This is a genomic window from Arthrobacter sp. StoSoilB19, from assembly GCF_019977275.1.
In the GTDB taxonomy this organism is placed as follows: domain Bacteria; phylum Actinomycetota; class Actinomycetes; order Actinomycetales; family Micrococcaceae; genus Arthrobacter.
The window spans coordinates 2519242-2574488 of the sequence record NZ_AP024650.1; the positions used below are offsets into that span (position 1 = coordinate 2519242).

57 protein-coding genes, 2 tRNA genes, 1 other RNA gene and 1 riboswitch (2 of these 61 only partly in view) are annotated in these 55247 nt (G+C 66.4%); of the genes, 20 read left to right on the plus strand and 40 right to left on the minus strand.

Annotation, left to right across the window (positions count from 1 at the left end):
• Both LDO86_RS11555 and LDO86_RS11560 read left to right on the plus strand, forming a co-directional pair.
• A protein-coding gene (locus LDO86_RS11555) for a LacI family DNA-binding transcriptional regulator (protein WP_018769498.1) crosses the window boundary here: on the plus strand, positions 1-379 show its final stretch. 707 nt of this gene lie to the left of the window's left edge; 379 of the gene's 1086 nt are visible here — the last part of the coding sequence; its start codon lies off the left edge, out of view; the stop codon is at positions 377-379.
• The gene (locus LDO86_RS11560) at positions 379-1212 is read left to right on the plus strand and encodes an alpha/beta hydrolase (RefSeq protein WP_018769499.1); all 834 of its coding nucleotides are present in this window, start codon (positions 379-381) and stop codon (positions 1210-1212) included. Before LDO86_RS11555 ends, LDO86_RS11560 begins: the two co-directional genes overlap by 1 nt.
• Here LDO86_RS11560 and LDO86_RS11565 read toward each other — a convergent pair.
• Positions 1174-2076, minus strand: a complete 903-nt coding sequence (locus LDO86_RS11565) for an aldose 1-epimerase family protein (protein ID WP_018769500.1) — start codon at positions 2074-2076, stop codon at positions 1174-1176. The two genes, LDO86_RS11560 and LDO86_RS11565, sit on opposite strands and share 39 nt — an antisense overlap.
• Before the next feature lie 81 nt (positions 2077-2157).
• On the opposite strand from LDO86_RS11565, the gene LDO86_RS11570 reads away from it, so the two are divergent.
• A complete protein-coding gene (locus LDO86_RS11570; RefSeq protein ID WP_018769501.1) occupies positions 2158-2865 on the plus strand; it encodes a DNA alkylation repair protein in 708 nt (235 codons plus the stop codon).
• 24 nt (positions 2866-2889) lie between these two features.
• On the opposite strand, the gene mptB is transcribed toward LDO86_RS11570, so the two are convergent.
• On the minus strand, positions 2890-4446 hold the full coding sequence (mptB, locus tag LDO86_RS11575) for a polyprenol phosphomannose-dependent alpha 1,6 mannosyltransferase MptB (protein WP_018769502.1): 1557 nt from the start codon (positions 4444-4446) through the stop codon (positions 2890-2892).
• 196 nt (positions 4447-4642) lie between these two features.
• Here mptB and orn point away from each other — a divergent pair, with 196 nt between their 5' ends.
• From orn to def, 3 genes are all read left to right on the plus strand, one after another.
• Complete coding sequence (gene orn / locus LDO86_RS11580; RefSeq protein ID WP_018769503.1) at positions 4643-5230, plus strand: oligoribonuclease; 588 nt, start codon at positions 4643-4645, stop codon at positions 5228-5230.
• Between the two features lie 129 nt (positions 5231-5359).
• Positions 5360-5432 (plus strand) — tRNA-His (locus LDO86_RS11585).
• 133 nt (positions 5433-5565) lie between these two features.
• Positions 5566-6138 (plus strand): peptide deformylase, encoded by a 573-nt coding sequence (gene def, locus LDO86_RS11590; RefSeq protein ID WP_018769504.1) that lies wholly within the window; start codon positions 5566-5568, stop codon positions 6136-6138.
• Positions 6139-6175: 37 nt separating this feature from the next.
• On the opposite strand, the gene LDO86_RS11595 is transcribed toward def, so the two are convergent.
• The 5 genes from LDO86_RS11595 to rnpB form a co-directional block, all read right to left on the minus strand.
• Positions 6176-6973, minus strand: coding sequence for an HNH endonuclease family protein (locus tag LDO86_RS11595; protein WP_018769505.1), 798 nt, complete (start codon positions 6971-6973; stop codon positions 6176-6178).
• A 127-nt stretch (positions 6974-7100) separates the two neighbouring features.
• Positions 7101-7310, minus strand: coding sequence for a hypothetical protein (locus LDO86_RS11600; RefSeq protein WP_018769506.1), 210 nt, complete (start codon positions 7308-7310; stop codon positions 7101-7103).
• A 74-nt stretch (positions 7311-7384) separates the two neighbouring features.
• Positions 7385-8827: a glyceraldehyde-3-phosphate dehydrogenase gene (locus tag LDO86_RS11605; RefSeq protein ID WP_018769507.1), complete on the minus strand. Its 1443-nt coding sequence runs from the start codon at positions 8825-8827 to the stop codon at positions 7385-7387.
• A 305-nt stretch (positions 8828-9132) separates the two neighbouring features.
• Positions 9133-9666: a TspO/MBR family protein gene (locus tag LDO86_RS11610; protein WP_018769508.1), complete on the minus strand. Its 534-nt coding sequence runs from the start codon at positions 9664-9666 to the stop codon at positions 9133-9135.
• Between the two features lie 44 nt (positions 9667-9710).
• Positions 9711-10098: RNase P RNA component class A (gene rnpB, locus LDO86_RS11615), an RNA gene on the minus strand.
• Positions 10099-10154: 56 nt separating this feature from the next.
• Here rnpB and LDO86_RS11620 point away from each other — a divergent pair.
• Complete coding sequence (locus LDO86_RS11620) at positions 10155-10919, plus strand: peroxide stress protein YaaA (RefSeq protein ID WP_018769509.1); 765 nt, start codon at positions 10155-10157, stop codon at positions 10917-10919.
• Positions 10920-10928: 9 nt separating this feature from the next.
• On the opposite strand, the gene LDO86_RS11625 is transcribed toward LDO86_RS11620, so the two are convergent.
• Together LDO86_RS11625 and LDO86_RS11630 are read right to left on the minus strand one after the other, a co-directional pair.
• Positions 10929-11666, minus strand: coding sequence for a C4-type zinc ribbon domain-containing protein (locus LDO86_RS11625; protein ID WP_018769510.1), 738 nt, complete (start codon positions 11664-11666; stop codon positions 10929-10931).
• Positions 11667-11775: 109 nt separating this feature from the next.
• Entirely contained in the window at positions 11776-12699 is a 924-nt protein-coding gene (locus LDO86_RS11630; RefSeq protein ID WP_026265805.1) for a Nif3-like dinuclear metal center hexameric protein, read from the minus strand.
• Positions 12700-12798: 99 nt separating this feature from the next.
• Between LDO86_RS11630 and msrA the strand changes: the two genes are divergently transcribed.
• The 3 genes from msrA to epsC all read left to right on the plus strand — a co-directional run bounded on the left by msrA (position 12799) and on the right by epsC (position 14947).
• The gene (msrA, locus tag LDO86_RS11635) at positions 12799-13323 is read left to right on the plus strand and encodes a peptide-methionine (S)-S-oxide reductase MsrA (protein WP_018769512.1); all 525 of its coding nucleotides are present in this window, start codon (positions 12799-12801) and stop codon (positions 13321-13323) included.
• 64 nt (positions 13324-13387) lie between these two features.
• Positions 13388-14323, plus strand: coding sequence for a cysteine synthase A (gene cysK / locus LDO86_RS11640; RefSeq protein WP_026265806.1), 936 nt, complete (start codon positions 13388-13390; stop codon positions 14321-14323).
• A gap of 39 nt (positions 14324-14362) precedes the next feature.
• Positions 14363-14947, plus strand: coding sequence for a serine O-acetyltransferase EpsC (gene epsC, locus LDO86_RS11645; RefSeq protein ID WP_018769514.1), 585 nt, complete (start codon positions 14363-14365; stop codon positions 14945-14947).
• A 79-nt stretch (positions 14948-15026) separates the two neighbouring features.
• On the opposite strand, the gene gndA is transcribed toward epsC, so the two are convergent.
• Positions 15027-16466, minus strand: coding sequence for an NADP-dependent phosphogluconate dehydrogenase (gndA, locus tag LDO86_RS11650; protein ID WP_018769515.1), 1440 nt, complete (start codon positions 16464-16466; stop codon positions 15027-15029).
• 231 nt (positions 16467-16697) lie between these two features.
• Here gndA and LDO86_RS11655 point away from each other — a divergent pair, with 231 nt between their 5' ends.
• Positions 16698-17423, plus strand: coding sequence for an FCD domain-containing protein (locus LDO86_RS11655; protein WP_018769516.1), 726 nt, complete (start codon positions 16698-16700; stop codon positions 17421-17423).
• Here LDO86_RS11655 and LDO86_RS11660 read toward each other — a convergent pair.
• The 8 genes from LDO86_RS11660 to LDO86_RS11695 form a co-directional block, all read right to left on the minus strand.
• Entirely contained in the window at positions 17404-18486 is a 1083-nt protein-coding gene (locus LDO86_RS11660; protein WP_018769517.1) for an L-idonate 5-dehydrogenase, read from the minus strand. The genes LDO86_RS11655 and LDO86_RS11660 overlap by 20 nt on opposite strands.
• Positions 18486-19256, minus strand: a complete 771-nt coding sequence (locus LDO86_RS11665; RefSeq protein WP_018769518.1) for an SDR family oxidoreductase — start codon at positions 19254-19256, stop codon at positions 18486-18488. The genes LDO86_RS11660 and LDO86_RS11665 overlap by 1 nt, the downstream gene beginning before the upstream one ends.
• Complete coding sequence (locus tag LDO86_RS11670) at positions 19253-20182, minus strand: NAD(P)-dependent oxidoreductase (RefSeq protein WP_043424978.1); 930 nt, start codon at positions 20180-20182, stop codon at positions 19253-19255. The genes LDO86_RS11665 and LDO86_RS11670 overlap by 4 nt, the downstream gene beginning before the upstream one ends.
• A 452-nt stretch (positions 20183-20634) precedes the next feature.
• Positions 20635-20913: a hypothetical protein gene (locus LDO86_RS11675; protein WP_018769520.1), complete on the minus strand. Its 279-nt coding sequence runs from the start codon at positions 20911-20913 to the stop codon at positions 20635-20637.
• Between the two features lie 111 nt (positions 20914-21024).
• Positions 21025-21100: transfer RNA gene (locus LDO86_RS11680), tRNA-Val, on the minus strand.
• A gap of 104 nt (positions 21101-21204) precedes the next feature.
• Positions 21205-22125: an NAD-dependent protein deacetylase gene (locus tag LDO86_RS11685; RefSeq protein ID WP_018769521.1), complete on the minus strand. Its 921-nt coding sequence runs from the start codon at positions 22123-22125 to the stop codon at positions 21205-21207.
• 6 nt (positions 22126-22131) lie between these two features.
• Positions 22132-22626, minus strand: a complete 495-nt coding sequence (locus LDO86_RS11690) for a peroxiredoxin (RefSeq protein ID WP_018769522.1) — start codon at positions 22624-22626, stop codon at positions 22132-22134.
• Positions 22623-23042, minus strand: coding sequence for a DUF3052 domain-containing protein (locus LDO86_RS11695; protein ID WP_026265808.1), 420 nt, complete (start codon positions 23040-23042; stop codon positions 22623-22625). The genes LDO86_RS11690 and LDO86_RS11695 overlap by 4 nt, the downstream gene beginning before the upstream one ends.
• A 427-nt stretch (positions 23043-23469) precedes the next feature.
• On the opposite strand from LDO86_RS11695, the gene aceE reads away from it, so the two are divergent.
• The 6 genes from aceE to LDO86_RS11725 all read left to right on the plus strand — a co-directional run bounded on the left by aceE (position 23470) and on the right by LDO86_RS11725 (position 31459).
• Positions 23470-26211, plus strand: coding sequence for a pyruvate dehydrogenase (acetyl-transferring), homodimeric type (gene aceE / locus LDO86_RS11700; protein ID WP_223991926.1), 2742 nt, complete (start codon positions 23470-23472; stop codon positions 26209-26211).
• Positions 26212-26401: 190 nt separating this feature from the next.
• Positions 26402-27646, plus strand: coding sequence for a helix-turn-helix domain-containing protein (locus LDO86_RS11705; protein WP_018768270.1), 1245 nt, complete (start codon positions 26402-26404; stop codon positions 27644-27646).
• 88 nt (positions 27647-27734) lie between these two features.
• On the plus strand, positions 27735-28664 hold the full coding sequence (locus LDO86_RS11710; protein ID WP_026265611.1) for an ACP S-malonyltransferase: 930 nt from the start codon (positions 27735-27737) through the stop codon (positions 28662-28664).
• A complete protein-coding gene (locus LDO86_RS11715) occupies positions 28661-29722 on the plus strand; it encodes a beta-ketoacyl-ACP synthase III (protein WP_018768272.1) in 1062 nt (353 codons plus the stop codon). Before LDO86_RS11710 ends, LDO86_RS11715 begins: the two co-directional genes overlap by 4 nt.
• Before the next feature lie 77 nt (positions 29723-29799).
• The gene (locus tag LDO86_RS11720; protein ID WP_009359314.1) at positions 29800-30045 is read left to right on the plus strand and encodes an acyl carrier protein; all 246 of its coding nucleotides are present in this window, start codon (positions 29800-29802) and stop codon (positions 30043-30045) included.
• Between the two features lie 178 nt (positions 30046-30223).
• Positions 30224-31459, plus strand: coding sequence for a beta-ketoacyl-[acyl-carrier-protein] synthase II (locus LDO86_RS11725; RefSeq protein ID WP_018768273.1), 1236 nt, complete (start codon positions 30224-30226; stop codon positions 31457-31459).
• Positions 31460-31574: 115 nt separating this feature from the next.
• Here the strand turns inward: LDO86_RS11725 and LDO86_RS11730 are convergent, their stop codons facing one another.
• The 17 genes from LDO86_RS11730 to LDO86_RS11810 form a co-directional block, all read right to left on the minus strand.
• On the minus strand, positions 31575-32078 hold the full coding sequence (locus LDO86_RS11730; protein ID WP_026265612.1) for a DUF3145 domain-containing protein: 504 nt from the start codon (positions 32076-32078) through the stop codon (positions 31575-31577).
• A 239-nt stretch (positions 32079-32317) separates the two neighbouring features.
• Complete coding sequence (locus LDO86_RS11735; RefSeq protein ID WP_018768275.1) at positions 32318-33244, minus strand: tyrosine recombinase XerC; 927 nt, start codon at positions 33242-33244, stop codon at positions 32318-32320.
• A 46-nt stretch (positions 33245-33290) separates the two neighbouring features.
• Positions 33291-34478 carry a DNA-processing protein DprA gene (gene dprA / locus LDO86_RS11740; protein ID WP_018768276.1) on the minus strand — a complete coding sequence of 396 codons (1188 nt, stop codon included), beginning with the start codon at positions 34476-34478 and terminating at the stop codon, positions 33291-33293.
• Positions 34475-36019, minus strand: coding sequence for a YifB family Mg chelatase-like AAA ATPase (locus LDO86_RS11745; protein WP_018768277.1), 1545 nt, complete (start codon positions 36017-36019; stop codon positions 34475-34477). The genes dprA and LDO86_RS11745 overlap by 4 nt, the downstream gene beginning before the upstream one ends.
• Positions 36019-36375, minus strand: coding sequence for a YraN family protein (locus LDO86_RS11750; protein WP_018768278.1), 357 nt, complete (start codon positions 36373-36375; stop codon positions 36019-36021). Before LDO86_RS11750 ends, LDO86_RS11745 begins: the two co-directional genes overlap by 1 nt.
• 108 nt (positions 36376-36483) lie before the next feature.
• A complete protein-coding gene (locus LDO86_RS11755; RefSeq protein WP_018768279.1) occupies positions 36484-36810 on the minus strand; it encodes a DUF2469 domain-containing protein in 327 nt (108 codons plus the stop codon).
• Positions 36811-36858: 48 nt separating this feature from the next.
• Entirely contained in the window at positions 36859-37614 is a 756-nt protein-coding gene (locus tag LDO86_RS11760) for a ribonuclease HII (RefSeq protein WP_018768280.1), read from the minus strand.
• Between the two features lie 50 nt (positions 37615-37664).
• Entirely contained in the window at positions 37665-38495 is an 831-nt protein-coding gene (gene lepB, locus LDO86_RS11765; protein WP_018768281.1) for a signal peptidase I, read from the minus strand.
• A complete protein-coding gene (lepB, locus tag LDO86_RS11770) occupies positions 38496-39173 on the minus strand; it encodes a signal peptidase I (RefSeq protein ID WP_018768282.1) in 678 nt (225 codons plus the stop codon).
• Between the two features lie 88 nt (positions 39174-39261).
• A complete protein-coding gene (gene rplS / locus LDO86_RS11775; protein ID WP_018768283.1) occupies positions 39262-39621 on the minus strand; it encodes a 50S ribosomal protein L19 in 360 nt (119 codons plus the stop codon).
• Between the two features lie 235 nt (positions 39622-39856).
• Positions 39857-40669, minus strand: a complete 813-nt coding sequence (gene trmD, locus LDO86_RS11780; protein ID WP_018768284.1) for a tRNA (guanosine(37)-N1)-methyltransferase TrmD — start codon at positions 40667-40669, stop codon at positions 39857-39859.
• Positions 40670-41215, minus strand: a complete 546-nt coding sequence (rimM, locus tag LDO86_RS11785; protein ID WP_018768285.1) for a ribosome maturation factor RimM — start codon at positions 41213-41215, stop codon at positions 40670-40672.
• A gap of 118 nt (positions 41216-41333) precedes the next feature.
• The gene (locus tag LDO86_RS11790; protein WP_013601399.1) at positions 41334-41576 is read right to left on the minus strand and encodes an RNA-binding protein; all 243 of its coding nucleotides are present in this window, start codon (positions 41574-41576) and stop codon (positions 41334-41336) included.
• A gap of 1 nt (position 41577) precedes the next feature.
• Positions 41578-42000 carry a 30S ribosomal protein S16 gene (gene rpsP, locus LDO86_RS11795; protein ID WP_018768286.1) on the minus strand — a complete coding sequence of 141 codons (423 nt, stop codon included), beginning with the start codon at positions 41998-42000 and terminating at the stop codon, positions 41578-41580.
• Positions 42001-42233: 233 nt separating this feature from the next.
• Positions 42234-42689, minus strand: coding sequence for a hypothetical protein (locus LDO86_RS11800; RefSeq protein ID WP_018768287.1), 456 nt, complete (start codon positions 42687-42689; stop codon positions 42234-42236).
• A gap of 168 nt (positions 42690-42857) precedes the next feature.
• Positions 42858-43733, minus strand: coding sequence for a VOC family protein (locus tag LDO86_RS11805; RefSeq protein WP_018768288.1), 876 nt, complete (start codon positions 43731-43733; stop codon positions 42858-42860).
• A gap of 99 nt (positions 43734-43832) precedes the next feature.
• Positions 43833-44915, minus strand: a complete 1083-nt coding sequence (locus LDO86_RS11810) for an amidohydrolase family protein (RefSeq protein WP_018768289.1) — start codon at positions 44913-44915, stop codon at positions 43833-43835.
• A gap of 79 nt (positions 44916-44994) precedes the next feature.
• Positions 44995-45102, plus strand: a riboswitch (TPP riboswitch).
• Here LDO86_RS11810 and thiC point away from each other — a divergent pair.
• Positions 45098-46939: a phosphomethylpyrimidine synthase ThiC gene (gene thiC / locus LDO86_RS11815; RefSeq protein ID WP_043424745.1), complete on the plus strand. Its 1842-nt coding sequence runs from the start codon at positions 45098-45100 to the stop codon at positions 46937-46939. It overlaps the preceding riboswitch by 5 nt.
• On the opposite strand, the gene LDO86_RS11820 is transcribed toward thiC, so the two are convergent.
• Together LDO86_RS11820 and ffh are read right to left on the minus strand one after the other, a co-directional pair.
• A complete protein-coding gene (locus LDO86_RS11820; RefSeq protein ID WP_018768291.1) occupies positions 46936-47670 on the minus strand; it encodes an alpha/beta hydrolase in 735 nt (244 codons plus the stop codon). The two genes, thiC and LDO86_RS11820, sit on opposite strands and share 4 nt — an antisense overlap.
• A 101-nt stretch (positions 47671-47771) precedes the next feature.
• On the minus strand, positions 47772-49355 hold the full coding sequence (gene ffh, locus LDO86_RS11825) for a signal recognition particle protein (RefSeq protein ID WP_018768292.1): 1584 nt from the start codon (positions 49353-49355) through the stop codon (positions 47772-47774).
• Between the two features lie 84 nt (positions 49356-49439).
• Here ffh and LDO86_RS11830 point away from each other — a divergent pair, with 84 nt between their 5' ends.
• On the plus strand, positions 49440-50843 hold the full coding sequence (locus tag LDO86_RS11830) for a glucose-6-phosphate dehydrogenase (RefSeq protein ID WP_026265613.1): 1404 nt from the start codon (positions 49440-49442) through the stop codon (positions 50841-50843).
• A 93-nt stretch (positions 50844-50936) separates the two neighbouring features.
• On the opposite strand, the gene LDO86_RS11835 is transcribed toward LDO86_RS11830, so the two are convergent.
• Both LDO86_RS11835 and LDO86_RS11840 read right to left on the minus strand, forming a co-directional pair.
• A complete protein-coding gene (locus LDO86_RS11835; RefSeq protein WP_018768294.1) occupies positions 50937-51275 on the minus strand; it encodes a P-II family nitrogen regulator in 339 nt (112 codons plus the stop codon).
• Complete coding sequence (locus LDO86_RS11840; RefSeq protein WP_018768295.1) at positions 51272-52633, minus strand: ammonium transporter; 1362 nt, start codon at positions 52631-52633, stop codon at positions 51272-51274. The genes LDO86_RS11835 and LDO86_RS11840 overlap by 4 nt, the downstream gene beginning before the upstream one ends.
• Before the next feature lie 226 nt (positions 52634-52859).
• Between LDO86_RS11840 and LDO86_RS11845 the strand changes: the two genes are divergently transcribed.
• A complete protein-coding gene (locus LDO86_RS11845; RefSeq protein WP_026265614.1) occupies positions 52860-54101 on the plus strand; it encodes an MFS transporter in 1242 nt (413 codons plus the stop codon).
• A 66-nt stretch (positions 54102-54167) separates the two neighbouring features.
• On the opposite strand, the gene ftsY is transcribed toward LDO86_RS11845, so the two are convergent.
• On the minus strand, positions 54168-55247 hold the 3' portion of the coding sequence (gene ftsY / locus LDO86_RS11850) for a signal recognition particle-docking protein FtsY (RefSeq protein ID WP_018768297.1). The gene runs 126 nt beyond the window's last position; 1080 of the gene's 1206 nt are visible here — the last part of the coding sequence; its start codon lies beyond the right edge, outside the window; the stop codon is at positions 54168-54170.

Here is a 55247-nt window from a genome sequence, read left to right on the forward strand (position 1 = left end):
CCGGTCCGGTGGATATGAGGCAGGACTTCAACTGGCCGCCAGGATCAAAGCAGCCCAGTCCGGGGACGGGGCCGCACCCAGGCTGTGTATTTTTGCGGTCAATGACGTCATGGCCATCGGCGCCGCAGCAGCCCTGCGGTCCGAGGGGCTGCGGATCCCCCGCGACGCAGCCATCGCCGGCTTTGACGACATTGAAACCCTCCGCGACTTCCGCCCCGCCCTGTCCACTGTCCGGCTGCCCCTGGAAGACATCGGGCGCCTTGCCACCAGGGCCACTGGCCGGAATCCGGCCGACGGCGACGGCGGCGAGGTGGAGGCCGCTCCCGGCGGCATCACCGGAGAGGTAACCCTGCGGCGCAGCACGGAAGCGGCAGCCTGATGGCACCGCGGGGACTTACCGCGGTGGCCGCCCGTTCCGGCGCCGCGGGCCCGCGTCCTGCCATCCTGGTCCTGCCGGGCGGGGGCTATGCCCGCCAGGCAGACCACGAAGCCGAGCCGGTGGCAGAATGGCTTGCCGCACTGGGGATCCACGCCTTCGTCCTCCGCTACCGGGTGGCCCCGGACCGGCACCCGGCCCCGCTGGAAGACGCCAAGGAAGCCATGCTCCACATCCGGAACGGGGAGCACGGGCTCCCCGTGGACGCGGAGCGCGTCGGCGTCCTGGGATTCTCCGCGGGCGGGCACCTGGCCGCCACCTTGTGCACGGCGGCTGCCACGGGGAAGCCGGAGCTCGACAATCCCGCGGCGGTGCCGGATCTTTCGGTGCTGTGCTACCCCGTGGCGTCCCTGACCCACGAAGCCCACCAGGGCTCGGTGGCCAACCTCCTTGGCGACGCACCGCCGTCGGCCCTCCTCACGGCACTCTCGGCGGAGCTGAACGTCACGCCCCGCACACCGCCGGCATTCATTTGGCACACCGCCGACGACGAGGCCGTCCCGGTCAGCAACAGCCTGAACTATGCCAGGGCACTGATTGCTGCCGGCGTTCCGGCGGAACTGCATGTTTTCCCGGAAGGACGGCACGGGCTGGGACTCGCGGCCGGCGAACCAGGGCCCGGGCAATGGACGTCCCTGTGCGCGGCGTGGCTGCAGCGCGCCGGATGGGCCGGCTCCCGGCCGGCACGGCAGCAGGAAACTGAGACCGGCCCTGCCGGTGGCCGGAAGGGCGGCCTGCTAGGGCAGCGCCCGGATGGTCCAGTCCGCGGAATGTGATGCGCCGGGCTGCAGGTGCACCAGGTCCATGCCGGAATGCAGTGCATCCGGAGGGCACGTCATGGGCTCAACGGCCAGGCCGAGCCGGTCCGGGCCGGCAGGCTTGTCCCCCGTATGCACCTGGACCCAGGGCCACTCCGCCCCCCATTCCAGTTCCACGCCGGTCCCCGACGGATCCAGCACCCGGACGCGTGCCAGGCCGGCGGCGTCCCGGGAGATGTCCGTGAAGGCGTGGTCGATCTTCACCTCTCCCAGCCGGCGGGGCGAGCGGAAGTCAAAGGCACCTGCGCCCACCTCCCGCATTCCCACGGGAAGCAGCCGGTCCGGCGTGACCTCCAGGTAGGCAGCGGCCGGAAGTTCCAGCGACCAGTCATCCAGCGGGGAGGGCCCGGCCACCAGGTAGGGATGTGGGCACACCCCGTAGGGCGCGGCAACGGGGCCGGCATTGACGGCCAGGACGGTGCTGTGGAGCCCGTCAGCGGAAAGCGAGTAGGTGACGCTGAGGTCCAGGTCGGCCGGGTACTCCGGGCCTGACGGGATGCGGCAGCCCAGGACCGCCCGGTCCGCGGCCGCCTCCAGCACCTTCCACGCCTGATGGATGGCCAGGCCGTGCAGCGCGGCGCCGCGTTCGGGTTCGTTGACGGCGGCCGTGTACGGTTTCCCGGCATAGGTGTAGGTGCCGTCGGCCAGCCGGTTGGGCCAGGGCGCGCAGATGACGCCGCGGTAGTCAGGCACGGGGCCTTCGGGCCCGAAGCCCACCACCAGGTCCCGGTTCCCGTGGCGCAGTTCGCGGAGCGCCCCGCCGCGCCGGGTGACGACGGCGGAGTAGGGTCCGTGGGCGAGGTGGATCTCGGTGCCGGGCATGGATTCCCCCAGGTTCTGATTGTGTTAGCGCTCACCAGCGTACCCCACCCCGGCCCTTGGCGGGTGGCTAAAGTTGGCCCCATGGACACCGCCGCCGACCAGGAGCTCATCGCCGCCGTCAAAGGCGCGCTCCGGGAACTCGCCAACCCGGAGCGTGCCACCGGCGCCCAGGCCTACATGAGGTCAGCGATTCCCTCGCTGGGCGTCCGGGTTCCGGACGTGCGGCGGATCGCGGCCCGGGCTGCGGCTGACTTTCCGCCCGCCTCTGCCGGGCAACTGCGCGCCACCGTACTGGAGCTCTGGCGCACCTCCACCTTCCGGGAGGAACGGTATGCGGCCATAGACCTGACCGGGCACCGGCTGGTGGCCCGGGACCTGGACATGCTGCCCGTCTACGAGGAGATCATCCGCACCGGCGCCTGGTGGGATTTCGCGGATGGCGTGTCCGGCCGGATCTGCGGGCTGCTGCAGGCGCACCGGGCCCCGGTGTCGGCAACCCTGAGGCTGTGGAGCCACGACCCCGAGCTTTGGATCCGCAGGGCCTCCATCACGTCGCAACTGCGTGCGAAGAAGGACACTGACACCGCGTTGCTGGCGGCCGTCATTGAGCCGAACCTGGCGGACCGGGAGTTCTTCATCCGGAAGGCGATCGGCTGGGCCCTGCGCGAATATGGCAAGACGGCGCCGGAGTGGGTGGAAGCCTTCGTCGCCCGGCAGGGACCCGCCATGAGCGCGTTGTCACGCAGGGAGGCCCTGCGCGGGATCGCCGCCGTACCGGCGCCGCAGTAGTGCGCCTGGCAGATGGGCGTACGGCTAGATCACGGGACGTTCGACGACGGGCTCGTGCGTTTTGCGGAACAGCCTGCGGGTGCCGGGGTCCCAGAAGATCAGGTACAGGGCGAACAGGAGAGCCGTCAGCGCCGCGGCGATCCGTGCCAGGGCAAGGGCGAAGCCCAGATCCTGGGTCTGCAGGTAGGGGAAGACGTCCAGCTGGTCCGAAATGGCGTAGATCATGAAGAACGACACCACGAAGTACAGGGCCTTGACCTGCCAGTCGTTGCGGATCCCGGTCACGGCGAAGAGCGGGATCAGCCAGACGACATACCAGGACTGGATGATGGGGGCCAGCAGCACCACGGCGGCGAAACCGAGGGCCAGCCGGCGCATCAGCCGGTCGTAGTCCCCCTTGAGGATCTGCCAGGCGACGATGCCCACGGCAAGCAGCTTCCCGGCGTCGAACACCCAGCCCGCCGGCACCGACCCGTCCAGGCCGAACGCGTTGGCCAGCGATCCCACCACCATGCCGATCAGCCCCACCGGGGCATACCAGATGGAGATGCTGCCGGGAGCGGACAGCCCGTTGATCCAGCCGAAGCCGAATCCGTTGACCAGGCTCATCGCGGCCAGGAGCGCGAGGCTGATGCCGGCCGTCAACGCCCAGAAGGCAGCCTTCCGCAGCCAGCCAGCATTCTTCCCTGCCCAGAGGAGGCCGATGAACGGCAGGAAGACGATGGTGATGGGCTTGACGGCGATGGACAGGGTCACGATCACAATGCCGAGGATTTCCCGGCGGGTGGCGGAGTAGTACAGCCCCGCCAGGGCCAGCCCGATCATCAGGGAGTCGTTGTGCACGCTGGCGATGAAGTTGGTCAGGAAAAGCGGGTTCGCCACGGTCAGCCAGAGGGCACGGTGCGGGTTGACGCCGTGAAGTTCCGCGAGCCGGGGCACGTAGATGACGCACAGGACCACGCCGGCCACCGCCACCAGCCGGAACAGCATGACGCAGGCCTCCGGCTGGACGTTGGTGGCCCAGACGACAAATTGTTCAATCCACAGGAACAGCTGGCCGTAGGGAACCGGGGCTTCGGTCCACATCTTGTCCGCGCCGAGCTGGAAGTAGTTGGACAGGGCGGAGATGCCGTTTTCGTAGGGGTTGAAGCCCTCCACCATCAGCCGCCCCTGCCCGATATAGGCGTAGACGTCACGGCTGAAGAGCGGCACGCTGAACATCATGGGAAGCCCCCACGCCGCAAGCGCGGCCAGGGTGGCCCGCCGCGCCTGCGGTCCCCACACCCGGACCTTCTGGCCAAGGCGCAGCCAGGCGCGCACCAGCAGCATGCCCCCCACCGCCACCAGGACGATGGACAGGGCCACGCCGGGGGCTTCAGTGCGCATCCAGATAAACAGGGGCATGCGGCGCAGTTCCGATACCGGGGCCAGCCAGCCCACGCCGAAGGATCCGAACAGCATGAACACGGACCCCAGGAAACCGACAAGCAGTGGCGAGCGCGGATTGTCCACCTCGGCACTGCCCGTTCCAGCACTGCCGGCCGCCGCCATCTCCCCCGTTGCGGGCACAGGCGCCGTCATCTCAGGATTGTCCAATCTTCTTGCGTTTCCGCGGTTTGCCCGGCGCGCCGCACGGGCCGGCCAGGACATGGTTCAGGGCGGAAGGGCGACCCGCCGCGTACCCGAAATCCTAGCATCGGCAGGGGGTCCGGGAGTGTAACGGTAGGCTGGTCCGGTGCCTATATCTAACGAACGAATCGTCTGGATCGACTGCGAAATGACCGGTCTGGACATCAAGAACGACGCCCTCATCGAGGTGGCAGCCCTGGTCACCGATTCGGAACTGAACATCCTGGGTGACGGCGTTGACGTGGTCATCAAACCCGACGACGCCGCGGTTGCACAGATGTCCGACTTCGTCCGGGACATGCACACCAAGTCGGGGCTGCTGGCGGAACTTCCGCACGGCAAGACGATGGCAGAAGCCGAGGCCGCGGTAATGGAGTACATCTCCGCCTGGGTTCCGGATCCACGCAAGGCGCCGCTGGGCGGCAACTCGGTGGGCACGGACCGCGTGTTCCTGTCGCGGGACATGCCCGCCGTGGTGGAACATCTCCACTACCGGGTCATCGACGTCAGCACCATCAAGGAGTTGTCGCGCCGCTGGTACGCGCGTGCCTACTTCCAGTCACCGGCCAAAAAGGGTGGACACCGCGCACTCGGGGACATCAAGGATTCGATCGATGAACTGCGGTACTACCGCGAAGCCGTTTTCGTCCCCGCGCCCGGACCTGACAGCGCCACCGCCCAGAAGATCGCCCAGGGGATCACCACCGGCGGGTCCGCCGGGCAGTCCGGGGAGTAATCTGCGCCACGTTTCGGTGAAATTTGGCGAAAATCGCTAAAAGTGGACAAAGCACCCCTTCCGAACAGGTAAGCTATTTGAGTTGCGTTTCCAGGGAGCCGCTAAGGCGGATTTCACTTGAAGCACATGGTGGGCGTAGCTCAGTTGGCAGAGCGCCTGGTTGTGGTCCAGGAGGTCGCGGGTTCAACCCCCGTCGCTCACCCTCACGGGGCGGCACATGCAGCCGTCAACATGGGAGGCCGCACCGGATATCCGGTGCGGCCTCCTTTGTTGTGCCCCACCGGGGGTACGCGCAGGAAAACCGGGGACACCGCGAAAGCCGAGGGACAACTGATATGACCGTTCTGCCAATCACCATCTGGGGCGAGCCTGTCCTGCACCGGCGCGCGGCCGAGGTGGAGGTTTTCGACGACGAACTGCGCACCCTCATTGCCGACATGTTCGAAACCAACGAAGCCGCGCATGGCGTGGGCCTCGCCGCCCCGCAGATCGGCGTGGGCAAGAGAATCTTCGTTTACAAGTACGCCAACGACGATGGCGCTCCCCCAAGCGGTGTACTGGTGAATCCCGTGCTGACACTGTCCAAGGTCTCCGGCGCGGCGCCCGACCCCGACGAGGAGGAGGAGGGCTGTCTTTCCTTCCCCGGTGAGCAGTATCCGCTCAAGCGGGCCGAATGGGCCCGGGTGGAGGGGTTCGACGGCTTTGGAAACCCGGTGAAGTTTGAGGCAACGGGCTGGTTCGCCCGGGTAATCCAGCACGAATACGACCACCTGGACGGAAAGCTGTATGTCAACCGGCTGATTGACCGCTATTCCCGCAAAGCCAGGAAGCAGGCGAAGAAAAACGGGTGGGGCGTGCCGGGGTTGACGTGGATGCCCGGCGTGGACCCGGATCCGTTCGGCCACTGACAAGTTCGGCCACTCATCCCTTCCGGGCAGGTCCCCGTCAGCGGGCAGTGATGGTTTCCTGCCGGGGGCAGGAGCCGAGGACACGCTTCATGGCGTCCTTCTCGGCAGCCGTCACCCACAGGCCGTAGGCGGCCTTCACAGAGATCTGGCGGGCCACGTAATGGCAGCGCAGTGCGGTGTTCTTCGGCAGCCACGTGGCGGCGTCCGCTGCGCTCTTCTGCTGGTTGGCAGCGCCGTCCGCGGCAATCAGGTTCAGGGGGTCGTTGGCCAGGCTCTGGCGTTCCTTGGGCGCCAGGCCCTGGGCCCCCTTCTGCCAGGCATCCCCGAGCGCCACCACATGGTCGATCTGGACAGCCCGGCTGCTGTCTGAACCGCGCTGGAAGTCCACGTCCTGGCCTGTATAGGGTTCCCGGAAGTGACCGGCCGTTACCTTGCAGGTGGAGCCTTCGGCGAACATCACGCCGGCAAGGTCCCGTCGCAGGATGTCATTGCGGGTATCGCAGCCGTTCCTGTCGACATCCAGCCACGCCGGGCCGAAGGCCTCGCGGCTGTAGCCGGTGTTCGGTGCCCGGCCCTTCACGGCGAGGCCGTCGAGTGCAGAGAGGGCACTGCCCGCCGGTACAGGGTTTGGTTCCTGCACCGGTTTCATCCACGCGGCATCGAAGACCGGCGCCTCGGTCGGGCCCTCCGGCGCCGGCCCTGCGGCTGCAAACTGTCCTGCGGTGAAGAACCACGACAGGGCAGCGACGATGCATACTGTGGCCGTTGCCAGCAGCGCCCAGGCCTGCCGGGAACGGCGGCGTGCGCGGCGGTAGGCAGCCCAGTGGACGGTCAAGGCGTCGACGCCGGAAGGGGAAAGTCAGGCACCCCAAGAGCCTAGGACAAAGGGCACCCCAAGCCGGTGATATCCACACTGTTGAGGACGAGTGATGGCTCACACGGCCGGCGCGGCCGCCTTTGGGCTACTGCTCCCTGGTGACCCTTCGAAGGTCTTCCTCGGCAATGGCCAGCAGTCCCTCGAGCTGGCGCACGCGGTCCTGGCTGACATCCCCGGCCGCGTGTGCGGCGCGGGCGCGTTCAAGCAGCCGTACTGCTTCCTTGTGGTTCGCCTTGGCCACGTCCAGGGCGTGTTCGAGGGTGGTGTCGTGCTGAAGAGTCGATTCGTTGTCCATGCCACCAGTGTGGTCCCCTTTCCCGGCTGATTCCAGAGAACCAGCCGGGAATTCGCTGGACGTGGCGGACAGGGTCAGACCGCGATGGCGGCCAGGGCGGCGGCGCTTTCCTTGGCGGGGAACGACGGCGGGTTCACGCCGGCCATTTCCTCCATAACGCGCACCACCTGGCAGCTGTAGCCAAATTCGTTGTCGTACCAGACGTAGAGGACCAGGTTCTTGTCCGTGGAGACCGTAGCGAGTCCATCAACAATGCCGGCGCGGCGGGAGCCGACAAAGTCGGTGGAGACAACCTCGGGTGAGTCGATGTAGTCGATCTGCTTGCGGAGGTCCGAGTGCAGCGACATTTCACGGAGGTAGTTGTTGACCTCGTCCTTGGTGGTGCCGTTTTCAAGGCTGAGGTTCAGGATGGCCAGCGATACGTCCGGGGTGGGGACGCGGATGGAGCTGCCGGTCAGCTTTCCGAGCAGTTCGGGCAGGGCTTTGGCCACTGCCTTGGCGGCGCCGGTTTCGGTGATGACCATGTTCAGGGCTGCAGAGCGGCCGCGGCGGTCGCCCTTGTGGAAGTTGTCGATCAGGTTCTGGTCGTTGGTGAAGGAGTGGACGGTTTCCACGTGCCCGTGCACCACGCCGAACTTGTCGTTGATGGCCTTCAGCACGGGGGTGATGGCGTTGGTGGTGCAGGACGCCGCGGAGACGATCCGGTCCGAGTCGGTGATGTCCCGGTGGTTGATGCCGTGGACGATGTTCTTCAGCTCGCCCTTGCCCGGTGCGGTCAGGAGGACCCGCGCCACGCCCTTGCTCTGCAGGTGCTGGGAAAGTCCCTCGGCGTCGCGCCAGCGGCCGGTGTTATCCACCACCAGGGCATCCTTGATGCCGTAGGCGGTGTAATCGATGGTGGCGGGGTCGTTGGAGTAGATGACCTGGATCTGCACGCCGTTGGCGGTGATGGTGTTGGCGTCCTCGTCGATCCGGATGGTGCCCTCGAAGGACCCGTGGACGGAGTCGCGGCGCAGCAGGCTGGCGCGCTTGGAGAGGTCGTTGTCGGAGCCGCGGCGCACCACAATGGCGCGCAGGCGCAGTCCGTGGCCGCCACCGGCCTTTTCGATGAGGAGGCGGGCCAGGAGCCGGCCGATGCGGCCAAAGCCGTAGAGCACGACGTCGGTGCTGGTGCGGTCATCGCCGCCCCGCTTGCCAACGATTTCGGCGAGCTCAGCGCGGAGGAACTCCTCCAGGGTGGCGCCGTTGCCTTCTTCCTTGAACTTCTGGTTCAGGCGGGCGATGTCGATCGCGGCAGCGCCCAGCTCCAGTCCGGCCAGCGTGTTCAGCAGGGGCGCGGTGTCCTCGAGGAGCAGTTCGTCCTTGCTCATCCGGCGTGCAAAGCGGTGCGCCTTGAGGATGTTCATGGTGGACTTGTTGATCAGGCTCCGGCCGTGGATGCTGGTGACCACGTTGTTTTCGCGGTACAGCCTGCCGATCACCGGGATCATGGCCTCGGCGAGGGCCTCCCGGCCCATCCACGTATCAAGACAAGAATCAGACGTCTGGCTCACAGAAATACCTTCCTCGGTTCAGCCGTGTACGTCCTCGTACACAGATGTAGGCCACCTGATGATGTCCAGGGGCACCCGCGCCTGCAGGGATGGCCCCCAGGCGCCTGGATCGCGTGCAAAGAAAAACCGCCGGTTGCGAACGCAACTTTCGGCGGTAGAACTCCTGCGTCCGGGATCCATTCTAATTTGGCCCGCCGCCGGGAACACGCTTGCGCTGCGTGAAATCACTCACATGGCCGGGATGCCCCGCAGCCGTGGTGTTGCCGGACTCAGTTGTGGACGGCTGAGTAGAGGTTCAGGCTGGCGGAAAAGACAAGCCAGGAAAAGTACGGCAGCACCAGGAGGCCGGCGGCGGCGTCCACCGGCCCGAAGCGCAGGATCAGGAATACCAAGGTTCCGGCGAGTGCGCAGATAACCCCGAACGCAGCCCAAAGGGCGGCAGCTCCGAGCATTGGGTACAGGGCAAAAAAGGCCGCCGGCCACGCCGCGTTGAGCAGCAGCTGGACAATGTAGCCTGCACGGGTGCTCCCGGTCAGGCCGCCCTTGCGCCAGACCAGCCACGCGGCTGCCGCCACGCCGGTGTACAGCGCCATCCAGGTGCTCCGGAACATCCACGGCGGCGGCATCCACGGCGCCTTCACCGAACCGGCGTACCACCCGTTGGAATTCAGGATGATGGGAACCGAAGCGATGACCCACGCCGCGGCGGACAGCGCCAGGAACCCGCCAAGCGCAATGACCTGGGAACGGATGCCGGGGACGCCGGCCCGGGCGGCGGGACGGGGATCAGGAATAACGGGCACGGTCCAGCATCCCCAACGCATCGCCCTAGGTCAAACGCGGAATGTGGATGGGACAGCCGGTACGCCGGGTTCTGTTCTCCCCTGCCGTTACCGGAAAGGGAGCGACGGCCATCCATCTACGAGTACCGTTGCCGGCACCCTCCAGCGGCCTACCCGGACACTCGGGCGGGCAGCCCTCGAACGTGTCCTGTCTGGCCTTGCTCCGGGTGGGGTTTACCTAGCCTTCCCGGTCACCCGGGAAGCTGGTGGTCTCTTACACCACCGTTTCACCCTTACCTGCCCTTCCCGGCCAAAGCCGGCAATGCAGGCGGTCTGTTTTCTGTGGCACTGGCCTGCGGGTTACCCCGAGTGGGCGTTACCCACCACCCTGCCCTGCGGAGCCCGGACGTTCCTCGAGCCACTTGCGTGACGCGCGGCCGCCTGGCTGTCCCATCCGCCGTCCAGTCTACCGGCGCCGCCACCCGCTTTTGCGCCGGTAGGATCGGACGGTGCTGATTCTGCTTCCCCCTTCCGAAGGCAAGACACCCGCGCTCCGGGGACCCGCCGTCGACTGGTCCACGCTCGGCTTTCCGGAATTGAACCCCTACCGCGCCAAGGTCCTCGAAGCGCTGGGAACCGTCAGTGCCCACCAGGACGCCCTCGCCCTGCTGGGCGTGGGCGCATCACTGCGTGAGGACGTGGAACGCAATACGCGCCTGGGCGCCGAGCCGGCAGCGCCCGCACACAGCATCTATTCCGGCGTCCTGTACGACGCCCTTGGCTATCGGAGCCTGACACCGGCCCAGCGGCGCAAGGCGGAAGCGTCCGTCCTGGTGATCTCGGCCCTGTGGGGTGCCCTTCGCTTCGGCGACAGCGTCCCCGCCTACCGGCTCTCCATGGGCACGGCACTGCCCGACGTCGGCAGGCTGGCCCCGTTCTGGAAGACGCAGCTTGGCGAAACCCTGGGCAGCGCCGCCCGGGGGCACCTGGTGGTGGACTGCCGGTCCAGCACCTATGCAGCCGCCTGGGCACCGCCGCCGGAACAGACCGTGGCGGTCAACGTCTTCACCGAAACAGGTGGGGTCCGCAAAGTGGTGAGCCACTTCGCCAAGCACACCCGGGGGGAACTGGCGCGGCACCTGCTGGTACGGCGCGGTAAAGCCCCGGCGGCGCCATCGGACCTTTTGAAGGCTGCCCGCGAGAAGTGGGACGCAGAACTGGTGCCGGGCACGGCCCGCAGGCCGCACGCCCTGAACATCATCCTGCCGGGCTGATCCGGCCGGTCAGGACCACTCGTCCGAGCGGACCAGGATGGCGCCGGAGTCCGGGCAGAACACGATGTCGTCCGCGGCCGAAGCCTTGATCTCCGCGAGGTCGCCGGGGCTGAGCTTCATGCCGGAGGCTTCGGAGGTGCCGTGGAACAGCCGGGCCGCGCCCACTCCGCGCTTGGCAAGCGTCTTTTCATAAACCGCCAGCATGCCCGCCTCCAGGCCTGCAGCGAATGCGGCGCGCTGCGCGCGAAGCCCTGCCGCTTCCGTTTCCACCTCCGCGAGGGCCGCGTCAAGCTCGGCCCGGATGGTGGCAAAGGAGCCCTGGATGTCGTCGACAATCTGCTGCTGCGCCGCCTGCCGTTCCCGCAGGCTGTCCAGCCGCTCCATGACCTCCAGCTCCACGTCCTCAAGGTCGGAGCGCCGCTTGTTGAGCGAGGCGATGTCTTTTTGCAGTGCAACCAGGTCCTTGGAAAGGCCGGTGCCGCTGTTGAGCCTGGCCTCGTCGCGTTCGATCCGTGAAGCAACCTGTTCGACGTCGGCTTCCGCCCGCTTAAGCGCGGCCTCGGCATCGTGCACGGCCACCTTGGCTGCTCCCAGTTCACCGTTGGCGACAGAGAGCGCGGCTTCGAGGTCCTTGATGCGGGGATCGTCTTCCAGCGTGCGGCGGCGGTTGGTGAGGCCCTTCAGCCGGGCGTCCAGCCCCTGCAGTTCAAGCAACTTCAACTGTTCCGCCGGTGCTGCCTTGGCCACTGTTACCTCCGATAAATCCCTTCCGGCCGTGGCCGGGCACCGAACCGGCGCTTCCTAGACTCTAGCGCGTGGCCCCGCTTCCCTGCCTCGCGCTATCCCGGGCTGCTGCCTAGCCCGGCGTGAGGATGAAGTCCCAGGGGTCGCTGTTGGTGGTGCTGACCTGGATCTCCACCTTATGTCCCTGGTCAGCCAGGACGTTGCCCAGGGCGGCCGCGGCCGCAGGCAGCCAAAGCCATTCACTGGCGAAGTGCGACACGTCCACCAGGTACGGCCGTCCGTTGAGGGCGGCTTCGCGTGCCTCGGATGCCGGGTGGTGGCGAAGGTCCGCGGTGACGTAGACGTCGGCGTTGCTGGCGCGCACCTCATTGAACAGCGAATCGCCGGCACCGCCGCACACCGCGATGCGCCGCACCAGTCCGTCCTTGTCGCCGGAGACCCGCACTCCCCCGGCCACTGACGGAAGAATTCCAAACACCCGGGCCGCGAAGTCGCCCAGGCTCATGGCATCCGCCAGGTCGCCCACGCGGCCAATGCCTTCCTCCGGGAGCCCGTTGGCTGCGACCGTGAGCGGGGCGACGTCCTGGAGCCCCAGGGCGTCGGCCAGGACATCGGAAACGCCTCCGACGGCGGAGTCGCCATTGGTGTGCACGGTCAGCAGTGCCGTTCCCGACTCGATGAGCCGGTGGACTGCCCGGCCCTTCGCCGACGTGGCGGCGACCGACGTGACGCCCTTCAGCAGGAGGGGGTGGTGGGTGATGAGCAGTTCGGCTCCCCACTCAACGGCTTCCTCGATGACCTCCAGCGTGGGATCAACCGCAAACATCACCTTGGTGACGGCGGCGGACGGGTGGCCTGCCACGAGCCCTACCTCGTCCCAGTTTTCCGCCAGGGACTCCGGCCACAGTTCCTCAACTGCCAGGAGCAGTTCGGCCAAAGTGGGAGCGTCCGCGGAACCGGCCGGAGCCGGCGTGTCGGAGGAGGCTTCGCCGTCGTGATCTGCCTGGCCGGTAACGTCGGTGTCCACAGGTTCCATAGTCTTAGTTTTACCCCATCGGCTTGCGGCCGCCGCAGTTTGCGGCATGGCGCGGGGCCGGCAGGGAATGATCCCGGGCCGTCAACCATTGAAGAGGTCATGAAAACTTTTGTTCTTGGCGGAGGTTGCTTCTGGTGCCTTGACGCCGTCTACCAGAAGACACGGGGTGTCACCTCGGTGGTGTCCGGCTACACCGGCGGGCACGATCCCCATCCGGACTACTACTCGGTCTGCAGTGGAACCACTGGCCACGCGGAGGTGGTGGCGGTGACCTTCGACGAGGAGGTTATCCCCGCGGAAGTTGTCCTTGACATGTTCTTCGCCCTTCATGACCCCACCACGCTGAACCGGCAGGGATACGACGTGGGCACCCAGTACCGTTCCTCGATGTTCTACGAGACCACGGAGGAGAAGATCCTGTTCGAGGAAGCCATCGAACGCAACCAGGCGCTGTGGCCGCATCCCATTGTCACCGAGGTCAGCCGCCTGCCGCGGTTCCACGTGGCGGAGGAATTCCATCAGGATTACTACGCCAAACACCCGGAGCAGGGGTATTGCCAGGTGATCATCAACCCCAAGCTGGCCAAGGCCCGGAAATATTACTCTGCATGGCTTAACGCTTAGCCTCCGTTACGCGGCCTCGTTAGGCTGACCTCAGTATTCACCCCTTAGAGATAGGCGTATGTACATGGCACGGATCTATGACGATGTGACGCAACTGGTGGGCGGGACCCCACTGGTCCGGCTGAACCGGCTCAGCGAGGGGCTGGACGCCACCGTTGCCGTGAAGCTGGAGTTCTACAACCCGGCCAACAGCGTCAAGGACCGCATCGGCGTTGCCATCATCGACGCCGCGGAAAAATCGGGCGCCCTCAAGCCCGGCGGCACCATCGTCGAAGGCACCTCCGGCAACACGGGCATCGCCCTCGCCATGGTGGGTGCCGCCCGCGGGTACAAGGTCATCCTCACCATGCCTGAGACCATGTCCACCGAGCGCCGGGTCATGCTGCGCGCCTTCGGTGCCGAGATCGTCCTGACCCCGGGATCCGAGGGCATGCGCGGAGCCGTGGAAAAGGCCCAGGAAATCGTGGCCAACACCGAGAACTCCATTTGGGCCCAGCAGTTCGCCAACGAAGCCAACCCGGAGATCCACCGCAGGACCACCGCCGAGGAAGTATGGGAAGACACCGACGGAGGCGTGGACATCTTCGTGGCCGGCGTTGGCACCGGTGGAACCATCACCGGCGTCGGGCAGGTCCTGAAGGAACGCAAGCCCGGCGTACAGATCGTGGCGGTGGAACCCAAGGACTCCCCCATCCTGAACGGCGGCGCCCCCGGCCCGCACAAGATCCAGGGACTGGGCGCCAACTTCATCCCGGAGCTGCTGGACACCAACGTCTACGACGAGGTTATTGACGCGAACCTGGAGGACTCGGTCCGCGTTGCGCGCGAACTGGGCATCAAGGAAGGCATCCTGGGCGGCATCTCCTCCGGCGCCATCGTCTGGGCCGCGCTGGAACTGGCCAAGCGTCCGGAAAATGCCGGCAAGCTGATCGTGGCGGTCGTTTGCGACTTCGGTGAGCGTTACATCTCCACCGTGCTCTATGACGACATCCGCGGCTGATCAGCCCGCCGTCCGCCCGTTTCCTGTAGAAAGAACTTTGTGGGCTTTTTCGCAAGACTGAAGGAAGACCTCGACGCCGCCCGGTCCCACGACCCGGCGGCTCGAGGTTCTTTTGAGAACTTTTTCGCCTATTCCGGCCTGCACGCCATCTGGATCCACCGGCTGACGCACCGCATGTGGCAGAACCCGTCGCTTCGCTTCCCGGCGCGCCTGCTGTCCCAGCTGGGCCGGTCCTGGACCGGTATTGAGATCCATCCGGGTGCCACGATCGGACGTCGTTTCTTCATTGACCATGGCATGGGTGTGGTCATTGGCGAGACAGCCGAGATCGGCGAGGACGTGATGATCTATCACGGCGTCACGCTCGGTGGGCGCTCACTTGCCCGGATCAAACGCCACCCCACCATCGGTGACCGGGTCACCATCGGTGCCGGAGCCAAAATCCTGGGGCCCATCACCATCGGCCGGGACAGTGCCGTCGGCGCCAACGCCGTGGTGGTGAAGGATGCGCCGCCGGAATCGATCGTTACCGGTGTTCCGGCCAAATGGAGGCACCGGGACGCGCAGCGGGAAACCAAGCCCGCCGTCGATCCGGCCGAATACGACATCGAGTACCGGATCTAGAAGTACCAGGCACAGCAAAAGGCGGGCAGTTTCCCGGAGAACCGGGAAACTGCCCGCCTTTGTCATGCGCCGGCAGCTGCTAGTGGGTGTCCACCGCTTCAACTTCGGACTTGTCCTCGCCCCAGAGGGTGTGGAAGGTTCCCTCGGTGTCGATGCGGCCGTAGGTGTGTGCACCGAAGAGGTCGCGCTGGCCCTGGATCAGGGCGGCGGCCACGCGCTTGCGGCGCAGGCCGTCGTAGTACGCCAGCGATGAGGAGAACACCGGCACCGGGATGCCGAGCTGGACGGCGGTGGCAACAACGCGGCGCCACGCCGGCAGGGCGTCTGCAATGGCCTTGGTGAATGCCGGGGCGAACAGCAGGTTGGCCGGCTTCTGGTCCGCGGCGTAGGCCTTGGTGATGTCCTTGAGGAGCTCGGCGCGGATGATGCAGCCGGCGCGCCACAGGGAGGCGATCTCGTCCAGCTTCAGTTCCCAGCCGTATTCCTTGGCGGCCGAGGTCAGCATGTCCAGGCCCTGGGCGTAGGAGACCAGCTTGGAGGCGTAGAGCGCCTGGCGGACGTCCTCAACGAAGCTTTCCGGGATCTCGACGTCGGCCTCGTTGCCTGCCAGCAGTTCCTGGCCCAGCCTGCGCTGCCCGGCCTGGGAGGAGAGGGCGCGGGCGAAGACGGATTCGGCGATGCCGGACACCGGCGAGCCGAGTTCCAGGGCGGAAATGACGGTCCAGCGGCCCGTACCCTTCTGGCCGGCGGCGTCGACGACGACGTCAACGAACGGCTTGCCGGTCTTGGCGTCCACGTGGCCCAGGACCTCGGCGGAAATCTCGATCAGGAAGGATGAAAGCTCCCCCTTGTTCCATTCGGTGAAGATCTTGGCCTGTTCGGCGGGCTCGATGCCGGCACCGGAGCGGAGCAGGTCGAAGGCCTCGCCGATAACCTGCATGTCGGCGTATTCGATGCCGTTGTGGACCATCTTGACGAAGTGGCCGGCGCCGTCGGTGCCGATCCAGGCGCAGCAGGGCTCGCCGTCGACCTTCGCGGAAATCTTCTCCAGCAGCGGGCCGAGGGCCTTGTAGGACTCCTTGGAACCGCCGGGCATGATGGACGGGCCGTTCAGTGCACCCTCTTCGCCGCCGGACACACCGACGCCCACGAAGTGCAGGTCCTTCTTGGCCAGTGCGGCTTCCCGGCGGCGGGTGTCCTCGTAGTGGGAGTTGCCGGCGTCGATGATGATGTCGCCCGGCTCCAGGAGCGGCTCCAGCTGCTCAATGACGGAATCGACCGGCTTGCCGGCCTTGACCATGATGAGCACCCGGCGGGGCTTTTCCAGGGAATCAACAAGTTCCTGGAGGGTCTCGGTCCGGACGAAGTCGCCTTCGGAGCCGTGCTTCTCCAGCAGCGCGTCGGTCTTCTCCACCGACCTGTTGTGCAGGGCAACCGTGAACCCGTTGCGGGCCAGGTTGCGGGCCAGGTTGGCGCCCATGACGGCGAGGCCGGTGACACCGATGTGTGCTGCAGACATCAATAACTCCAATTCATTGTTTGCCCCGGTTGCCGGCTTCCGCAGGCGGGAAGACACCGGGGCAGATCAGGGGGTCGGAATAAAGCATATATATTCTCGCTGTGACGCGAAAGTAACAGCTGCGTAATGGAACCATTGTTTCGGTGCCGGTTCAGGTTGGCCACCCTGCGAACCACCGCGGCAGCGGGCGCACGCACAACCGGGCGTCGGCCAGCAACTAGGCTTAGCAGCATGACCAGCAGCCTCCACCACCGTGCCATCGACAACCTGGGCACACGGATTATCTCGGGGGATCTCCCGGCGGGCCACGTCATGCTGGCGGAGCAGTTGGAGGATGAACTGAAAGTGTCCCGCTCGGTGATCCGGGAAGCGGTGCGGGTCCTGCAGTCGCTGGGGCTGGTGGAAACCACCAAGCGGGTGGGCATCCGTGTGCTGCCGGCAAGCCGTTGGAATCCTTTCGATCCGCAGGTGATCCGGTGGCGGCTGGCAAGCGACGCACGCGGCGCGCAGCTCCGCTCCCTCGCCGAACTGCGCGCCGCGGTGGAACCCGCGGCCGCCGAACTGGCGGCACAGAATGCCCCTGCACCGCTGCGGATGGAGCTCGTGGACGTTGCCCGTGCAATGCGGGAGGCCGGCAACAACGGCGAAGTTGCACGCTTCCTGGAACTGGACATCCGGTTCCACTCCCTGCTGCTCTCCGGCTCGGGCAACGAGATGTTCGCCAACCTCATGGGCCAGGTGGCCGAGACCCTGACAGGCCGCACCGTTCATGGCCTGATGCCCGACCACCCGCACCAGGCCGCCCTCCAGTGGCACGAGGATGTGGCGCAAGCGATTGCCAGGGGCGATGCCGCGTCCGCGCGCGAAGCCTCTGACCGGATCATGCGGCGCACCATGTCCCAGATGGCCGACACCTGGACGGAACAGCCACGGGTGTTTATCCCCGTTCGACAGTAGCTTCGCTCCGGGGGCCGAAGCTGAGGAGGACTTTTCCGGATTCGGCGGAGTTGCGGGCCATGGTGAAGGCTTCCAGTGCGTTGTCCACGGGGTATTCGTGGGTGATGACGGGCTCGATGTGCAGGGTCCTGTCGGTGAGGGCGGCGATGACGTTATCGATCTCGTCGTTGAACCGGAAGGAGCCTTTGAGGTCGAGTTCGCGGGTGATGGCCAGGGAGATCAGTACCGGCTGCGGCCCGGTGGGCAGCAGGCCCACCATCACCACGGTGCCGCCGCGGGCCGCGCCCTGGATGGCGGAGGCCAGGCCGTGGTGGTTGCCGGAGGATTCAATCACGACGTCGGCCTCCACGGCGGCGATCGCCTCCGCATCGCCGGCGGTGATCACCTGGTCCGCTCCCACGGCTTGGGCGATTTCCAGTGGTGTGGGGTGCACGTCGACGGCGGTGATCCGGGCCGCACCGGCGCGTTTCAGGACGGCGACGGCGAGGGCCCCGATGGGCCCGGACCCGATCACGAGCGCCGATTTGCCGGCCACGTCCCCGGCCCGGGAGACGGCGTGCCAGGCCACGGCGGCCGGCTCGATCAACGCGGCGGTCCGCAGGCCAACACCGTTGGGCAGGGGCCGGAGCATCCGGGTGGGGAGGTTCACGTACCGGCTGAACGCCCCGTCCGTGTGCGGGAACCGCGCGGCACTGCCCAGGTAGGTGCAGCCCGGGGACAGGTTGGGCCGGTCCGCCGGGTAACGTGCGGCACCCGGGCCCGGGGTGGCCGGATGGACCGCCACCGCAGTGCCCGCGGCCGGGCCGGTCCCGTCAGCCGCGGCCCGGACCACCGTCCCGGAAATCTCATGGCCCAGCACCAGCGGCGCCCTCAGGATCGACTCCCCGGCCGCGCCGTGCAGCCAGTAGTGCAGGTCCGACCCGCAAATCCCGCCGAACGCCACCTCGACCACCGCCTCATCCGCGGCCGGAGCGGTAAGGGCCAGCTCGTCGATCCGCAGATCGTTGGCGGCGTGCGCCACCACGGCCGGGCCGGACACGGGGAGTGCTGTATACAGTGCCATCAGACCACCACCGTCATTCCGCCATCGATAAAAATAGTCTGCCCGTTCACGAAATCAGACCCGTCCGAGGCCAGCCACACGGCCGGCCCGGCCAGGTCCTGCACGGTCCCCCACCGGTTGGCCGGGGTCCGGCCCAGGATCCAGGAGTTGAACTGCTCATCATCCACCAGGTTCTGCGTCATCTCCGTATGGATATAGCCCGGCGCGATCCCGTTGATCTGCAACCCGGACCCGGCCCACTCCGCCGTCATCGCCCGGGTCAGGTTCCGCAGCCCGCCCTTCGCCGCAATGTACGGCGCGATCGTGGGGCGGGCCAGGTCCGTCTGCACCGAGCAGATGTTGATGATCTTCCCCCGCCCCCGCGGGATCATGTACCGCGCTGCTTCCCGGCCCACCAGGAACGCGCTGGTCAGGTCCGTGGAAATCACCCGTTCCCAATCCTTCACGTCCAAATCCAGCATCGGCACCCGGTGCTGGATCCCTGCATTGTTCACCAGGATCTCCAACGGCCCCACATGCTCCTCCACCCATGCCACCCCGCGCGCCGCCCCGGCGTCACTCGTCACGTCAAAAGCGACACTGTGAACCCGGCCCGGAGCGTAGTCGGCGGCCATCGCCGCCGCGGCATCCTTGAGCCGCTCCCCGTTGATACCGTTCAACACCACCGTTGCCCCGGCGTCGGCCAGTGCCCGCGCCAACGCGTTGCCAATCCCCCGGCTGGACCCCGTCACCAAGGCAACCCGGCCGGTCAAATCAAACAAAGAACTCATGGTGCAACTGTTCCTTCCGCCGCTCCCGCGGCTCCTTGACTGAGGTTGGAGACCACCTGCCGCACGACGGCAAGGTCCTGGTCGCCGTGGCCCTGGCGCCTTAGCTCCGCGTAGAGCTCGATGCCGGCCGCTGCCATTGGGGTTGCCACGCCCGCCGCCTCGGCGGCATCCAGCACAAACCCAAGGTCCTTGTGCATGAATTTGGCCGGGCCGGTGGGGGTGTAATCCTTGCTGACCAGGCGCGGGCCCACGATCTCCAGGACCCTGCTCGCGGCCAAGCCGCCGGACAGGACCTCGAACAGTGCCGCCGGATCCAGCCCGGAGCGTTCGGCAAGTTCGGCAGCCTCGGCAAGCGCCGCCGTCGTGGTCCCCACCACCAACTGGTTGCAGGCCTTGGCAAGTGAGCCCGCGCCCAGTGGGCCAAGGTGGCGCACTGTGGTACCCATGGTCCGCAGCAGGGGCTCAACGCGGCGGAAGGACTGTTCGTCGTCCGCGCCTGCCATGATGGCGAGGGTGCCGTCCGCCGCACCCTTGGTGCCTCCGCTCACGGGTGCATCCACGACCCGTGCGTTGCCGGAACTGAACTCCCGGACGCGCCGCCCGAATTCCTGTACGCCGGTGGGCGAAACGCTGCTCATGACCAGCAGGACGGTATTCGGTGCCGGCGGGTTCTGCTTCCAGCTCTCCAGCAGGTCATGTGCTGTTTCCTCTATGTGTGGCAGGTCAGGCAGCATGAACACGATGGCGGGGAGGTTCCGCATCTCCACGACCCGCTCAACGGCACACCCGCCGAGGTCCTGCAGCCGGGTGAGCGCTTCAGGCGACCGGTTCCAGCCGCTGACCTGCCAGCCCCCTGCGATGGCATTGGAAGCCATCAAATTACCCATATGCCCCAGGCCCACGAAGCCTGCCCGCTTGTCCTCCATGATCTGCCTCACATCGTCGCACTGGAATGAGTCGTTCAATATCCTAGTCACAATTCAGCATAATGAACTCCATAGTGCTTGGAATTACGTTTCCGCTGCTGTCCGGGTTGAGGCAGGTTTTATGGACCTCACTGGTGGGGGACCGATCCTTGAGGACCTTCCCGTGAACCTTGGGATCCCCAAATCCTCCACGTCCCAACCCGCTGCCCGGCGCTGCCATAGTGTCCATTCATGTGAACAACAACCACCATGACGGCCTGTGAACGGCGGTTTTCGTGGCCCTGATCCAACGTGAAGCAGCCGAACGGCGCATGACTTTTTGTTTCCAGCAGTTCACGGTATATTCATCCCAAGCCCTCCACCGCGGCATCCCCCAATAGCCGCGGTGGAGGGTTTTCCAATGCCGGAAAGTCAACGCCGGCGTGATGCCTTCGTATCCGGGCATTGATACGTCAAGCTGCGTCCGCTGCCGTTTCCCGTAGCCTCCAGCCTCCGCCGGTCCCGTCGCGCTGGAGGTACACGGTGGTCAGCGCTGACTTGCTGTTGTTGCCCAGCCGCACCTGCAGCTGCAGGACTTCGACGTCCACACCACTGTTGCCCTTCGGCATCCGCCGGCTGGTTTCCCACCAGTTGATGCGCTCGAACCACCTGACCGGTTCGGCACCAACCGCCCATTCCCTGCCCCGGCTCAGCACCGTCGTCGGTATTCCGTTGCTGTCTGTGTGCACCATGACATGTTCCATTCCTGCAACGTATGGCAAGGGTCCGACAATGACGGCAGGAGGGCGGGCAGCAAAAAACCCGCCGCCCGCCGGTAAGGCGGGGACAGCGGGTTTGTAGTTTGGTGGGTCCTACCGGGATCGAACCGATGACATCCACGGTGTAAACGTGGCGCTCTACCAGCTGAGCTAAAGACCCAAATCACGCGGTTTCCGGCCGGACTGCCGCAACCAACGAACATAAACTCTACCCGACAGGGGACCGGAAAGGCGAATCCGCGCACCGAACCGCCTGAGGTGTCCCTACAGGGCGGGGAGTTCGGCCGCGAGGTAGCCCAGCGCCTGGCTGACGCCGGCTTCAAGCTTGACGGTCGCCTTGTCATCACCCCGGGTGGCGCCCCGGTTGATGATCACCACCGGCTTGGATTCCTTGGCCGCATGCCGCACAAACCGAAGTCCGCTCATGACCGTCAGGGATGAACCGGCAACCACCAGCGCGGCTGCCCCGTCCACCATGGCGTACGAACGTTCCACCCGGTCCTTGGGCACATTTTCCCCAAAGTAGACGAAGTCCGGCTTCAGGGTACCGCCGCAGGCAGGACAGACCGGCACCACGAAGCTGCTGATGAGGGCCTGGTCCTCCACGGTGGCGTCAGCATCCGGCGCCATCTCCACCAACCCGGACGCCGCTGCCCGTTCCAGGAATCCGGGGTTGAGTTCCTCGAAAACACCGGCCAGGAGGCGCCGGGTGTAGGTCCGCCCGCAGTCGAGGCATATCACCTGGTCATACCGGCCGTGCAGATCGACGACGTTGGAGCTGCCGGCGTCCTGGTGCAGGCGGTCAACGTTCTGGGTAATGAGGCCCGTGAGGTAACCGCGGCGTTCCAGCTCCGCTGCTGAATAGTGGCCCACGTTCGGGTCCGCGTGCCGCATATGGGACCACCCGATGTGGTTCCGGGCCCAGTAGCGGCGCCGATTGGCCGCGTCCCGGACAAACTCCTGGTAGGTCATGGGCTGCCGCGGCGGCGAGTCCGGGCCACGGTAGTCCGGAATGCCGGAGTCGGTGCTCAGGCCCGCGCCCGTCAGCAGGGCGAACGGGGCACCGGCAAGCAGGTCGCGGATCCTGGCCAGCACCTCGAGGTCATCGGCTGACAGCGGAGCAGGGGCTACCGGCGGCATGCTGGCAAAGCCGGTAAGGCCCGTCCCCCGCCGATGTTCCGCCATGGTCGATCAGGCCTGTTTCAGATCCGCCAGGGCCGCGCGGTATTCGGCGAAGTCCCGGGCCTGTCCGCGGGGATTCACAACGCTGTAACGGATTCTGCCGTCAGCGTCGATGATGAAGGTGGCGCGCTTGGCCATGCCACTGACGTCGTCGAACACACCATAAGCACTGGCCACGGCCCCATGCGGCCAGAAGTCGGCAAGGAGGTCGAAGCTGTAGCCTTCCTGCGCCGCATAGGCCCGGAGGCTGAACTTGCTGTCCACGGACACTGCAAGGACCACCGCGTTCGAATCCTCGAATGTGGCCAGGTTGTCCCGTATCTCGCACAGTTCACCCGTGCAGATCCCCGAGAATGCAAACGGGTAGAAGACCAGGGCCACGTTCTGCCCCCGGAAGGATGACAGCGTCACGGGCTCGCCGTACTGGTTGGCAAGCTCGAAGTCGGGCGCTTCCGCGCCCAGTGCAGGAACAGCTGCGGAAGCGGCCTCAACCGCTGCCGTCATTTGTTCTTCCTGCTGACAAGGCGGGTTGCACTCCAGTCCTTCGAGACTCCCGCTGAGGTGGTGACGTGCAGGCCGGCGGTGGGTGCGGCTTCCTGGATGTCTGCTGGCGAGACGTAGCCGTCCCTGCCTGACTTGGGGGTGAGGACCCAGACAACACCGTTTTCGCTCAGGGTAGTGAGGGAATCCATCAGGCTGTCCACCAGGTCCCCGTCGCCGTCGCGCCACCACAGGATGACGGCGTCCGCCACCTCGTGGTCGTCCTCGTCCAGCAACTCGGAACCGGTGAGGTCCTCAATATCGTCACGCAAGTCGAAATCGACATCGTCGTCGTAACCGAACTCCTGAATCAGATCCCCGTTCTTGAAACCCAATTTTTCCGCCACATTTACCGAAGTGGCGGCGTCGGCCTCGCTCACGTGTTCCTCCAATACCTCATATATGCAGTGTGCATAGTGATTTCCATTACTCCCAAGCCAACACCCTTTGTGCCTGCGCTTCAAGCTGCCGCCCCCGGGACTGCGCATATTCTGCGTCACATCCGGCTGCAGCATCCCCGTCACAAGGGCTTTTTGTCACACAACCAGTATGACGAACGAAATACAACCGCAGCACCTGACCCGCGGCTACGCATCGCGTTGCTGTCAGGGCTAGAGTGGCTGGTGACAACTATGGCTGCGGGACGACAACCTTGTGACTCCGTGCAGACATAGGAGCGCTAGGAAGCTGCCCGGCACACATGCCCGGGCTGTTGTAACCGATACGTCGCACACGGCGTATGTACGCCGGGCAGTCACCCTGCCTGGCCTGAGTGCGCCGATTCATGCGCGCAAAGAGAGGTTGGACGTGGCTGCAGGAGAAGATACCTCCCATATCCTCAGCGGGTTGACTAACCAGCTGCCTGATCGTGATCCGGAAGAGACTGCCGAGTGGGTTGAGTCCCTGGATGCGTTGATCAGGGAACAGGGCACCGAGCGTGCCCAATACATCATGCGGAGCCTGCTGCAGCGCGCCGGCGCGCAGAGTGTCGGGGTGCCGATGGTGACCACCACCGATTACGTGAACACGATCCCGGTGGACCAGGAAGCCCAGTTCCCGGGCAACGAGGAGTACGAGCGCCGGTACCGGGCCTACATGCGGTGGAACGCCGCGGTCATGGTCCACCGGGCGCAGCGGCCCGATATCGGCGTCGGCGGGCACATCTCCACCTACGCCGGTGCCGCGACCCTGTACGAGGTCGGGTTCAACCACTTCTTCCGCGGCAAGGACCACCCCGGCGGCGGGGACCAGGTCTTCTTCCAGGGCCACGCCTCCCCCGGCATGTACGCCCGGGCGTTCATGGAAGGACGCCTCTCCGAGGAGGACCTGGACGGGTTCCGGCAGGAAAAGTCCCGCGAGGGCCATGCCCTGTCCTCCTATCCGCACCCGCGCCTGATGCCGCACTTCTGGGAATTCCCCACCGTGTCCATGGGCATCGGCCCGATGAACGCGATCTACCAGGCGCAGAACAACCGGTACCTGCACAACCGGGGCCTGAAAGACACCTCGGACCAGCAGGTCTGGGCGTTCCTGGGCGACGGCGAAATGGACGAACCCGAATCCCGCGGCCTGCTGCAGCTGGCGGCGAACGAAAACCTGGACAACCTGAACTTCGTGATCAACTGCAACCTCCAGCGCCTGGACGGGCCGGTGCGCGGCAACGGCAAGATCATGCAGGAACTCGAAGCGTTCTTCCGCGGCGCGGGCTGGAACGTGATCAAGGTCGTCTGGGGCCGGGAATGGGATGACCTGCTCACCCGCGACACCGACGGGTCGCTCGTGAAAATCATGAACGAAACCGTCGACGGGGACTACCAGACCTACAAAGCCGAATCCGGCGGGTTCGTCCGCGAACACTTCTTCGGCAAAACCCCGCAGACCAAAGACCTCGTCGCGGACCTCACCGACGACCAGATCTGGAACCTCAAACGCGGCGGCCACGACTACCGCAAGGTCTACGCAGCCTACAAAGCCGCCACCGAATTCAAGGGCAAACCCACCGTCATCCTCGCCCACACCGTCAAGGGCTACGGCCTGGGACCGCACTTCGAGGGCCGCAACGCGACCCACCAGATGAAGAAGCTGACCCTGGATGACCTGAAGAAGTTCCGCGACCACCTGCGGATCCCCGTCAGTGACGAACAGCTCGAGAAGGACTCGTACCGGCCGCCGTACTACCACCCCGGTAACGACGCCCCGGAAATCAAGTACATGATGGAGCGCCGCGCTGCCCTGGGCGGAGCCGTCCCGGAACGCCGGAATACCCACGCCGAGATTGTGCTGCCCGACGCGAAGTCCTACGAGGTGGCAAAGCGCGGTTCGGGCAAGCAGCAGGCCGCCACCACCATGGCCTTCGTCCGGCTCCTCAAGGACCTGATGCGGGATAAGAACTTCGGCAAGCACATCGCCCCGATCATCCCCGATGAAGCACGCACGTTCGGCATGGATGCGTTCTTCCCCACCGCGAAGATCTACAACCCCAAGGGCCAGAACTACCTCTCCGTGGACCGCGACCTGGTCCTGGCCTACAAGGAATCCCCCGCCGGGCAACTGATCCACCCCGGCATCAACGAAGCCGGCGCCGTGGCAGCCTTCACCGCCGCCGGGACCTCCTACGCCACCCACGGCGTGCCCCTGGTCCCGGTCTACGTGTTCTACTCCATGTTCGGCTTCCAGCGCACCGGCGACGCCTTCTGGGCCGCAGCAGACCAAATGACCCGCGGCTTCATCATCGGCGCCACCGCAGGCCGGACCACCCTCACCGGCGAAGGCCTCCAGCACGCCGACGGCCACTCCCCCCTGCTCGCCTCCACCAACCCCGCCGTGCTCACCTACGACCCCGCCTACGGCTACGAAATCGGCCACATCATCCGCTCCGGCCTCGAACGCATGTACGGGCCGGACTCAACGGACAAGAACGTCATGTACTACCTCACCGTGTACAACGAACCCATCGTCCAGCCCGCCGAACCCGAAAACCTCGACATCGAAGGCGTCATCAAGGGCATCTACCTGCTCGCACCGGCAAAGATCGACGGCCCCCGCACCCAGATCCTCGCCTCCGGCGTCTCCGTTCCCTGGGCCATCGAAGCCCAGCGCGTCCTGGCCGACGACTGGAACGTCTCCGCCGACGTCTGGTCCGTCACCTCCTGGAACGAACTGCGCCGCGACGGCCTCGCCGCCGAAGAAGAAGCCTTCCTCAACCCCGGCCAACCCGCCCGCACCCCGTTCGTCACCCAGCAACTCGAAGGCGCCACCGGCCCCATCGTCGCCGTCTCCGACTACATGAAAGCCGTCCCCGACCAGATCCGGCAGTTCGTCCCCAACGAATTCGCCACCCTCGGCGCCGACGGCTTCGGCTTCTCCGACACCCGCGCAGCAGCGCGCCGCTACTTCAAGAACGACACCCACTCCATCGTGGTGCGTGCCCTTGAAATGCTGGCGCGCCGTGGCGAGGTGGATGTTGACGCCCCGGTCAAGGCCATCGAGAAGTACAAGCTGCTCAACGTGAATGCCGGCACCACCGGCAATGCCGGAGGCGAAGCCTAGCCTTCCGGCTGGACAGCGTATCCAGCAGCATCACGACGACGGCGGCCCCACTCACCAAGGTGGGGGCCGCCGTCGTCGTGTCTGTAGTGTGCGGCACCGGACGGGGCCGGACGTCTTGTGATCCGTGACAAGGCGGATTGTAGCCTTCGCACAAATGGAGCTTGCGCGACGGTGGCCGTATGCTCAAAGAATGCCAGCACCAGCCAGCCCGTCCTCCAAGCGGAAACCGACCCCGCCGAAGGTCACGCCGGAGAAGTCCGAAACCCTCAAGCAGCTCCGCGCCAACGTCGGCCAGCTCTCCACCAGCACCATGCGCAAGCTGGAGCAGTCGCTCCCCTGGTACAGCCGGCTCAGTGCGGATGAGCGGTCGGCACTGGGAATGGTGGCACAGAACGGCATCGCCGCTTTCGTGACATGGTACGAGCGGCCGAGCTCGCCGTCGTGGATCCTCACGGATGTCTTTGGGACAGCCCCCACGGAACTCACGCGTTCGATCAGCCTGCAGAAGGCGTTGCAGCTGATCAGGATCGTGGTGGAGGTGGTGGAGGACCAGGTTCCGGTCATCGCGCCGGAAGCCGACCAGCCGTCCCTGCGCGAAGCAGTCCTGCGCTATTCGCGGGAGGTGGCCTTCGCCGCCGCCGACGTGTACGCCCGCGCTGCCGAATCCCGCGGCTCCTGGGATACCCGGTTGGAAGCCCTGATCGTGGATGCGATCCTGCGTGGCGAAAACACGGACGCCCTGCGCTCACGCATCGCAGCGCTTGGCTGGAAGGCGCAGGAGAGGTTCACCGTGATGGTGGGCAATTCGCCCTCCGAACCCAGCGCCAGCTACGTCAGCGAGTTGCGGCGGATGGCCGGGCGCTATGCCGAGGACGCGCTGGTGGGCATCCAGGGCGACCGGCTGATCCTCATCCTTGGCGGCGTGCAGGACCGCGAAACAGCCTATGTGAAGCTCAGCGACATGTTCGCCCCCGGACCCGTGGTTTACGGGCCCGAGGCCAGCTCGCTGCTGGAAGCCAGCGGTTCCGCGCAGTCGGCCTTTGCGGGGCTGACCGCCGCGCGCGCCTGGCCCTCCGCTCCGCGGCCGGTAGCCGCGGACGACCTTCTGCCCGAACGCGTTATTTCCGGCGATGATGCGGCGCGCCGCTCGCTGGTGAAGAACATTTACCGTCCCCTCCTGGCGGCGTCCAACGGCCTGGTGGAAACGCTGGGAACGTACCTGGAACTGGGCCACTCGCTGGAGGCGACAGCCCGGGAACTCTTCGTCCACGCCAATACTGTTCGGTACCGGCTGAAGCGCGTCTGCGACGTCACAGGCTGGGATCCGTTGCTGCCGCGGGAGGCGTTCGTCCTGCAGGCCGCGCTGGTGGTGGGCCGGCTGTCGGCCCCGCCCAAGGCCGCCACGGAGCGGCAACCATCCCGTAACCAGTCGTGAGGCATTGTAGACTTCCTACAACCTGACCCCGTGAGCTTGGTGCGGTGAAACACCGCTGGATCACACAGTAATTTGGAAAGCTGGTTACGTGCTTGCAATAGTCTGCCCTGGACAGGGCTCACAGACCCCGGGTTTTCTGGCCCCCTGGCTGGAACTTCCCTCGGTGGCAGGCCAGCTGGCCTCCCTGAGTGACATCGCAGGCATTGACCTGATAGCCCACGGGACCACCTCCGACGAGGAAACCATCAAGGACACTGCGGTTGCGCAGCCCCTGATCGTTGCCGCGGGGCTGGTCACCGCCGCCTCCCTCTTCGATGTCGAACTCAACTCCCTTCCGGTGATCCTCGCGGGCCACTCCGTGGGTGAAATCACCGCCTCCGCCCTGGCTGGAGTGCTGACGGAGCAGGAAGCCATGACCTTCGTCCGCGAACGCGCCAACAGCATGGCCGCCGCGGCAGCCGTCACCCCCACAGGCATGAGCGCCGTCGTAGGCGGTGACCCGGCCGAGGTGCTGGCAGCCATCGAGGCGGCCGGCGCCGCCCCCGCCAACGTCAACGGGGCAGGCCAGACAGTGGCGGCCGGAACCTTTGAACAGCTGAAGGCCCTGGCCGAGAACCCGCCCGCCAAGGCCCGCGTCATCCCGCTCAAGGTGGCCGGCGCCTTCCACACCAGCCATATGTCGCCCGCTGTCAGCGCGCTTGAGAAACTGAAGCCGCAGCTGAACCCGGTGGCGCCCAAGGTGCCGCTGCTGTCGAATTTCGACGGCGGTGAAGTCACGGACGGTGATGCCGCCGTCGAAAGCCTGATTGCCCAGGTGTCCCGCCCGGTCCGGTGGGACCTCTGCATGGAGAGCATGGTCAACCGCGGTGTGACCGGCGTGATCGAACTCGCCCCTGCCGGCACGCTGGCCGGACTGGCCAAGCGCGGCATGCCCGGCGTCAAGACCGTTGCGGTGAAGACTCCTGATGACCTCTCCGCGGCCCTGGCGCTCTTTGCAGAACTGGAGGGCAACGCATGAGCGTTCCCACGCTGAAACAGGTTCCCATCCACGAGCACAGCCGCATCCTTGGCCTGGGGGCCTACCGGCCGGACGTCATCGTCACCAACGAGGACGTGTGCCAGTGGATTGATTCCTCGGACGAGTGGATCCGCCAGCGCACCGGCATCGTCACCCGCCACCGCGCGGCTGCCCACGTCAGCGTGATCGACATGGCAGAGGGCGCTGCCCGCGAAGCCATGGAGAAGGCCGGTATTGACGCCTCGGAGCTCGGGGCCGTCATTGTTTCCACCGTGACACACCCCTACGCGACGCCTTCCGCCGCAGCCAGCCTGGCCGACAGGATCGGCGCCACGCCCGCACCTGCCTTTGATATTTCCGCCGCTTGCGCCGGCTACTGCTACGGGATTGCCCAGGCCGACGCCCTGGTCCGCTCCGGTACCGCAAAGTATGTCCTGGTGGTGGGGGCTGAAAAGCTTTCCGACGTCATCGACAACCGGGAACGCACCATCTCCTTCCTGCTCGGTGATGGTGCCGGCGCCGTCGTGATCGGCCCCTCCGACACACCGGGCATCGCCCCCTCGGTATGGGGCTCAGACGGCAGCAAGTGGGACGCCATTGGCATGACCCGCTCCCTGCTTGACGTCCGCGACCTCGGCCTCGCCGCCCGGCAGTCCGACTCCACGGGCGACCTCGCCCTCCTGGAGGAAGCCCAGGAGCTCTATCCCACCCTCCGCCAGGACGGCCAGACGGTGTTCCGCTGGGCAGTGTGGGAAATGGCCAAGGTGGCCCAGCAGGCACTCGATGCTGCCGGCATCCAGGCTGAAGACCTGGTTGCCTTCATCCCCCACCAGGCCAACATGCGCATCATCGACGAGATGGTGAAGAAGCTGAAGCTGCCCGAGACGGTTACAGTGGCACGGGACATTGCCGAGGCCGGCAACACGTCCGCTGCCTCGATCCCGCTGGCAACGCACCGGCTCCTGCAGGAGAACCCCGGACTGAGCGGCGGGCTGGCCCTGCAGATCGGTTTCGGTGCCGGGCTGGTCTTCGGCGCACAGGTAGTTGTCCTTCCCTAGATACGCCCAAGGGTCGCAACCGCGGCCCGGACCGTTTCCGGCAGTCCCTGCCGGCAATACAAGAAAAGGAGCCACCAATGGCTAGCAACGAAGAGATCCTGGCCGGCTTGGCTGAAATCGTCAACGAGGAAACCGGCCTGGCCCCGGAGGCCGTCGAGCTGGACAAGTCCTTCACCGAGGACCTGGACATCGACTCCATCTCCATGATGACCATCGTGGTCAACGCCGAGGAAAAGTTCGGCGTCCGCATCCCGGACGAAGAGGTCAAGAACCTCAAGACTGTTGGCGACGCCGTCAGCTTCATCGCCGGAGCACAGGCCTAGCCAAGGGCTTTCGCCGTCCTACGGCTTGGCGGGGCTGCCGGTCCGGACTGACCGGACCGGCAGCCCGCCGCATTTATCCGGCACAGTACCCCCCGACCGGGACTGGCCGATCATCAAAACTGTGCGGGACCCTGCGGCAGCCGCAGGCGGATACCCCCACCGACGAAAGAGTGATCCCATGACACGCAAAGTAGTCATTACCGGTCTGGGCGCCACTACGCCCATCGGCGGCGATGTGCCCACAATGTGGAGCAACGCCCTCAAGGGGGTCTCCGGTGCCCGCACCCTGGAGGACGACTGGGTAGCCAAGTACGAACTCCCTGTCCACTTCGCCGCACGGTGCAGCACGCCGGCCCTTGATGTCCTCAGCCGCGTCGAGGCCAAGCGGATGGACCCGTCCACCCAGTTCGGCGTCATCGCTGCCCGGGAAGCCTGGGCCGATTCGGGCATCACGGAATTCGACCAGGACCGGCTGGCTGTTGCCTTTGCCACCGGCATCGGTGGCGTCTGGACGCTGCTGGACGCCTGGGACACCCTGAAGGAAAAGGGCCCGCGCCGCGTCCTGCCCATGACGGTGCCCATGCTCATGCCCAATGGTGTTGCCGCGGCCGTGAGCCTGGACCTCGGTGCCCGCGCCGGCGCCCACACCCCCGTCTCCGCCTGCGCCTCCGGCACGGAGGCCATGCACCTTGGCCTGGAGCTCATCCGCTCGGGCAAGGCCGACGTCGTCATGTGCGGCGGCGCCGAGGCAGCCATCCACCCCATGCCGCTGGCAGCATTTGCCTCGATGCAGGCGCTGTCCCGCCGGAACGATGATCCCCAGGGCGCCTCACGCCCGTACGACACCGGCCGTGACGGCTTCGTCATGGGCGAAGGTGCCGGCGCCCTGGTCCTCGAGGCCGAGGAACACGCCCTGGCCCGCGGAGCCCGCATCTATGCCGAGCTCGCCGGTACGTCCGTCACCGCTGACGCCTACCACATCACTGCCCCGGATCCCCAGGGGCTTGGCGCCACCCGCGCTCTGAAGGCGGCCATGTTCGACGGCCGGATCCAGGCTGAGGACGTGGTTCACGTCAACGCCCACGCCACCTCCACCCCTGTCGGCGACAAGCCCGAGTACACGGCCCTGCGTGCGGCCCTGGGCAGCCACGTGGACGACGTGGCGGTCTCTGCCACCAAGTCGCAGATGGGCCACCTCCTGGGCGCTTCGGGGGCGGTTGAGGCTGTCCTCACCGTACTGGCCGTCCATGACCGCAAGGCGCCGGTGACCATCAACCTCGAAAACCAGGATCCGGAGATCCCGCTCGACGTGGTCACCTCCGCCCGCGACCTCCCTGCAGGGAACATCGTGGCACTGAGCAACTCCTTTGGCTTCGGCGGACACAACGCCGTCGTGGCCATCCGCAGCATCTAGCCGCGGCCCGGGAAAGTCGGCCCGGATGGCAAAAGGAGGCCCCGCCGCTTGGCGGGGCCTCCTTTGCGCTATGGAGGTGTTGTGGTGTCGTCGCGGTAAAAGTGGACGACGGCGGTCAGCCCACCTGGTGCAGCCAGCGGACGGGAGCGCCTTCGGCAGCGTGGCGGAACGGTTCAAGTTCTTCGTCCCACGCCTCGCCGAGGGCGAGGGACAGCTCGTGGTAGACGGCGGCGGGGTCGCCGGCTCCGGACTCGTAGGCGTACCGGATGCGGTCCTCGGACACCATGATGTTGCCGTGGACGTCTGTGACGGCATGGAAGATCCCCAGTTCGGGGGTGTGCGACCACCGGCCACCATCCACGCCCTGGCTGGGCTCCTCCGTCACCTCATAGCGGAGATGCGCCCAACCGCGCAGGCAGGACGCCAGTTTCGATCCCGTTCCGGGGGTTCCGGTCCAGGACAGTTCGGCCCGGAACATTCCGGGCGCAGCAGGCTGCGGGGTCCACTCAAGGTCCGTCCGCTTGTCCACCACGGCGCCGACTGCCCACTCAACGTGGGGGCACAGCGCCGTAGGGGCCGAGTGAACGAACAGCACACCGCGGGTCATTGCAACAGACATTCCATCCTCCATAGCTCTAGGTACGTCTTCCCCAACGACCTCGGCCTGGATGGAACTGCTGCGCCCTGCACTGCGGCGGTGGTTCCCTGCCTGTATTCAGATGTATCAGATTAAGCTGTGTCCGGGCTTGCCGCGCGGTCCGAAGCCGTATGAGCTTCAAGCCGCACTTGAAAGTTGCCGGACGTGACTCTTATTGTGCCGTACGCCATGGAATTACGCCAGTGCGATTACCTCGGCGATCAGGCCCTGGGATGCGCCTGCTGGTAACTCTTCCGGAGCCGGTCAACCGAGACGTGTGTGTAGATCTGGGTGGTGGCCAGGCTGCTGTGGCCAAGAATCTCCTGCACTGCCCGGAGGTCCGCGCCGCCGTCGAGCAGATGAGTGGCCGCCGAGTGGCGCAGGGCGTGGGGCCCGGACGCGGAGGTATCACCGAGCGCCTCAAACAGGGCGTTGACCAGGGCGCGCACCTGCCGCTGGTCGACCCGTCCACCGCGGGCACCGAGGAAGAGGGCGGGCCCGCTGGTGTCCTTCACCAGTCCCGGGCGCCCGCGCCGGAGCCAGTCGTCCACGGCCACCGCGGCCGGGACTCCAAACGGAACCGTGCGTTCCTTGTTGCCCTTGCCGATAACCCGCAGCGTCCGGCGGTCCGGGTCAAGGTCGTCGACGTCCAGTCCGGCGAGTTCGCCTACCCGGATACCTGTGGCGTAAAGCAGCTCCACGATCGCACGGTTGCGTACAGCCAGCGGTTCGCCCTCCGCGGCCGCCCTTTCCAGGCCCTCCAGTATGCGCGCGAGCTGGGAGGCCTGCAGGACCCCCGGCAGGGACCCCTCGCGTTTGGGTGCCTTCAGCCGCAGGGCCGGGTCTGCGGTGATGAGTTCCTCCCGTACGGCCCAGGCGGTGAAGGCCCGTGCCGTGGCAGACCGGCGTGCCAGCGTCGCCCGCGAGGCGCCCGCCGAACTTTGGCTGCCAAGCCAGCGGCGGAACGTCCCCAGTTCAAGCTCCTTCAGCCCTGCCACGCCTTCCGATGCAGCATGGGCCAGGAGGCTGCGCAGGTCGCCCAGGTACGCACGCATGGTATGGGCGGACATCCCGCGCTCCCCTGACAGGTACCCGGCGAACGCGTCCAGTGCCTTGGCCAGTTCCCCGGGCAGTTCTTCATTGTCCACTCCTCTACTTTCCCAGTTGCCCGGCCGGTACCGCCGGTGGACACGGTCATGCCTTGCCGCGTTTCCAGCCGCCCCGCTCCGATACGGCGAGTCCCAGCAGCCCCAGCCTCCCAAGTCCTGCCCTTACGGAGTCCTGGCCAAGCCCGGCCACTGCTGAGAGCTTTTCCACGGACGCAGTGGAGCGAAGCGGAAGCGCGTCCAGCAGGATCAGGTCCTCCAGGGTCAGCCCGTCCTGCACTGCAGCGTCTGCGGTGGGCTGATCGGGAAGGGCAGCTCCACTCGGCGAGGCGAGTTCGGCCACTTCAGCCGCGTCGGTGACGCAGACGGCTCCCCCGTCCCGGAGGAGTCGGTGGCAACCGGCGGAGTTGGCACTGTGGACGGATCCGGGTACGGCCCCGACGGCTCGGCCCAGGGTCTCTGCGTGATGGGCGGTATTAAGCGCCCCAGACCGCCAGCGCGCCTCCACCACCACTGTCACCGCGGAGAGGGCAGCAATGAGGCGGTTCCTCTGGAGGAAGCGGTAGCGGGTAGGGGCCGACCCCGGTGGTACCTCGGCCAGCACCGCACCCTGGTTTGCCACGGCCCGCAGCAGGTCGTCATTACCGGATGGATAGAAGCGGTCCACTCCCCCGGCCATGACGGCGATGGTGGGGACGGCGGAGGAACTGCCGGCGAGGGCGGCTCTGTGGGCATGAGCGTCGATTCCGTAAGCTCCGCCGGAGACCACCGTGAAACCCCGCTGCGCCAGCGAGTACGCGATGTCCCCTGTCACGGACGCACCATAGCTGGTGCTGTCCCGCGATCCCACGAGGGCGATGGATTTGTCCGCACCCGGCAGCGGTTGTTCCTGCCCGCGCCACCAAAGGCAGATGGGCTCCTGGATTCCCAAGTCGGCAAGTTGGGCCGGCCACAGCTCATCACCGGGAATGATGAGGCGTCCGCCGAGCCGGGCCATGGTGGCCAGGTCGCGTTCGGGCGCAAGGTCGGGCAGCCGTGGCCGCCAACGCTTCAACGCGGCTGCCAGTCCGGCCCAACTGCCGGCAGCCCCGCTGTCAGCCAGCAGCGATGTCATCCCGCGCTCCAGGTCGGGCCCGGGTGCCACCTCACCGGCAGCGATGCGCAGCGCGTCCGTTGCCCCTGCCATCTGGACAAGGGCCAGGCCCGCGGTGTCCTGGGGCTCCATGAGCCGTGACAGGGCGGCCCGGGCCAGCCGTTCGGCATCCCTGGGTGTCATGCCGCGGCCGCCGAAGCCTGCCGCAGGCCCAGGGCTTGTCCGATGTCGTTCGGGTCCGGCGTATCGCGGTGCCCCAGGTCCGCCAGCGTCCACGCGAGCCGAAGGACACGGTCATACCCGCGGGCGGTAAGTACCCCCCGCTCCAGGGACTGGTCAAGGATCCGGGTCGCGGCCGCGGGGAGACGCAGTTCACCGCGGAGGATGCGCCCCGGCACCTGGGAATTGGTCTCCAGGCCGAAGCACCGTAACCGTTCCGCCTGCCGGGCACGCGCGTCCAGGACCCGGCCTGCCACTGATGCAGTGCCCTCTTCCGCGCCCGCTTGGCCAAACTCGGCCAGGGATACGCGCTCCACCTGCAGTTGGATGTCCACCCGGTCCAGCAGGGGCCCGGACATCCTGGCCAGATAGCGGCGGCGCATCACGGGTGTGCAGGTGCAGTCCAGCCCCTTGCCCGATGCCTTGCCGCAGGGGCAGGGGTTGGCGGCGAGCACCAGCTGGAAACGGGCCGGATAGGCGGCTGTTCCGGCTGACCGGTGGATAACCAGCTCCCCGCTCTCCAGCGGCTGCCGCAGCGCGTCCAGGACACGCCGCTCGTACTCCGGTGCCTCATCCAGGAAAAGCACGCCCCGGTGGGCACGTGATGCTGCCCCCGGCCGGGGCAGGCCGGTCCCGCCGCCGATGATGGCGGCAGCGGTGGCTGAGTGGTGCGGGTTCTCGAACGGCGGCCGGCGCAGGAGCTGTACCGAGGATGCGGGCAGGCCGCACAGCGAGTGGATGGCCGTGACTTCCATGGACTCGTGGTCGCCAAGGTCCGGCAGGAGGCCCGGCAGCCGCTCCGCCAGCATGGTCTTGCCGGCTCCTGGCGGCCCGGTAAGGAGCAGATGATGGGCGCCCGCCGCCGCCACTTCCAGAGCCCTGCGGGCTTCGCCCTGCCCGGAGACGTCTGCCATGTCGGGACACGGGCCGGGAAGCGCCTGGCCGTCACCGGCGTCATCGGCCTCGTCCGGTTCGAAGTCCAGGGCAAGTTCCTGGGGGTCCGCCCCAAAGTCGAGGGCAAGCCGGGCAAGCGTGCGGTACCCGCGCACCTTGGCTCCGGGGACCAGGGAGGCCTCGGCGAGGTTGGCCTGGGCCACCACGATCTCCGGATACCCGGCCTGCACCGACGCCATGACCGCCGGCAGGATTCCCCGCACCGGCCGCAGCCTCCCGTCGAGCCCCAGCTCGGCGATAAAGACTGTGCGCCCCGTGGGCTTGATGTCGTTCGCTGCCCGGAGGACGGCCATGGTGACGGCGAGATCGAAGCCGGAGCCTCGTTTCGGCAGTGAGGCAGGAATGAGGTTTGCGGTGATCTTCCTTCGGCTGAGCGGGATCCCGGAGTTCTTCGCGGCTGAGCGGATGCGCTCCTTGGCTTCGTTGAGGGAAGCGTCCGGCAGCCCAAGAATGACGAAGGCCGGGAGCGTCTGGCCGATGTCAGCCTCGACTTCCACCATGTAGCCGTTGAGCCCCACGAGGGCGATGGAGTAGGTGCGCCCGAGGGACATTACCCCACCCCCTTGAGGTGTTCGACCACGGGTTCCCCGCCGCCGTCGTCCACGACGGCTATGACGTCCACGCGGCGCAGCGGCATCCGCAGTTCGCGGTCACGGCACCAGGCAGCAGCGAGGCGGTGCAGCCGGGCCAGCTTTTCCGGACCGACGGCTTCAAACGGATGGCCGTAGTCGAGCGAACGGCGGGTTTTGACTTCGGCGATCACCAGTGCATCGCCGTCGAGGGCGACGATATCAATCTCGCCCCCGGCGCACCGCCAGTTGCGCTCCACCACCAGCATGCCCAGCGCTTCAAGATAGCCCACGGCAAGGTCTTCGCCCCGCCGGCCCAACAGGTCTTTGGATTTCATGTGTACCTCCGCAACCAGCCTGGAGGCGAAGGGCCGCGGAAGACAGAAGGCCCCTGCCGTATGTGGACAGGGGCCGGTGTGGAGGGGAAGTCAGGGTCCCGCGGGACCCTAGCTGCCCAGGTCTACATCCTTGGGCAGGGCCAGTTCCTCGTTGCGGGGCAGTTCCTCCACGTTCACGTCCTTGAAGGTCAGGACCCTGACGCTTTTGACGAACCGTGCCGAGCGGTAGACATCCCATACCCAGGCGTCCTGGAGGGTCAGGTCGAAATAGACCTCACCATCGGCGCTGCGGGCCTGGAGGTCCACATGGTTGGCCAGGTAAAAGCGCCGTTCGGTCTCGACAACGTAGCTGAAGAGGCCGACCACGTCGCGGTATTCACGATAGAGCTGAAGCTCCATGTCGGTTTCATAGTTCTCAAGATCCTCAGCACTCATGCTTCCATCTTGCACCATGTCCGGCACGGGTGCCGCGGGTGGCGGGGGTCAGTCTTCGTACGGTTCGTCCCCGTCGGGCACCTCGGCGTCCTGCAGTTCCCCGCCAAGCAGCCGCCAGCTTACCCTGTGGTACGGTGTGGGCCCGGCGGCGCGTAGGACGTTCCGATGGGCTGCCGTGGCGTATCCCTTGTTGATGTCCCAGCCGTAATCGGGATATTCGGTGTGCAGTTCCCGCATCATCCGGTCCCGTTCCACCTTGGCAATAACACTTGCGGCCGCGACGCTGAGGCACTGCATGTCCGCCTTGACCTTGGTATGGACCGGGGCTTCACACGCGGCCTCCAGCACGGGCTGGTCGAACAGGGACAGCTGGCCTGCCGGGGAAAGCCAGTTGTGGCTTCCATCAAGCAGCACAGCCTCCGGGATGATGCCGGCGCTGATGATGCTGTTCCACGCGCGGGTTCCCGCCAGCCGAAGGGCAGCGATGATGCCGAGTGAATCTATCTCGCCGGCGGAAGCGTGTCCCACCGCCGATGCGATGCTCCACCGGCGCACCAGGGGATCCAGCCGTTCCCGTTCCGCAGGGCTTAGGAGTTTGCTGTCCCGCACGCCTGCAAGCGGCTTCTGGCGTTCCAGGTCAACGACGGCGATTCCCACGCTGACAGGACCGGCGAGGGCACCCCGGCCAACCTCATCCACCCCGGCAAGCAGGCGCACCCCCTGGGCCTTGAAGGTACGCTCGTGCCGCAGCGTGGGCGCCTTGGCTCCGCGTGCTGCCGGTTTTGAGCCGGGGCGCGCCTTCACTGCCGGGGTAGTCTGCACCGCTGGGGACGCCTGCACTGCTGAAGGCACGGTCAGTGGGCCGCCGGGACGCTGCGGAACACGTCCGGGTAGTTGTCCAGGGTCTTGATCCTGTTCAGCGGCCAGGCGATGACCGCGGCCTTGCCTTCGAGGTCCTTGAGATTGATGAATCCGCCGTCAGTCTCCATGTGCGCACGGGAATCGGCAGAGTGGTTCCGGTTGTCACCCATCACCCACACCTTGCCTTCCGGTACGGTGACGTCAAAGTTGCGGATCTGCGGGACTTCCGCGGGATTGATGTAGGTCTCGTCAATCGCGGTCCCGTTAATGGTCAGTTTACCGCCGGCGTCACAGCAGACAACGTGGTCGCCCGGGAGCCCGATGACACGCTTGACCAAGTGCTGTTCGGAGTTGTCGGGCAGGAGGCCGACGAACGTCAGGCCGTCCTGGACCCAGGTGAACGGTCCCTGTGCCTTGGCCGGGGCCGGCGGCAGCCAGCCCTTGGTGTCACGGAATACCACCACGTCGCCGCGGCTGAGCGCGAAGGGCTCCGGCACCAGGAGGTTCACGAAGATCCTGTCATCCACGTCGAGGGTGTTCACCATGGATTCCGAGGGAATGAAGAATGCCCGGAACAGGAAGGTCTTGATAAGGAAGGACAGCACCACGGCGATGACCACCACCGTGGCGATTTCCCTGAGCCAGCCGAGCACGGGATTGCCGCTGGACTTGGCGGCCGCTGCCTTCGACGCCGTCCTGTGCCGCCGATGGACGGGGGCGGCGGTTTCCGGGGTGTCGCCGGGTACGGGGGGAACTGGAACGGTGGGCGTTTCTGATGCGCCGTCATGGCGCGGTTCAGGTTTCCGCGCGTGATTCTCGGGCATTTACCGTCCGTTCTGTGTTGTCGGCCCCGCTGCGGGCGGCCGTGCTACTGGAGCAAATCTATCAAGCGGCCAAAGGATCTGGACCGGCCGGCCAATCACCCTGTCCAGCGGAACCAGTCCGCCGCCGGGAGCACCGAGCAGGCTGCGGGAGTCAGCGGACACCGAGCGGTGGTCCCCCATCAGCCAAAGCCTGCCCTCCGGAACCGCGGTGCTGAACTTCTGCGTGCTCGGCGCGTCGCCGGAAAAAATGTAGGGCTCATCCATGGGTGTGCCGTTGACGGTGACTTTGCCGCCGGCGTCACAGCAGGCCACCGTGTCGCCGGGAAGGCCGATGACCCGTTTGACGTAGGTTGTGTCGCTGCCGGTCAGGCCGAGCCACTGCATGGCGGCAGCGGCTGCGTCCGGCAGCGGACCCTTGCCGCTGTTCAACGGTGCAAAGCTGCCACGGCCATCGAAGACAACGACGTCCCCGTGCCGGATGGGTTCGGACTGGAAGTCCGTGCGTGACACCAGGATCCGGTCCCCGCCCTGCAGGAGCGGCTCCATGGAATCCGAGGGGATAAAGTAGACGTCAAGCCACAGGGACCGGACCACTCCGCTGATGGCCACCGCGAGGAGCAGGGCCAGTAAAACAAAACGCCAGCCCATTTTGCGGGGCTGGCGTTTTGTCTGGTGCATGGTCCGTATCCTGGCGCTGGTGCATTGCTCCGGCGCATGCCGGGTACGGCCGCGCTCCAGCCTGGCCGTAAGTCCGGGCAGAACTTACTTACTTGGCGGAGCTGAAGTCGCGCTTTTCCTTGATCTTCGCGGCCTTGCCACGCAGTGCACGCATGTAGTACAGCTTGGCGCGGCGGACGTCACCCTTGGTGACAACCTCGATCTTTTCGATGATCGGGGAGTGCACCGGGAAGGTACGCTCCACGCCGACACCGAAGGAGACCTTGCGAACGGTGAAGGTTTCGCGCACGCCGTCGCCCTGGCGGCCCAGGACGAAGCCCTGGAAGACCTGGACACGGGTGTTCTTGCCTTCGATGATGTTCACGTGCACCTTGAGGGTGTCGCCGGCGCGGAACTCGGGAACATCGTTGCGCAGCGAGGCTGCATCGACGGAATCGAGAATATGCATGATTGCACTCCTGGTGAACGCCACAGGTCATTCACTTTGGGTCACGGCGGGCAAGTCCGGCTGCCGGAAGGCAGGCCGGGTCTCACCGCCGAAGTAAAATAGTCCGGCCGCTTCAAGGGTTGACGGGGCCGGTTGTCCGGCTGTTGGCCGCGCTACCCCCTGTGGCAGGTGCGGACCCAGCAGACACAAGGGTTAATTTTGCCACAGCGGCAGGGTTACGCCAATTCGCCCGGCACTAATCCTGCGGCGCGGCTGCCGCTTCCGGCCGGCGGACCAGCCTGCCATCCACGATGTCATACCCCAGGTTGTGCAATTCGGTGCGGTCGGCACGCGGGAGGCTGCCGGCGTCGAACCCTTCCAGGAGGTCCGGACGCCGCGCCGCTGTGCGGCGGTACTGCTCGTGGCGCCGCCATTGGGCGATCCTGCCGTGGTTGCCGCTCAGGAGCACCGGCGGCACCTCGCGGTCACGCCACATGGAAGGCTTGGTGTAGACCGGATATTCCAGGAGTCCGTCCGAGTGGGATTCCTCCACCAGGGATTCGGGATTGCCCACTACACCGGGCAGCAGGCGGCCAATGGCTTCCACCATGGCCAGGACGGCCACTTCCCCGCCGTTCAGCACATAGTCGCCCAGGCTGACAGGCCGGACCGTGAAGTGTTCCTGCGCCCATTCGATGACCCGTTCATCGATGCCCTCATACCGCCCGCACGCAAACGCCAGGTGCTGTTCCTCGGCCAGTTCATAGGCGAGGGCCTGGGTGAACCGCTCGCCGGCCGGGGATGGGACGATGAGGACCGGCTTGCGCTGCGGATCCGGCCGCTCCTCCGCCACGGCGGCGAGTGCCTGGGCCCAGGGTTCGGGCTTCATGACCATTCCGGCGCCGCCGCCGTACGGGGTGTCGTCCACAGTGCGGTGCTTGTCCGTGGTGAAGCTGCGCAGGTCATGGACGTGCAGGTCCAGGATGCCGTCGTGGCGGGCCTTGCCAATCAGCGAGAGTTCAAGCGGGGCGAGGTATTCAGGGAAGATGCTGACGACGTCGATGCGCATCTAGTCCCTGCTTTCCGGTTCCGGGGCAGCGGCTTCGTCGGTGTTGAGTTCGAAGAGTCCGTCCGGCGGGGTGAGGAGGATGAAGCCTTCCTCGATATTCACCTCAGGCACGATCTGCTCCACGAACGGGATGAGGATTTCCTTGCCGTCCGGGGTGGTGACCATGAGAAGGTCCTGCACGGGCATGGTGTTCAGCGCAGTCACCTTGCCCACAACCTGCGCCCTTACCCGGGCCTCCAGGCCGACAAGCTCGTGCTCGTACCAGCCCTCGTCATCATCCCCGTCCAGTTCTTCGGTTTCGATGAACAGCTTGGCGCCGCGGAGGGTTTCAGCCTGGTTGCGGTCCGCCACCTCCTCAAAACCGAGCAGCAGGATGTCCTTGTTCCAGCGCGCACTCCGCACGGTCAGCCGTCCTGCCGCGGCGTCCTCAACGACGAATTCCGTTCCCGGGACAAAGCGGTCCTCCGGAGCGTCCGTCAGCACCTGGACGGTGACTTCCCCGCGAATGCCGTGCGGCTTGCCGATCCGTGCCACCTGAAGCTGCATCTGTTCCTCTGTTCCGGGTTGTGGTGGTTCCGGTGGAAGCACCATGTTGGTCAAAGCACTCCGGCCCCTCCACCTGGCGGTGAAGGGGCCGGAGCAAAAACTGAATGTTGCCGAGCGCTCAGCGGCGGCGGTCGGTATCGACGACGTCGACCCTCACCGGTTCGCCACCGGCCAGTGCTGCCACCACGGTGCGCAATGCGCGGGCGGTGCGGCCCTGGCGGCCAATCACCCGTCCAAGGTCGTCCTGGTGAACGCGCACCTCGAGGGTGTCCCCGCGGCGGTTGCTCTTCGAACTGACCTTGACGTCATCCGGGGAATCGACGATTCCGCGGACCAGGTGTTCCAGCGCTTCTGCCAGCAATCTACTCAGCCTCGGTGGTCTCAGCTTCGGCGTCGGCCGGGGCCTCGGCAGCGTCAGACTTGGATGCCTTCTTGGTGATGGCTTCCGGGATGATGACCGAGCCCTTCTCCGGGGCAACAAAGGCTTCCTTCGCGACCTTGGTCTTGAGGGTGCCTTCCTGGCCCGGCAGGCCCTTGAACTTCTGCCAGTCACCGGTGATCTTCAGGATCGCGGCGACCTGCTCGGACGGCTGGGCGCCGACGGAGAGCCAGTACTGCGCACGCTCGGAGTTGACCTCGATGAACGAGGGCTCTTCGGTGGGGTGGTACTTGCCGATCTCCTCGATGGCGCGGCCGTCACGCTTGGTGCGTGAGTCCGCAACGACGATGCGGTAGTACGGGGCGCGCATCTTGCCGAAGCGCTTAAGGCGAATCTTTACGGCCACTTTTGTGGTCACTCCTGTTTCAGAAAAGGGGTGAACCCGGCTTTCTGCACCCGTGGGGCGGGCCGTACTTGCGGGTTCGAAGGACAGGATCCGGACGTGGAGAGAGGGGCCACGCAGATCGAGTACCTGTTTATTGTGCCAGATGAACGGCGTTATTTCGACTTGGGCCACCGCGCCGGCGCCGCGGCCGGCCCTTGTGGAGGCGGAGGACGGCCGAAACCGGCATCACGGGGTCAGGCCGACCAGACGTACAGTCCCGTCCGCTCGGAATCGTCGATCGAGGCGGCCAACTCCGCCACCTGCTGAAGGTAGCTCCGGGCCTGGCCGGCGTCGAACGGCATATCCTCCTGGCCGGCCCACTGTTCGGCGACGTCGTCAAGGACATTGCCTTCGCCTTCGGTTTCATAGGAGAGCAGGTCGGCCAGCGCACGGACCATGGCCGGCGGCACGGCAAGGAGCGAATCGCTGGCGACGTCCACCATGGTCAGCTCATAGTCGGCCCCGCCGGCGTGCACGGCAGTCCCGGCAAGATCGCCCAGCTGTTCGACTTCGAAGTCGCTGATGCCCTGGATCCGCACCGCCTGGCCCCCGGGCCCGCTGTCCGCCGCGGAGCCGCTTCCCTGGTCAAGGATGCCGGCGCGTTTCAGCGCGGCGTCATGGGTGGCGACGAAGATCTCAGTGAAGCCCATGGCGGGTGCCCTTCTTCCGTTGGCGGAGCTGCGTGCCGGGAGTTGCAGCCCGGCCGTACGGAATCAGCCTAGTTGCTGCGCGCCCGCCGGCAAACGCGCCGGGCCGGAGCCCGCGAGCCCCAACACTGGCCCGTCAGCACTGGCGCACGGCCCGTGCAGGAGCACCGGTCAGCGGACTGCCACCCGGAGCCGGTTGCGCCACGGGTCCTCGAACCGGAGCTCCGCGCCGGTGTGGTGGGCGGGCACCCCGGCGACCCTCAGGCGGTCAGCCAGCGCCCCGACGTCGTCACCCGAGGGAACCTCGATGAGCACCTCGCCCAACCCAAGGGTGTCCTTGCGGGGGCCGGCGCCGCGACTGTTCCAGACGTTCATGGCCATGTGGTGGTGGTAGCGGCCCGCGGAAACGAACAGGGCCTGCCCATGCCAGCCCGCCGTCTTCTCGAAGCCCAGGGTACCCACGTAGAAGTCCCTGGCGGTCTGGACGTCGCCAACCTGGAGGTGGACGTGCCCCACGCCTGCGGACGTCCGCCGCTGGCCTTCGAGGGATTCCTCAGTGAGGTGCTGCTCCAGGTAGCGCTGCGGCGGAAGCGCCAGGCTGTCCATCACCACGTCCGTCCCGTTCCAGGACCAGTTGCTGCGCGGCCGGTCCCAGTACAGCTCGATGCCGTTGCCCTCGGGGTCGGTGAAGTAGAAGGCCTCACTCACCAGGTGGTCGGCGCTGCCGGTGAAGGACCGGGGTTCGTACTGGGCTGCCGTGGCGATGGTGGCCGCCAGGGAAGCCTGGTCCTCGAACAATAGGGCGGTGTGGAACAGGCCGGCCTCTCCCCTGCCGGGAAGGTGCAGCCCGGGGGCCGGCGCCAGGTGGACCAGCGGCCTGCCGAGCCTGCCCAGGTAGAGCCCGCCGTCCTGCTCCGCCACCGCCTCCAGGCCCAGTGCGCGCTGGTAGTAGTCGGTCATGACCTTCATGTCGCCCACCTTGAGCATTACCGTGCCCATGGCGAGGTCGGCAGGAAGAAGATCCTGGCTGCTGGCTGCGTCGGTCATTTGAAGGCTCCTTGTGTTGGAGGCCGTCACTTCGGCGGCCTGTCACATATTAAAATTACTTGAAGCTTCAATTTATTCCAAGTAGCGGAACCAAATAACTCAACGGATGATGCGGCCGCCCAGCACCACGTGCTCCAGCGCCGTGATCGTGTCCGGGGTGGTCCGGGGGTCGTCCCGGCACACCACGACGTCGGCCCGCGCGCCTTCCTCCAGGTTGTCAGCGCCCAGCCACGCACGCGCTGCCCAGCAGGCGGCATCCAGGGCCGCATGCATGGGCAGGCCGGCCCCGTGCAGGGCGAGGATCTCATCTGCGATCCTGCCGTGCCGGATCACGCTGCCTGCGTCCGTGCCGGCAAAGATCCGGACGCCGGCGGCATGGGCCTCCGCCACCCGTTCCAGCCTGCGTTCCCACAGGGCACGCATGTGGGCGGCGTAGCGCGGAAACTTTGCGTCCGCCTGCTCCGCGATATCAGGAAAGGTGGCGATGTTGATGAGGGTGGGCACGATCGGTACGCCCTGCTCCACGAACCGGGGCAGGTGGCGCGGCAGCAGCCCCGGGGCGTGCTCAATGCAGTCAATGCCGGCGTCCAGCATTTGGTCCAGGGTGTCTTCGGCGAAGCAATGTGCCGTGACCCGGGCACCTTCATCATGGGCAGCCTGCACAGCGTCACGCACGACGGCGGCAGGAAAGGAGGGCGCAAGGTCGCCGGCGCTCCGGTCGATCCAGTCGCCCACCAGTTTGACCCAGCCGTCGCCGTCGCGCGCTTGCTTCCGCACGGCCTCCACGAGCCCGTCGGGTTCGACCTCCGCCGCGAAGCCGCGCAGGTAGCGGCGTGTGCGGGCCACATGCCGTCCTGCACGGATCAGTACCGGGAAGTCCCGGCCGCCCTGCATCCAGCGGGTATCGGCAGGTGAGCCGGCGTCGCGGACCAGCAGGGTTCCGGCGTTGAGGTCAGCCAGCGCCTGCTCCCGGGCAATGGCGGGTTCCACCGGGCCGTCGGGACCCAGGCCGATGTGGCAGTGGGCGTCGACGAACCCCGGCAGCACCCAGCCGTCGAGTTCCCGCGCCGGAGGGGCAGCGGGCCGGCTGAACGTGAGCTTGCCGTCCACCGACCAGAGTCCATGGCGTACCCGGTCCGGTGCGGCCAGGACGGGTCCGCGAAAGTAGATGATGTCTGCCATCGGGCTTCCTTTCGATGCCCGGTCAGGCTAGCACCCGCAAATGTGACACCGCCCTTCCGGGGGCCTGTGGTAGCTTCTTCTCTGACCACACGGGAGCCCTTGCAGGGGCTGAGATCGGGCTGACGCAGCCTGCGACCGTTGAACCTGTCCGGGTAATGCCGGCGAAGGAAGTGAGTATTCCCTTGAGTACGCAAAACACCCAGTTGAACCCTGCCCACCTGCCGTCCACCGGGGGTTCCGGAGCCGGCTCCACGCCCCAGGTGAACCAGTCCGAAGTGACCCGGTCCCTGGCGTCGCATTCGCTGGCCTATATCGACGACGCCGGGTCCGGCATCCGGGTACCCGTCACGGAAATTGCCCTGGAGCCATCGCCCAACGGCCAGCCGAACGCACCGTTCCGGACCTACCGGACGGCGGGGCCGGGAAGCGACCCCGTCCGCGGCCTGGAGCCCTTCCGCGCGGAGTGGATCGTGGCGCGCGGAGACACCGAGGCCTACAGCGGCAGGGAACGCAACCTGCTCGACGACGGCCGCTCGGCCGTCCGCCGCGGCGCCGCCTCCGCGGAGTGGAAGGGCGCGCAGCCGGTGCCCCGCCGCGCCGTCGACGGCCGGACGGTGACCCAGATGCACTATGCCCGGCAGGGCGTCATCACGCAGGAGATGCGCTTCGTGGCGCTGCGCGAGAACTGCGATGTGGAACTGGTCCGGAGCGAACTGGCCGCCGGCCGCGCCATCATTCCGAACAACATCAACCATCCGGAGTCCGAACCGATGATCATCGGCAAGGCCTTCCTGGTGAAGATCAACGCCAACATCGGAAACTCGGCCGTGACGAGTTCCATCGCGGAGGAGGTGGACAAGCTCCAGTGGGCCACGCAATGGGGTGCCGACACCGTTATGGACCTGTCCACCGGCGACGACATCCACACCACGCGGGAATGGATCATCCGCAACTCCCCCGTCCCGATCGGCACCGTGCCGATCTACCAGGCCCTGGAGAAAGTCAACGGCGAGGCCAACGCGCTGACCTGGGAAATCTTCCGGGACACCGTCATTGAACAATGCGAGCAGGGCGTGGACTACATGACCATCCACGCCGGCGTGCTGCTTCGCTATGTCCCGCTGACCGCCAACCGGGTGACGGGCATTGTGTCCCGCGGCGGCTCCATCATGGCCGGCTGGTGCCTGGCCCACCACCAGGAGAACTTCCTCTACACGCACTTCGATGAGCTGTGCGGGATCTTCGCGAAGTACGACGTTGCCTTCTCCCTGGGCGACGGTTTGCGCCCCGGTTCGACGGCGGACGCCAACGACGCCGCCCAGTTCGCGGAACTGGACACGCTCGCCGAGCTCACCCAGCGCGCGTGGGAGTACGACGTGCAGGTCATGGTGGAGGGGCCCGGCCACGTTCCCTTCCACCTGGTCCGGGAAAACGTCGAGCGGCAGCAGGAACTCTGCAAGGGGGCCCCGTTTTACACCCTGGGCCCGCTGGTGACAGATGTTGCTCCGGGCTATGACCACATCACCTCAGCGATTGGTGCCACTGAGATTGCCCGTTACGGCACCGCGATGCTGTGCTACGTCACCCCGAAGGAACACCTGGGCCTGCCCAACAAGGACGACGTGAAGACCGGCGTGATCACCTACAAGATCGCCGCGCACGCGGCGGACCTGGCCAAGGGGCACCCGGGGGCGCATGAACGGGACGACGCCTTGTCCAAGGCGCGGTTCGAATTCCGCTGGCGGGACCAGTTCGCACTGTCCCTGGACCCGGTGACGGCTGAGGCGTTCCACGACGAGACGCTGCCGGCTGAGCCTGCCAAGACGGCGCACTTCTGTTCGATGTGCGGGCCCAAGTTTTGCTCCATGCGGATCAGCCAGGACATCCGCGACGAATTTGGTTCCGCGGAGGCGCAGGCGGCACTGGCCGATGCTGCGGCCGGGATGCGCGGGAAGAGCGAGGAGTTCCTGGCAGCCGGCGGCAAGGTCTACCTGCCGGAACTGCGGGTGCCTGCTGACAGCTAGGACGCGCGGGCCGGCTGGCTCCGGCTGACCTGGCTGATGAACTGCCGGATGGCCCGGTCCCCGTCCGGGGAGTCATGGGGCCGGTGTCCTCCCGCGGCAACGCGGTGCAGGGCCCCGGTCTCCCGGAGGTACCCGGCGATTTCCTCGTAGAGCGGTTCCCACCCACCGGTCAGCACCAGCGTGGGCACCCCGGGAACAATGTGCAGCGGCGCCTCCCATGACGGGGCCTGGAGCCGCAGCCTGCGGGCGGACCTTTTTTCTTCCGTGGTGGCGGGCTGCTGGAGGTCGGTGGCGAAGACCCGCCGGACGAATTCGCGCTGGAAGTCTTCGTCGCTGAGCTGGTGGCGCACGTCGAAGAGGGGCTGCATGAGGCTGATGTGGGCGGCAGTGGCCGGGAGTTCCGCTGTCAGGGAGAGGCAGGCCGGTTCCACCAGCGTCAATGAGAAGACCAGGTCCGGACGTTCGACGGCGGCCATCATGGCCGCGATCGCCCCCTGGGAGTGCGCCACCACATGCCCGCCGGCGGCGCCGCGGCCGTCATCGGCAAGGGAGCGCAGGATGATGGCGGTGTCCTCCGCGAAGGACGACTCCAGTGGCTCCGCGAGGACGTCAAAGCCATGGCGGCGGAGGAACAGGGCGTCATAGGACAGTGCCATGCCGTGCTGGCGCGGCCACGCGGCGGCACCGAAGGTTCCGGCGCCGTGCACGAACACTACCCTCTGCTTGAACATGTCCCAACCCTATTCCACGGCACTGACATCCCAAGCAAGCAGCGCCAGGTGTCGTTCTGAGAGGTCAAAACGACACCTGACGCTGCGTTGCCGGGGAACTGCTACTTGCCCAGGAACTTGTCGAAGCCCTTGGGGAGGTTCAGCTGGGACGGGTCGAAGTCCCCGCCCTGCTGGCCGAAGGCGGCGCCCGTAGGCAGCGCCTTGGCGGCGTTGGCACGGCGGGCTTCCGCTTCCTTGCGCTCCTGGGCAGCCTTGGCCGGGTTGCCGGACTTTGCCTTCTTCTTGGGCGCGTTCTTGGCGTTCTTCCGGGCACCGCCGCCGGCGCCGGGCAGGCCAGGCATCCCCGGCATTCCCGGCATGCCGCCCTGGGCCATCTTCTTCATCATCTTCTGGGCCTGGGCGAAGCGCTCCAGCAGGCCGTTGACCTCGGAGACGTGGACGCCGGAACCACGGGCGATGCGTGCCCGCCGTGAACCGTTGATGATCTTCGGCGCCAGCCGCTCGTGCGGTGTCATGGAGCGGACGATTGCCTCGACGCGGTCGATCTCGCGTTCGTCGAACTGTTCCAGCTGCTGCCGGATGTTCTGTGCACCCGGCATCATCATGAGCATCTTCTTCATGGAGCCCATGTTGCGGATCTGCTGCATCTGGGCCAGGAAGTCCTCGAGGGTGAAGTCTTCCTGGTCGGCGAACTTCTTCGCCATCCGGGCGGCCTCATCCTTGTCCCAGGCCTTTTCGGCCTGTTCGATGAGGGTGAGGATGTCGCCCATATCCAGGATGCGCGAGGCCATCCGGTCCGGGTGGAAGAGTTCGAAATCGTCCAGGCCTTCGCCGGTGGAGGCGAACATGACCGGCTTGCCGGTGACCGACGCGACTGAAAGAGCGGCACCGCCTCGGGCGTCGCCGTCGAGCTTGGACAGCACGATGCCCGTGAAGTTCACGCCTTCGTCGAAGGCGAGGGCCGTGTTCACGGCGTCCTGGCCGATCATGGAGTCGATCACGAACAGGACTTCGTTGGGCACGATGGCACGGCGGATCTGGCGCGCCTGTTCCATCATGTCGGCGTCCACGCCCAAGCGGCCGGCCGTGTCAACGATGACGACGTCGTGCAGCTTCTGGCGTGCTTCCTCGACGCCGGCGCGGGCGACGGCGACGGGGTCGCCGGCGGGCTGGTCCAGCTCGGTGGAGGTGGCACCCGGGTGCGGGGCGAAGACGGGGACCTTTGCCCGCTGGCCCACCACCTGGAGCTGGGTGACGGCGTTAGGGCGCTGCAGGTCGCAGGCCACCAGCATGGGGCTGTGCCCCTGGGCCTTCAGCCACTTGGACAGCTTGCCCGCAAGGGTGGTCTTGCCGGCACCCTGGAGGCCGGCGAGCATGATGACGGTGGGGCCGTTCTTGGCCAGCCGGATCCGCCGGGTTTCGCCGCCCAGGATCTCGACGAGTTCCTCATTGACGATCTTGACGATCTGCTGGCCGGGGTTCAGTGCCGCAGAGACCTCGGCACCCAGGGCGCGTTCACGGACCCGGCCAGTGAACTCACGCACAACGGGAACGGCAACATCGGCGTCCAGAAGCGCGCGGCGGATCTCCCGGACGGTGGCATCGACGTCGGCCTCGGTGAGCCTGCCTTTACCGCGGAGATTCTTGAAGGTTGCTGTCAACCGGTCAGAGAGTGAATTGAACACGCGACGTGCACTTCTTTCAGTGGATGATCGGGACTCGACTATCTAGGGTATCAAGTCAGGCCCGGTAGGTGGCATGCTGGCAAAATGACGAGCCAAACGACTGTGAAGACCCTGCTCATCCTCGGCGCCTCGGGCGACCTCACCGGCCGGCTCCTCCTGCCCGGCCTGGCGCGGCTCGTTGCCGCAGGCCGCGCGGAGGGCCTCACCCTGGTGGGGGCAGGCTCGGATCCGTGGACGCCGGAACAATGGCGGGAGCGGGTCCAGGCATCGTTCGCTGCTGCAGCCGGCGCGGCAGACAGTTCCGGAAAGGACGCCCTCGAGCTGCTGCAGAAGGAGACGGCGTACCACCAGGTGGACGTCACGGCCAAGGGTGCCCTGGCCGCCCTGCTCGCGGGGCTGGAAGGCCCGGTGGCCGTTTACTTTGCGTTGCCGCCCCGGATCAGCCAGCAGGCATGCGAGACGCTCCAGCCGGAAGAGGTTCCGGAAGGCACCCGCCTGGTAATGGAGAAGCCCTTCGGCTTCAGCGAGGAATCGGCCCGGTCGCTGAACCGGACCCTGGCACGGCTGGTCCCCGAAGACCATATCCACCGGGTTGACCATTTCCTGGGCAAGGCCACCGTCCTGAACATCCTGGGCCTTCGGTTCGCCAACAACTTCCTTGAGCCGGTATGGAACAGGCAGCACGTGGAAAAGGTGGAGATCTTTTTCGATGAGGACCTGGCCCTGGAAGGCCGAGCGCGCTACTACGACGGCGCCGGCGCCCTCCGGGATATGATCCAGAGCCACCTCCTGCAGGTCATGGCGATCATGGCCATCGAACCTCCGGCCACCATCGGCGAGCGCGACCTCCGCGACGCCGTCTCCACCGTCCTGCGGGCCAGCAGCGTCAGTGCCCCCTTCACTGGCTCAACGCGCAGGGCCCGCTACACCGCCGGTTCCGTGGCAGGCAAGGACGTCCCGGACTACGCCAAGGAGGAAGGCGTGGATCCCGGAAAGGGAACCGAAACCCTTGCCGAAATCCAGGTGGGCATCGACAACTGGCGCTGGCGGGGGGTTCCCTTCATCCTGCGTTCCGGCAAGGCCCTGGGCGACAAGCGCAAGGAAGCGGTGGTCACCTTCCTTCCGGTGCCACACCTGCCCCAGGGCTTTACCGGGGTGGACTCCCCCAACCAGCTCCGGATCGGTTTCGGCCCGGACACACTGGAGTTCGACGTCGACGTCAACGGTCCGGGAAACATCTTCAGCCTGGGCCGGGTCACCCTGGAAGCCGAACTGAGCGCCTCCGATCTCCTGCCCTACGGCGAAGTGCTGGAAGGCGTGCTGACCGGCGATCCGTTGCTGTCCGTCCGGGGAGACACTGCAGAGGACTGCTGGCGGATTGTTGAGCCGGTCCTCAAGGCGTGGGAGCGCGGGGACGTCCCGCTTGAAGAGTACGACGCCGGTTCGGCCGGCCCGGCATCCTGGCCCACCAACCGCTCAAAGGACTGAGCAGTCCGCGGCAGCACCGGCAGCGTTAACAACAGGCAGGGCGGGAACCTTTCGGTTCCCGCCCTGCCTGTCTTTATGGTTCCGTGCCGGTGCCTAGATGGCGGCCACTCCGCGTTCCCCGGTCCGGACCCTAACTGCTTCATGGACATCGATGGTCCAGACCTTGCCGTCCCCGGCCCTGCCGGTATTGGAACTGGCAATGATCACATCCAGGATGTCGTCTGCCTGCTCGTCCGTGGCCAGGACTTCCACCCGGATCTTGGGCAGGAGGTCCACGTTGTATTCGGCTCCGCGGTAGACCTCGGTGTAGCCGCGCTGCCGGCCGTATCCGCTGGCTGCGCTGACGGTCAGGCCCTGAACACCATAGGATTCCAGTCCCTCCCTGATGGCTTCGAGCTTTTCCGGCCGGACGATTGCAGTAATCAGTTTCATGCCCCCACGCTTTCCTTACCTGTTGCTGACTGTGACTTCTGCGTGCCCGGCGTCCCCTGGACTGGCGCGTGGGACTCGCCCTGGCCCTTGCCGGTGATCATGTCGTGCAGCGGCTGGAAGCTTCCGCCGTGTCCGCTCAGTCCGAACTCGTAGGCAGTCTCGGCGTGCAGGCTGAGGTCCACACCCACCGTTTCCTGTTCCTGCGAGACCCGGAAGCCCATGGTCTTGTGGATGGCCAGCGCAATGATGGCCGTCAGGACTGCGGAGTAGGCGATGGCGACGCCGGCTGCCGCGAGCTGCGCCCAGAGCTGGGTCAGTCCGCCGCCGTAGAAGAGGCCGCCGCCAACACCGTCGGTGGGCAGTGCGATGAAGCCGAGCGCCACGGTGCCGATGATGCCGGACACCAGGTGCACGCCGACGACGTCCAGCGAGTCATCGAAGCCCCAGCGGAACTTCAGGCCGACTGCCAGGGCGGAGGCTACGCCGGCCACGACGCCCAGGCCGAGTGCACCGACGGGGCTGACGTTGGCGCAGGCCGGGGTGATGGCGACGAGGCCGGCCACCACGCCGGATGCGGCGCCGAGGGAAGTGGGGTGTCCGTCGCGGATCCGTTCGGTGACCAGCCAGCCGAGCATGGCTGCTGCCGGGGCTGCGAGGGTGTTGATCCAGATCAGACCCCCCTGTTCGGCAGTGGTGGCTGCACCGCCGTTGAAACCGAACCAGCCGAACCACAGGATGGCTGCGCCGAGCATGACGAACGGGATGTTGTGCGGGCGGTGGTTGGGGTCCTTGCCGAAGCCCTTGCGGTTGCCGATGATGAGGACGAGGATGAGCGCCGCCACACCTGCGTTGATGTGGACCACGGTGCCGCCGGCGAAGTCGATGGCGGGGCCGAGGGCCTTGCCGATGGCGCCTTCGGGGCCGAAGAGTCCGCCGCCCCACACCATGTACGCCAGCGGGCAGTAGACGAGCGTGACCCACACGGGAACGAAGACGGACCAGGCGCCGAACTTGGCGCGGTCGGCGATGGCGCCGCTGATCAGTGCCACGGTGATGATGGCGAAGGTGGCGGCGTAGCCAACCTTGATCAGACCGTCAGGGGTGGTGATGCCCTCAAGGCCGAATGTGGCGAACGGGTTGCCCACGATCTCCAGGAAGCCTTCACCGGAGCTCATGGACGCGCCCCACAGCACCCAGACAACACCCACCATGCCGATGGAGATGAAGCTCATCATCATCATGTTCAGTGCTGCCTTGGCGCGGGTCATGCCGCCGTAGAAAAATGCCAGACCGGGTGTCATGAACAGCACAAGGGCTGCCGCCACCATGACCCAAACGTGACCTGCGGTAAGTTCCATGGTGCACGTCCTCTCTCATCGAATCTTGCGGAGTACTCCGCCTGCCAACGCCTTTTTGCGTCCTGTAATGAGTTTGTGGGCGGCGTGTTTCGCCCGCGGAGGATTTAGATTGCGGGCCTGTTACAACAACCTCTAGGAAGTAAATGGTGCATATCCGCCTTGTTACGGTTATGTTTCCGCACCCGCGCAGCCACCCGGCTCCCTTTCCTGCAAGGACTCCTTCACAATGACGGCAACACCCCGCGAAAGCGGCGCCACTTCGAGGTTTTTGGCCCGGCTAAGGCCTCGGCGGGAGAAACTTCCCCGCGACATTAAGGTGATGCTGGCCGCGGCGTTCCTGATTGCGCTTGGATTCGGGCTCGTTGCGCCTGTATTGCCGCAGTTCGCAACAACCTTCGGCGTAGGGAACACCGAGGCAGCCGTCATCGTGGCGATCTTTGCCTTCATGCGCCTTGCCTTTGCACCCGCCGGCGGAGCACTGATCGGCAAGCGCGGTGAACGGCCCGTCTATGTCGCTGGGCTGTTGATCGTGGCCTTGTCCACGGCGGCCTGCGCCTTTGCGCAGGACTATTGGCAGTTGCTGCTGTTCCGCGGCCTTGGCGGAGCCGGGTCCGTGATGTTCACGGTGGCATCGATGGCCCTGGTGGTCCGCCTGGCCCCACCCCAGAGCAGGGGCAGGGTCTCAGGTGCCTATGCGTCCGCTTTCCTGATCGGGAATGTGTGCGGGCCGATTGTGGGCGGTCTGCTGGCGGGGCTGGGCCTGCGGGTCCCGTTCCTTGCCTACGCCGGGGCCCTGCTCGTTGCCGCGTTTGTGGTGCAGACCCAGCTCAGCCACCAGCGCCGGGGCGGCGGTGAAACCCAGCACCGTCCGCCGGACATGCGCTTTGGCGAAGCCGTGGCTGCCGGAACCTACCGGTCGGCCCTGCTGTCCAGCTTTGCCAACGGGTGGGCCACGTTTGGCGTCCGCATGGCAACGGTGCCGCTGTTCGCCGCGGCAGCCTTCGGGGCAGGACCGCAGGCGGCCGGACTGGCGCTGGCAGTCTTCGCTGCCGGGAACGCCGCCGCGCTGACCTTCTCGGGGCGGCTGGCGGACTCCCTGGGGCGCAAGCCGATGATGATCTCCGGCCTGCTGGTGGCAGCCTTCGCGACTGCGGCGATCGGCTTGACCTCCGACCTGCCCTGGTTCCTTGCCGCATCGACGCTTGCCGGCGTCGGGTCCGGCCTTTTCGGCCCGGCGCAGCAGGCCGCCGTCGCCGATGTCATTGGGAACGCACGCTCCGGCGGCAAGGTCCTGGCCGTCTACCAAATGACGTCCGACGTCGGAGCGATCGTCGGACCGGTGGCGGCCGGGCTGCTCGCGGACCGGCTGGGTTTCGGCTGGGCTTTCGGCGTGACCGGCGGCGTCATGCTCCTGGCCGCCGTCGGTTGGCTGCCCACCCGCGAAACACTCCGGGTTAAACCCAACTAGCCCGCAGTTGTTGTCGTTTTGAGGGCTCAAAACGACAACTAATGCGAGCTGGTTGGGCTGGCTTAGCTAGTTCAGCAGGGCGTCGACAAAGCCTTCGGTGTCGAACGGGGCCAGGTCGTCGGCGCCTTCGCCGAGTCCGATGAGTTTGACGGGCACGCCGAGCGTCTTCTGGATGGCGACGACGATGCCGCCCTTCGCGGTTCCGTCCAGTTTGGTCAGGACGATGCCGGTGATGTTGACAACCTCCGAAAAGACCCGCGCCTGGTTCAGGCCGTTCTGGCCGGTGGTGGCATCCAGAACCAGCAGGACCTCGTCCACCTCGGCCAGCTTCTCCACCACGCGCTTGACCTTGCCCAGTTCGTCCATCAGGCCCACCTTGTTCTGGAGGCGGCCGGCGGTGTCGATCATGACAACGTCCACTTCCTGCTCAATGCCTGCCTTCACGGCCTCGTAGGCAACGGAGGCGGGATCGGCGCCGTCGATGTCCGACTTCACGGTGGGGACGCCGACGCGCTGCCCCCACGTGGCCAGCTGTTCCGCCGCGGCGGCGCGGAACGTGTCCGCGGCACCCAGCAGGACGTCCTTGTCCTCTGCCACCAGCACGCGCGCCAGCTTGCCGACGGTGGTGGTCTTGCCGACGCCGTTCACGCCCACCACCATCATCACGGCAGGCCTGTCCGCATGGCGCTGGACGTTCAGGCTGCGGTCCATGGAGGGGTCGACAAGCTTGATGAGCTCTTCACGGAGCATGGCCTTGACGTGTTCGGGGGTGCGGGTGCCCAGCACCTTGACCCGTTCGCGCAGGGCATCCACCAGCTGCATGGTGGGTTCGGTTCCCAGGTCCGCGAGGAGGAGTGTCTCCTCCACCTCGTCCCAGACGCTCTCATCGATCCGGTCGCTGGACAGCAGCGCCAGCAGGCCCTTGCCCATGATGTTGTTGGAGCGGACCAGCCGCTCACGGAGGCGGGTGAGGCGGCCCGCGACAGGCAGCGGTGTTTCGACGGGAATGGTTTCCAGCCCGGCAGCGTCGTCCGGAACCGTAGTGGTGTCAAGCCCTTCGAGGTCCACGCCCGCGGGCGCCGTGCGTTCGATTGGTCCGGCGCTGTCCGCTACGGCGGTGCTGCCGCCGGAGCGGACCTCAGGATC

What these genes read in the sequence shown, in the direction of transcription:
- LDO86_RS11560 (WP_018769499.1), top strand. Translation starts at nt 379, where the DNA reads ATGGCACCGCGGGGACTTACCGCGGTGGCCGCCCGTTCCGGCGCCGCG.
- LDO86_RS11565 (WP_018769500.1), bottom strand. Translation starts at nt 2,076, where the DNA reads ATGCCCGGCACCGAGATCCACCTCGCCCACGGACCCTACTCCGCCGTC.
- LDO86_RS11570 (WP_018769501.1), top strand. Translation starts at nt 2,158, where the DNA reads ATGGACACCGCCGCCGACCAGGAGCTCATCGCCGCCGTCAAAGGCGCG.
- mptB (WP_018769502.1), bottom strand. Translation starts at nt 4,446, where the DNA reads ATGACGGCGCCTGTGCCCGCAACGGGGGAGATGGCGGCGGCCGGCAGT.
- orn (WP_018769503.1), top strand. Translation starts at nt 4,643, where the DNA reads ATGACCGGTCTGGACATCAAGAACGACGCCCTCATCGAGGTGGCAGCC.
- def (WP_018769504.1), top strand. Translation starts at nt 5,566, where the DNA reads ATGACCGTTCTGCCAATCACCATCTGGGGCGAGCCTGTCCTGCACCGG.
- LDO86_RS11600 (WP_018769506.1), bottom strand. Translation starts at nt 7,310, where the DNA reads ATGGACAACGAATCGACTCTTCAGCACGACACCACCCTCGAACACGCC.
- LDO86_RS11605 (WP_018769507.1), bottom strand. Translation starts at nt 8,827, where the DNA reads ATGGGCCGGGAGGCCCTCGCCGAGGCCATGATCCCGGTGATCGGCAGG.
- LDO86_RS11630 (WP_026265805.1), bottom strand. Translation starts at nt 12,699, where the DNA reads ATGGAACCTGTGGACACCGACGTTACCGGCCAGGCAGATCACGACGGC.
- msrA (WP_018769512.1), top strand. Translation starts at nt 12,799, where the DNA reads ATGAAAACTTTTGTTCTTGGCGGAGGTTGCTTCTGGTGCCTTGACGCC.
- cysK (WP_026265806.1), top strand. Translation starts at nt 13,388, where the DNA reads ATGGCACGGATCTATGACGATGTGACGCAACTGGTGGGCGGGACCCCA.
- gndA (WP_018769515.1), bottom strand. Translation starts at nt 16,466, where the DNA reads ATGTCTGCAGCACACATCGGTGTCACCGGCCTCGCCGTCATGGGCGCC.
- LDO86_RS11655 (WP_018769516.1), top strand. Translation starts at nt 16,698, where the DNA reads ATGACCAGCAGCCTCCACCACCGTGCCATCGACAACCTGGGCACACGG.
- LDO86_RS11660 (WP_018769517.1), bottom strand. Translation starts at nt 18,486, where the DNA reads ATGGCACTGTATACAGCACTCCCCGTGTCCGGCCCGGCCGTGGTGGCG.
- LDO86_RS11665 (WP_018769518.1), bottom strand. Translation starts at nt 19,256, where the DNA reads ATGAGTTCTTTGTTTGATTTGACCGGCCGGGTTGCCTTGGTGACGGGG.
- LDO86_RS11670 (WP_043424978.1), bottom strand. Translation starts at nt 20,182, where the DNA reads ATGGAGGACAAGCGGGCAGGCTTCGTGGGCCTGGGGCATATGGGTAAT.
- LDO86_RS11675 (WP_018769520.1), bottom strand. Translation starts at nt 20,913, where the DNA reads ATGGTGCACACAGACAGCAACGGAATACCGACGACGGTGCTGAGCCGG.
- LDO86_RS11685 (WP_018769521.1), bottom strand. Translation starts at nt 22,125, where the DNA reads ATGGCGGAACATCGGCGGGGGACGGGCCTTACCGGCTTTGCCAGCATG.
- LDO86_RS11690 (WP_018769522.1), bottom strand. Translation starts at nt 22,626, where the DNA reads ATGACGGCAGCGGTTGAGGCCGCTTCCGCAGCTGTTCCTGCACTGGGC.
- LDO86_RS11705 (WP_018768270.1), top strand. Translation starts at nt 26,402, where the DNA reads ATGCCAGCACCAGCCAGCCCGTCCTCCAAGCGGAAACCGACCCCGCCG.
- LDO86_RS11715 (WP_018768272.1), top strand. Translation starts at nt 28,661, where the DNA reads ATGAGCGTTCCCACGCTGAAACAGGTTCCCATCCACGAGCACAGCCGC.
- LDO86_RS11720 (WP_009359314.1), top strand. Translation starts at nt 29,800, where the DNA reads ATGGCTAGCAACGAAGAGATCCTGGCCGGCTTGGCTGAAATCGTCAAC.
- LDO86_RS11725 (WP_018768273.1), top strand. Translation starts at nt 30,224, where the DNA reads ATGACACGCAAAGTAGTCATTACCGGTCTGGGCGCCACTACGCCCATC.
- LDO86_RS11730 (WP_026265612.1), bottom strand. Translation starts at nt 32,078, where the DNA reads ATGTCTGTTGCAATGACCCGCGGTGTGCTGTTCGTTCACTCGGCCCCT.
- dprA (WP_018768276.1), bottom strand. Translation starts at nt 34,478, where the DNA reads ATGACACCCAGGGATGCCGAACGGCTGGCCCGGGCCGCCCTGTCACGG.
- LDO86_RS11745 (WP_018768277.1), bottom strand. Translation starts at nt 36,019, where the DNA reads ATGTCCCTCGGGCGCACCTACTCCATCGCCCTCGTGGGGCTCAACGGC.
- LDO86_RS11750 (WP_018768278.1), bottom strand. Translation starts at nt 36,375, where the DNA reads ATGAAATCCAAAGACCTGTTGGGCCGGCGGGGCGAAGACCTTGCCGTG.
- LDO86_RS11755 (WP_018768279.1), bottom strand. Translation starts at nt 36,810, where the DNA reads ATGAGTGCTGAGGATCTTGAGAACTATGAAACCGACATGGAGCTTCAG.
- lepB (WP_018768281.1), bottom strand. Translation starts at nt 38,495, where the DNA reads ATGCCCGAGAATCACGCGCGGAAACCTGAACCGCGCCATGACGGCGCA.
- lepB (WP_018768282.1), bottom strand. Translation starts at nt 39,173, where the DNA reads ATGCACCAGACAAAACGCCAGCCCCGCAAAATGGGCTGGCGTTTTGTT.
- rplS (WP_018768283.1), bottom strand. Translation starts at nt 39,621, where the DNA reads ATGCATATTCTCGATTCCGTCGATGCAGCCTCGCTGCGCAACGATGTT.
- trmD (WP_018768284.1), bottom strand. Translation starts at nt 40,669, where the DNA reads ATGCGCATCGACGTCGTCAGCATCTTCCCTGAATACCTCGCCCCGCTT.
- rimM (WP_018768285.1), bottom strand. Translation starts at nt 41,215, where the DNA reads ATGCAGCTTCAGGTGGCACGGATCGGCAAGCCGCACGGCATTCGCGGG.
- LDO86_RS11800 (WP_018768287.1), bottom strand. Translation starts at nt 42,689, where the DNA reads ATGGGCTTCACTGAGATCTTCGTCGCCACCCATGACGCCGCGCTGAAA.
- LDO86_RS11805 (WP_018768288.1), bottom strand. Translation starts at nt 43,733, where the DNA reads ATGACCGACGCAGCCAGCAGCCAGGATCTTCTTCCTGCCGACCTCGCC.
- LDO86_RS11810 (WP_018768289.1), bottom strand. Translation starts at nt 44,915, where the DNA reads ATGGCAGACATCATCTACTTTCGCGGACCCGTCCTGGCCGCACCGGAC.
- LDO86_RS11820 (WP_018768291.1), bottom strand. Translation starts at nt 47,670, where the DNA reads ATGTTCAAGCAGAGGGTAGTGTTCGTGCACGGCGCCGGAACCTTCGGT.
- LDO86_RS11830 (WP_026265613.1), top strand. Translation starts at nt 49,440, where the DNA reads ATGACGAGCCAAACGACTGTGAAGACCCTGCTCATCCTCGGCGCCTCG.
- LDO86_RS11835 (WP_018768294.1), bottom strand. Translation starts at nt 51,275, where the DNA reads ATGAAACTGATTACTGCAATCGTCCGGCCGGAAAAGCTCGAAGCCATC.
- LDO86_RS11840 (WP_018768295.1), bottom strand. Translation starts at nt 52,633, where the DNA reads ATGGAACTTACCGCAGGTCACGTTTGGGTCATGGTGGCGGCAGCCCTT.
- LDO86_RS11845 (WP_026265614.1), top strand. Translation starts at nt 52,860, where the DNA reads ATGACGGCAACACCCCGCGAAAGCGGCGCCACTTCGAGGTTTTTGGCC.